At 35.4% G+C, this 46,799-nt stretch carries 45 protein-coding genes and 1 tRNA gene; 12 read left to right on the top strand and 34 right to left on the bottom strand.

Going from position 1 to position 46,799, the window contains the following annotated elements; all coding sequences use genetic code 11:
* Positions 1-126: 126 nt before the first annotated feature.
* The 5 genes from EKM68_RS11795 to EKM68_RS11775 form a co-directional block, all read right to left on the bottom strand.
* A complete protein-coding gene (locus tag EKM68_RS11795; protein WP_125591015.1) occupies positions 127-1,065 on the bottom strand; it encodes a 3'-5' exoribonuclease YhaM family protein in 939 nt (312 codons plus the stop codon).
* Positions 1,058-3,505, bottom strand: a complete 2,448-nt coding sequence (locus EKM68_RS11790) for an ATP-binding protein (protein ID WP_164509432.1) — start codon at positions 3,503-3,505, stop codon at positions 1,058-1,060. Before EKM68_RS11790 ends, EKM68_RS11795 begins: the two co-directional genes overlap by 8 nt.
* 2 nt (positions 3,506-3,507) lie before the next feature.
* A complete protein-coding gene (locus EKM68_RS11785) occupies positions 3,508-4,686 on the bottom strand; it encodes a metallophosphoesterase family protein (protein WP_125591011.1) in 1,179 nt (392 codons plus the stop codon).
* A 68-nt stretch (positions 4,687-4,754) separates the two neighbouring features.
* A complete protein-coding gene (locus EKM68_RS11780; RefSeq protein WP_125591009.1) occupies positions 4,755-5,099 on the bottom strand; it encodes a YlbF family regulator in 345 nt (114 codons plus the stop codon).
* 9 nt (positions 5,100-5,108) lie between these two features.
* Positions 5,109-7,190: a PBP1A family penicillin-binding protein gene (locus EKM68_RS11775; protein ID WP_125591007.1), complete on the bottom strand. Its 2,082-nt coding sequence runs from the start codon at positions 7,188-7,190 to the stop codon at positions 5,109-5,111.
* Positions 7,191-7,277: 87 nt separating this feature from the next.
* On the opposite strand from EKM68_RS11775, the gene EKM68_RS11770 reads away from it, so the two are divergent.
* A complete protein-coding gene (locus EKM68_RS11770; protein ID WP_125591005.1) occupies positions 7,278-8,168 on the top strand; it encodes an RluA family pseudouridine synthase in 891 nt (296 codons plus the stop codon).
* 152 nt (positions 8,169-8,320) lie between these two features.
* Here EKM68_RS11770 and EKM68_RS11765 read toward each other — a convergent pair whose 3' ends face one another.
* The 9 genes from EKM68_RS11765 to EKM68_RS11725 form a co-directional block, all read right to left on the bottom strand.
* Positions 8,321-9,241, bottom strand: a complete 921-nt coding sequence (locus tag EKM68_RS11765; RefSeq protein ID WP_125591003.1) for a prenyltransferase — start codon at positions 9,239-9,241, stop codon at positions 8,321-8,323.
* 11 nt (positions 9,242-9,252) lie between these two features.
* A complete protein-coding gene (gene argS, locus EKM68_RS11760; RefSeq protein WP_125591000.1) occupies positions 9,253-10,947 on the bottom strand; it encodes an arginine--tRNA ligase in 1,695 nt (564 codons plus the stop codon).
* Between the two features lie 253 nt (positions 10,948-11,200).
* Complete coding sequence (gene arcC, locus EKM68_RS11755; RefSeq protein WP_125590998.1) at positions 11,201-12,142, bottom strand: carbamate kinase; 942 nt, start codon at positions 12,140-12,142, stop codon at positions 11,201-11,203.
* Between the two features lie 53 nt (positions 12,143-12,195).
* Entirely contained in the window at positions 12,196-13,302 is a 1,107-nt protein-coding gene (locus EKM68_RS11750) for an aminotransferase (RefSeq protein ID WP_125590995.1), read from the bottom strand.
* A gap of 13 nt (positions 13,303-13,315) precedes the next feature.
* Positions 13,316-14,728, bottom strand: a complete 1,413-nt coding sequence (gene arcD / locus EKM68_RS11745; RefSeq protein ID WP_125590993.1) for an arginine-ornithine antiporter — start codon at positions 14,726-14,728, stop codon at positions 13,316-13,318.
* 297 nt (positions 14,729-15,025) lie between these two features.
* Positions 15,026-16,063 carry an ornithine carbamoyltransferase gene (argF, locus tag EKM68_RS11740; RefSeq protein WP_125590991.1) on the bottom strand — a complete coding sequence of 346 codons (1,038 nt, stop codon included), beginning with the start codon at positions 16,061-16,063 and terminating at the stop codon, positions 15,026-15,028.
* A 60-nt stretch (positions 16,064-16,123) separates the two neighbouring features.
* A complete protein-coding gene (arcA, locus tag EKM68_RS11735) occupies positions 16,124-17,356 on the bottom strand; it encodes an arginine deiminase (RefSeq protein WP_125590989.1) in 1,233 nt (410 codons plus the stop codon).
* A gap of 565 nt (positions 17,357-17,921) precedes the next feature.
* Positions 17,922-18,122: a cold-shock protein gene (locus EKM68_RS11730; protein WP_025024889.1), complete on the bottom strand. Its 201-nt coding sequence runs from the start codon at positions 18,120-18,122 to the stop codon at positions 17,922-17,924.
* A 232-nt stretch (positions 18,123-18,354) separates the two neighbouring features.
* Positions 18,355-18,828: a hypothetical protein gene (locus EKM68_RS11725; protein ID WP_125590987.1), complete on the bottom strand. Its 474-nt coding sequence runs from the start codon at positions 18,826-18,828 to the stop codon at positions 18,355-18,357.
* A 170-nt stretch (positions 18,829-18,998) separates the two neighbouring features.
* Here EKM68_RS11725 and EKM68_RS11720 point away from each other — a divergent pair.
* Positions 18,999-19,069, top strand: a tRNA-Gly gene (locus EKM68_RS11720).
* A 191-nt stretch (positions 19,070-19,260) separates the two neighbouring features.
* On the opposite strand, the gene EKM68_RS11715 is transcribed toward EKM68_RS11720, so the two are convergent.
* From EKM68_RS11715 to EKM68_RS11665, 11 genes are all read right to left on the bottom strand, one after another.
* Positions 19,261-19,455, bottom strand: a complete 195-nt coding sequence (locus EKM68_RS11715; RefSeq protein WP_125590985.1) for a hypothetical protein — start codon at positions 19,453-19,455, stop codon at positions 19,261-19,263.
* A gap of 265 nt (positions 19,456-19,720) precedes the next feature.
* On the bottom strand, positions 19,721-20,095 hold the full coding sequence (locus EKM68_RS11705; protein ID WP_125590981.1) for a hypothetical protein: 375 nt from the start codon (positions 20,093-20,095) through the stop codon (positions 19,721-19,723).
* An 85-nt stretch (positions 20,096-20,180) separates the two neighbouring features.
* Positions 20,181-20,852 carry a putative quinol monooxygenase gene (locus EKM68_RS11700; RefSeq protein ID WP_125590979.1) on the bottom strand — a complete coding sequence of 224 codons (672 nt, stop codon included), beginning with the start codon at positions 20,850-20,852 and terminating at the stop codon, positions 20,181-20,183.
* A 20-nt stretch (positions 20,853-20,872) separates the two neighbouring features.
* A complete protein-coding gene (locus tag EKM68_RS11695) occupies positions 20,873-21,457 on the bottom strand; it encodes a sugar O-acetyltransferase (RefSeq protein ID WP_125590977.1) in 585 nt (194 codons plus the stop codon).
* 143 nt (positions 21,458-21,600) lie between these two features.
* The gene (locus tag EKM68_RS11690) at positions 21,601-22,320 is read right to left on the bottom strand and encodes a B3/B4 domain-containing protein (RefSeq protein WP_125590975.1); all 720 of its coding nucleotides are present in this window, start codon (positions 22,318-22,320) and stop codon (positions 21,601-21,603) included.
* An 18-nt stretch (positions 22,321-22,338) separates the two neighbouring features.
* Positions 22,339-22,791, bottom strand: coding sequence for a MarR family winged helix-turn-helix transcriptional regulator (locus EKM68_RS11685; protein WP_125591021.1), 453 nt, complete (start codon positions 22,789-22,791; stop codon positions 22,339-22,341).
* 111 nt (positions 22,792-22,902) lie between these two features.
* Positions 22,903-23,427 (bottom strand): GNAT family N-acetyltransferase, encoded by a 525-nt coding sequence (locus EKM68_RS11680; protein WP_164509431.1) that lies wholly within the window; start codon positions 23,425-23,427, stop codon positions 22,903-22,905.
* A 130-nt stretch (positions 23,428-23,557) separates the two neighbouring features.
* The gene (locus tag EKM68_RS13770; RefSeq protein WP_263853651.1) at positions 23,558-23,683 is read right to left on the bottom strand and encodes a hypothetical protein; all 126 of its coding nucleotides are present in this window, start codon (positions 23,681-23,683) and stop codon (positions 23,558-23,560) included.
* Positions 23,684-23,862: 179 nt separating this feature from the next.
* Entirely contained in the window at positions 23,863-24,144 is a 282-nt protein-coding gene (locus EKM68_RS11675) for a hypothetical protein (RefSeq protein ID WP_225423007.1), read from the bottom strand.
* A 90-nt stretch (positions 24,145-24,234) separates the two neighbouring features.
* Complete coding sequence (locus EKM68_RS11670; protein WP_125590971.1) at positions 24,235-25,527, bottom strand: Y-family DNA polymerase; 1,293 nt, start codon at positions 25,525-25,527, stop codon at positions 24,235-24,237.
* The gene (locus EKM68_RS11665) at positions 25,524-25,904 is read right to left on the bottom strand and encodes a DNA-directed RNA polymerase subunit beta (protein ID WP_125590969.1); all 381 of its coding nucleotides are present in this window, start codon (positions 25,902-25,904) and stop codon (positions 25,524-25,526) included. Before EKM68_RS11665 ends, EKM68_RS11670 begins: the two co-directional genes overlap by 4 nt.
* Before the next feature lie 121 nt (positions 25,905-26,025).
* Between EKM68_RS11665 and EKM68_RS11660 the strand changes: the two genes are divergently transcribed.
* Positions 26,026-26,307: a hypothetical protein gene (locus EKM68_RS11660; RefSeq protein WP_125590967.1), complete on the top strand. Its 282-nt coding sequence runs from the start codon at positions 26,026-26,028 to the stop codon at positions 26,305-26,307.
* A 47-nt stretch (positions 26,308-26,354) separates the two neighbouring features.
* Here the strand turns inward: EKM68_RS11660 and EKM68_RS11655 are convergent, their stop codons facing one another.
* The 4 genes from EKM68_RS11655 to EKM68_RS11640 are packed head-to-tail and all read right to left on the bottom strand — an operon-like array spanning position 26,355 to position 29,007.
* Positions 26,355-27,206 carry an aldo/keto reductase gene (locus EKM68_RS11655; RefSeq protein ID WP_125590965.1) on the bottom strand — a complete coding sequence of 284 codons (852 nt, stop codon included), beginning with the start codon at positions 27,204-27,206 and terminating at the stop codon, positions 26,355-26,357.
* A 14-nt stretch (positions 27,207-27,220) separates the two neighbouring features.
* Positions 27,221-27,862: an NAD(P)H-binding protein gene (locus EKM68_RS11650; protein WP_125590963.1), complete on the bottom strand. Its 642-nt coding sequence runs from the start codon at positions 27,860-27,862 to the stop codon at positions 27,221-27,223.
* An 18-nt stretch (positions 27,863-27,880) separates the two neighbouring features.
* Positions 27,881-28,270 (bottom strand): DUF2255 family protein, encoded by a 390-nt coding sequence (locus tag EKM68_RS11645; RefSeq protein WP_125590961.1) that lies wholly within the window; start codon positions 28,268-28,270, stop codon positions 27,881-27,883.
* Positions 28,264-29,007, bottom strand: coding sequence for an SDR family oxidoreductase (locus EKM68_RS11640; protein WP_125590959.1), 744 nt, complete (start codon positions 29,005-29,007; stop codon positions 28,264-28,266). The genes EKM68_RS11645 and EKM68_RS11640 overlap by 7 nt, the downstream gene beginning before the upstream one ends.
* A gap of 117 nt (positions 29,008-29,124) precedes the next feature.
* Between EKM68_RS11640 and EKM68_RS11635 the strand changes: the two genes are divergently transcribed.
* The 3 genes from EKM68_RS11635 to EKM68_RS11630 all read left to right on the top strand — a co-directional run bounded on the left by EKM68_RS11635 (position 29,125) and on the right by EKM68_RS11630 (position 31,119).
* Positions 29,125-29,997: a LysR family transcriptional regulator gene (locus EKM68_RS11635; protein WP_125590956.1), complete on the top strand. Its 873-nt coding sequence runs from the start codon at positions 29,125-29,127 to the stop codon at positions 29,995-29,997.
* Between the two features lie 108 nt (positions 29,998-30,105).
* Positions 30,106-30,339, top strand: coding sequence for a hypothetical protein (locus EKM68_RS13715; RefSeq protein WP_225423006.1), 234 nt, complete (start codon positions 30,106-30,108; stop codon positions 30,337-30,339).
* Between the two features lie 51 nt (positions 30,340-30,390).
* Positions 30,391-31,119, top strand: coding sequence for an alpha/beta hydrolase (locus tag EKM68_RS11630; protein WP_225423005.1), 729 nt, complete (start codon positions 30,391-30,393; stop codon positions 31,117-31,119).
* A 43-nt stretch (positions 31,120-31,162) separates the two neighbouring features.
* Here EKM68_RS11630 and EKM68_RS11625 read toward each other — a convergent pair whose 3' ends face one another.
* Both EKM68_RS11625 and glnA read right to left on the bottom strand, forming a co-directional pair.
* Positions 31,163-34,153, bottom strand: a complete 2,991-nt coding sequence (locus EKM68_RS11625) for an LTA synthase family protein (protein ID WP_125590954.1) — start codon at positions 34,151-34,153, stop codon at positions 31,163-31,165.
* 244 nt (positions 34,154-34,397) lie between these two features.
* On the bottom strand, positions 34,398-35,726 hold the full coding sequence (glnA, locus tag EKM68_RS11620; protein ID WP_318530730.1) for a type I glutamate--ammonia ligase: 1,329 nt from the start codon (positions 35,724-35,726) through the stop codon (positions 34,398-34,400).
* A gap of 298 nt (positions 35,727-36,024) precedes the next feature.
* Between glnA and EKM68_RS11615 the strand changes: the two genes are divergently transcribed.
* Positions 36,025-36,996 carry a GMP reductase gene (locus EKM68_RS11615; protein WP_125590952.1) on the top strand — a complete coding sequence of 324 codons (972 nt, stop codon included), beginning with the start codon at positions 36,025-36,027 and terminating at the stop codon, positions 36,994-36,996.
* A 911-nt stretch (positions 36,997-37,907) separates the two neighbouring features.
* On the opposite strand, the gene EKM68_RS11610 is transcribed toward EKM68_RS11615, so the two are convergent.
* Both EKM68_RS11610 and EKM68_RS11605 read right to left on the bottom strand, forming a co-directional pair.
* Entirely contained in the window at positions 37,908-38,873 is a 966-nt protein-coding gene (locus EKM68_RS11610; protein ID WP_125590950.1) for a glycosyltransferase family 2 protein, read from the bottom strand.
* Positions 38,874-38,897: 24 nt separating this feature from the next.
* The gene (locus EKM68_RS11605) at positions 38,898-41,270 is read right to left on the bottom strand and encodes a glycosyltransferase family 39 protein (RefSeq protein ID WP_125591017.1); all 2,373 of its coding nucleotides are present in this window, start codon (positions 41,268-41,270) and stop codon (positions 38,898-38,900) included.
* Between the two features lie 238 nt (positions 41,271-41,508).
* Between EKM68_RS11605 and EKM68_RS11600 the strand changes: the two genes are divergently transcribed.
* The 4 genes from EKM68_RS11600 to EKM68_RS11585 all read left to right on the top strand — a co-directional run bounded on the left by EKM68_RS11600 (position 41,509) and on the right by EKM68_RS11585 (position 44,698).
* The gene (locus EKM68_RS11600) at positions 41,509-42,198 is read left to right on the top strand and encodes a response regulator transcription factor (RefSeq protein ID WP_125590948.1); all 690 of its coding nucleotides are present in this window, start codon (positions 41,509-41,511) and stop codon (positions 42,196-42,198) included.
* Positions 42,182-43,504: a sensor histidine kinase gene (locus EKM68_RS11595; RefSeq protein ID WP_164509430.1), complete on the top strand. Its 1,323-nt coding sequence runs from the start codon at positions 42,182-42,184 to the stop codon at positions 43,502-43,504. Before EKM68_RS11600 ends, EKM68_RS11595 begins: the two co-directional genes overlap by 17 nt.
* Positions 43,505-43,854: 350 nt before the next feature.
* Positions 43,855-44,322 carry an ASCH domain-containing protein gene (locus EKM68_RS11590; RefSeq protein ID WP_125590944.1) on the top strand — a complete coding sequence of 156 codons (468 nt, stop codon included), beginning with the start codon at positions 43,855-43,857 and terminating at the stop codon, positions 44,320-44,322.
* Positions 44,297-44,698: a hypothetical protein gene (locus EKM68_RS11585; RefSeq protein WP_125590942.1), complete on the top strand. Its 402-nt coding sequence runs from the start codon at positions 44,297-44,299 to the stop codon at positions 44,696-44,698. Before EKM68_RS11590 ends, EKM68_RS11585 begins: the two co-directional genes overlap by 26 nt.
* A 331-nt stretch (positions 44,699-45,029) precedes the next feature.
* Here EKM68_RS11585 and EKM68_RS11580 read toward each other — a convergent pair whose 3' ends face one another.
* A complete protein-coding gene (locus EKM68_RS11580; protein ID WP_125590940.1) occupies positions 45,030-45,941 on the bottom strand; it encodes an SLAP domain-containing protein in 912 nt (303 codons plus the stop codon).
* Between the two features lie 174 nt (positions 45,942-46,115).
* Here EKM68_RS11580 and EKM68_RS11575 point away from each other — a divergent pair, with 174 nt between their 5' ends.
* Positions 46,116-46,637: a hypothetical protein gene (locus tag EKM68_RS11575; RefSeq protein WP_125590938.1), complete on the top strand. Its 522-nt coding sequence runs from the start codon at positions 46,116-46,118 to the stop codon at positions 46,635-46,637.
* Positions 46,638-46,799: the final 162 nt, after the last annotated feature.

The following is a 46,799-nucleotide window of genomic DNA, read 5'->3' as shown; positions in this document are numbered from 1 at the left end:
AGTGATGTTCTTTTTGTTTTAAAAGAGTACAAAAAAACTGGTATTGATTATTCATCAATACCAGAAAGTATAGAACCATTAAAAAGAGTTCGATTTCAAAATCGAGCTCTTTTTTTGTGTCTAATTTTAACTGTGTTTATAAAATGAACGATTATCCAAGCCAAAAATCCGTTCAGAGAACTTACCATTCTCTGTCTTATCCAATGCCTTGGTAATCATATTAATGCTGGCATCCATTTCATCGATACCATGTAATACCTCAGCTTCCAACAACTTAGGCCGTTCAGGTGATCCGTATTCTAGCAATCCATGATGTGATAACACCATGTGTCTCAACAGAATCATATCTTCTGATTCAAGACTGATGTCCATATCCGTAGCTGCCTTAACGATTTCTTCATCAATGATTGTTATATGCCCGAGCATATTACCTTCAAAAGTATATTCGATATCCAATCCACCTGATAATTCAATTGTCTTACCCAAGTCATGCAAACATGCTCCGGCAATAAGCAGTGCACGATTAATCTGTGGATATTGATCCGAGATCTTCTGTGCCAAGTGAACCATGCTCAAAGTATGATAAGCTAGGCCACCCTGAAAATCATGATGATTGCTTTTAGCTGCGGCGCTGGTAAAGAACTTATCATGATATTTTTTAAACAAATATCTAACGATGCGATTCCAAGCGCCATTAGTTATCTCTAAGAAGATATCTTCAAACTCGTTTTCCATATCAGCACGCTTTATTGGTGCAGTTTGAACAAACTGTGACATATCAACGGTCTCTGAGTCTAACACTCCTAACCGATTAATAATAACTTGAGGTTTACCTTGATAGACATCCCTCTTACCATCAAGTTGGACAACCGTACCTACTTTGTAGGTTTCTGCATCGTCTTCTTTAGCATCCCAATATTTACCAGGAATTTGTCCTGACTTATCCTCAAAAACTAATGACAAAAAGTTTTTACCATTTTTGGCCAATCGGAAATCTGACTTCTTGATGACTGATTCCAAGCTCATTGCTTCACCGTTTTTATAATCAATAATTTTTTTAGTCATTACTTACCTCCTCTAAATTAATAATGTGATCCCCAGGTAATTCAGTATTCAAATTGGCTGTGACATAGATAACCTGATTGTCAGCTGAAACTTCCTTAATCAACTCAAAAATACTATTTGTTCTTATTCTATCAAAATCTACAAAAGCATCGTCAATTAATATCGGCAGATCTACTAGATCTGATATTTCAATTACAAATGCCAGACGTAGAGAAATATACAATTGGACCGTTGTTGCTTTAGATAACTCATGCACATCAAACTCGACCTTATCACGACGAGTTAGCTTCAAACTGTTAGAATCAAATAAAATATCTATATAATTACCGTTCGTCAACAATTCAAAATAATGCGCCGCACGCTTCAACATCTTCGGATACCTGTTCTCAGTAGCCAAATCCAGCATTGAGTGAATCCACTTGCTAGCAAGTTTATCAGCCAACCATTCATCATATAACTCTATCATATCAGTCTCATTCTGTGCGATATCATCAATTAATTTTTGATATTCGGTATTATTGAATATTTGTTCTCGCTTGGTTTTTATTGATCCAATTTGACGATTCAAATCATTATTTTGTTGTGAAAGTGATCTGAACTCTCTCTCAATTGAGTCTAATTTATTCTGCAATTCAGTCTCACTACTGAATCTACTTAACAGTTCAATATCGTCACCAAGTATCTCTCGATCCTGCTCTAATTTATTAATGATTCCTCGTTTTTGAAGCTGTTCACTATGCAACCTCATTAAGTCATCGGTAGTACGCATAGAATATCGTTTCAAAATATTATTCAATTTGATTTGTAAATCAGATATTTGATTTAATTTATTTTGTTGCAACTGTTTGTTCTCAAGATTATTCTTTTCCATTAACTCTAATTTGGTATTGATAGCACTCAACCGTGAAAAGTAATGTTCAATATTTTCAGACAGATTATCAGACGAGTCCAGCAATCCAAAATCGTTTAGTTGCGACTTCCATTGATCCAACTTTGCATCAGTCGCATGTAAAAGTTTTTCCAAATTGTCTTGTTCCGCATTCAAATCTTGTAATTGCCGTATAACGTTTTGAAGCGCCTGTATATCTGGGACTGATAATCCCTTATAACCTTTTTTATCTAAAAATTCTAGATCATTATTATGCATTGTTGTTGTTGTTGTTTGCTGATTTTCGTGCCATGCGTAAAGTATTCCGGCGACAAAGATTAATCCGGCACCTATTCTCAATGCACCCGACATAAAAGTTGCCAAAACTAAAGCAACAAGCGATAAACCAATAATCGGCCAATTTAAGTTACGACTGTTATCTGAAGTAGTTTTTGGTGTATTTAATCGTAACAATTCGTCTTCAGTAAGTAATTGCATATTGTCATCACAGTTTCTATTCGAAGCATATAGACTATCTATTTTGACATCATTATCATTTAGTTGCTGATTAAGATTTTTTTGTTGAAACTGCAAATCACGAATCGTACTTTTTTGTGCGTTCAAATAATCAAGATCATCCTTATTGGCTTGATAATAATCACGAAACTCTTTGTCCTCATCATCAAGTTTAAACGAATTAACCTGTCCCATGTTTTGCCGTAAAGTTTGCAATTCTTGATCAAGTTGTAAGCTTTGATCCCAATCATTCCTAGAAATAGGGTTACTTAAACTGACATCGACCTGTGAGAGCTCCCGGTAAGATACAAATTTCGACCATTTTTTATTAAGACTCGATAACTCATCTCGTTGCTCAGTAATTTTTTTTAAATTTTGAGTGTTGTCAGCATATTGTTTGTTAGCTAGCTCAAGATTTTTACTAGACTTTTCATAAGCTACTTGTTGGTTTTCAAACTCTGATTTGTGTTTAACCAGTTTATCATGCTCTTCAATCCGCTCTATCAGTGGTTGCTTACGTCCACGTGCTTTGTATATCTCTTCACTAGACTTTTCTAGACTATCAGCTGTCAGTAGCCATTCTTTACTTCCAACGGCTCCTACAGCCATTATTTCAGTTTCTAACTGTTCTTCATTCAACTTGTAAATCGACATAATGCTTGTATCATTCAAAACATGACTACCAACAAAGTCTTCTTTGGTAAATCCACCAGTTATTTGTGTTATTAATGTTTCAGGCACTTGTTGATCACCACGATAAATTGTTACATCCCCACCGTTTTTTCCGTCAACTCGTCTAACGATCCAAGTAATGTTATTTTTATCAACAAATTGCAGTTCACCGCCATAATTACTGCCATTCTTTGGTTTATACTGTTGAAACTTTTCGTCACCACGTGCAGATGCAAAACCAAACAAAATACTTTGAATAAATGTTAGTAATGTTGTTTTTCCGATTTCATTATTTCCATATATAACTTGATAATCTCTATTAAAATTCCACTCGACATCGGACCACTTACCGAATCCGTATATCTTAACTTTGGTTAATTTCACGATCAGTCTCCGATGTATTTTTTATTAATTGTATTCTTAGTTAGTTCCTTAATATGTTCAATAAATTTCGGATTATCAATATGCTGACGAATTACCTCTTCGCCGAACAAACGATTGTCCATATCCTTGACATCATTAAGATCAAAAATGTCTTTTGAACTTTCATCCCAATATTTTTGATCTATCCCAATTAATTGAGGATTTCGGTCAAATTTTGTATAGATTTTATACAAAATGGTATGCGAATCAGTAACAGAAAAATGATTCAAGAGTTCATTACGTTCAATAGATCGAATCACATTTTCACCCAAATGTTGTGCACCATTTATGGTTAGAGTTATCAAGTACTTAACTTCAGTTTCATCATATTTAGCTAGAACATCAGTGATCTTGTCAAACAAACTATCAATTGTATCTGACTCATCAGCAGTAATTCCCGTTGACTTCCATACAAAAATAGAACTAGGAACAAACTTAGTATTTGTCATACCATTCTCAACATTAACCAAATAAAATCCTTTAGTTCCTAATTCATTCTGATTGCGACCTTGAGTATCACCGGCATAGATAATCATTGGATTTTTATGCAAGATTTCACGTTTGTGAATATGACCCAATGCCCAATAGTCGTAGCCTTTGGTTAATAATTCATTGACCGTGAACGGTGCATAATTGCCATCCCCAATTCCAGCATGCAGAATACCAATTTGATAGTCATAATTCCCACGAGCGGAATAATTTGCGACCATATCATCGCTAATATGATTCTGATAATAACTGAATCCAGTAATTCCAACATGTTGTCCATCACTAGCGGTCATTTCAGACGTCGTTACTTCATCTCCAAATATAGTCACATTGTCTGGCATCTTTATAACTGAAAAATCATTTCGGTAATAATCATGATTACCATAAACCAGATAAACCTTGATACCATGCTCTCTAAGTCTTTCAAATTGTCCCTGCAAATAAATTTGAGCTGATAATGTCCTCTCGGTATTGTCATATGTATCTCCGGCGAGAATCACAAAGTCTACTTCTTCAGTAACAGCAGTTTCAAAAACCTTGTCAGCAGCTGTATAGGTTGATTTCTTTAACTCTTCTTGTAATGAGTTAGAAAAATTGCTAATACTAACGAACGGCGTATCCAAATGCAGGTCAGCGGCATGTATAAATTTCATCGAATCTCCTCTTTACAAAAAGGAGCCGGGACATTAACTGTCTCAGCTCCTTTTTTAATAATTATTAATTATTTATTATCTTGATAGATTTCTGCGATTGGCTTAGAAATGATTTTGTTCAATTCTTCCATCATAGAATTCATTTTTTGTTCTTTATCCATCAAGTTTTTGATTTCATCATAGTTTTGAAGTTGATCTGTCAATTGACGCATTGCTTCGATATCGTCATCAGTGATTTCTTGACCTTGCATTTGTTTTTGTTGAAGTTCAAATTGTTTATTTTGAACCTTATCAAAAAGTTTGAAAGCCAAATCATTAGCTTTAACGGCTTCAAAAGCAAGCTTGAGATCAGCTACTTCTGTTGTCTTTCTCAAATCTTGTTCTAGTGAATTGGCGCTATCATAAATATTCATACAGTCCTCCTATTGACCAAAAAAGTTCTTAACATCATTATACCATTCTGAAGCCTTGTCTTTAACGTTATTTACTCCATCTTGGAAAGATTTAACGATATCATTACTACCATTGTTACTATTGCTATTACTGTCTTCACTTGCGATCGTGGCAGCGTCCTTTACTCCAAAACTGGTTTGATTTGTATAAGGCAAAATATTCGTCATTTCACTCTTGAATAGTGACGCAACACCATTTTCACTCACTCCATATAAGAAATGATCTTTGTCCGTATTATCAAAACCAATCCAACTGGCAACAACAATATCCGGAGTATATCCGATCATCCATTGATCCTTAGTACCAGCATAGCCATAAGAACTAGGAACTTCGGTACTACCAGTCTTACCGGCAATCTTATAACCACTAGGTTTGGCAGTCTTACCGGTACCTTCGTTGTAGACACCAAGCATCATACTAGTCATTTCTTTAGCAGTATCTTTACTGATGATCTGCTTAGTAGAATTACTGGTATTATCGACGATTACCGTCCCCGTTGAATCAACGATTTTACGAATGAAATGAGTATCTGATAACTTACCTTCATTCGCGAAGGCCGTGTAGGCACGCGCCATTTGTAGTGGTGAAACTCCTGTTTCCAACCCACCCAATGCCAGTGCCAAATTTTGATCGTTCTTGTGTACCTTAATACCAAAGTTTTCGACTGAAGATACACCCTTTTTGACTCCAATTTTATCTAATAAGGCTACCGCTGGAACATTTTCACTTTGTGCCAGAGCCTTATACATTGGAATCTCGTCTTGATATAATCCATCAGCGTTTGTTGGCGTGTACTTATTCTTACCAAAGCTAGTAACTTGATCTGGTAATTCAGAATCATAACTATAACCATTTTCAATTGCTGGCGTATATACGGCCAATGGTTTAATGGTCGATCCTGGCTGACGTTTCATTTGTGTTGCACGATTGAAACCTCTAAATGTATGTTCACCACGACCACCAACTACCGCCAGTACACCACCATTAGACGGATTAATTGCGACTGAAGCACCTTGAACTTCAGTTCCGTCGCTCGCATTAGCTGGGAACAAATAACTATTATCAAAGGAATTCTCCATTGATTTTTGAATACTTTGATCAAGTGTTGTATAGATCTTATAACCCTTATTCAAAATATCATCTTCACTAATACCATATTTATCAACTGCTTCAGCAATAACTGCATCAAAGAAAGATGGGTACTTATATGAATTACCACCATTGTAATTATTGCTTAACGTAATAGGTTGATTCTTGTAGTAACTAGCCTGTGATGACGTTAGTTTGTTGTTCTTGACCATCAAATCCAAGACCAAGTTACGACGGGACTTAGCATTAGCCATATTATCAATTGGATTATACATCGTGGAACCCTTAAGAGTACCTGCCAACACAGCTGCTTCCCCAGCGTTCAATTCACTGGCACTCTTACCAAAATACCGTTCTGAAGCATCCTGAACACCCCAGACACCATTACCAAAGTATGTATTGTTCAAATACATTGTTAGAATTGTCTTCTTTGAATATACTCGATTGATCTCAATTGACAAGAAGAGTTCCTCACCTTTACGTGAAAGTGTTTGTTTCTGTGTCAATAAAGCATTCTTAGCTAATTGTTGTGTCAATGTACTACCACCACCAGTAATGTGGTGATAAATCAAATATCCCAAAGCTGATCTAGCATAACCTTTGATACTGAATCCTGGATTAGTCCAAAAAGTTCTATCTTCAGTAGAAATAACTGCATTCTGGATATTCTCCGAGATTTTGTCTAAACTTACATATGTACCCTTGCTGGCATATAATTCACCAGCATCATCGTTATCCTTGTCTAACACTGTCGTCTTTGTTTGCAGTGAAGACTTAAGATCCTCAACATTTGCTGTTTTAGCCTGATAAGTCCAAATAGTACTTAAAACTAAAACTAGCATTAGGAAAAGTAAGATCAACCAACGTGTAAGTTGAAATCTTCTCCAGTACTTCCTGATAAAAGCCCAAGCAATTTGTAATTTTGGTTTTAACCAATCCCAAAAACCATTATTATTATTCATTGTTAATACCTCTGCTATAAAAGTAAATTTTATCACATTATATAGGTATAATTAAAATACAAAAAAATATTAAGGAGAAATTAATCAATGTATCGCCGCCAAATCAAGTATTTGAAACAAAACGAACCTGATATTACTATTCGAGAATTGTTAAAAAAATGGTTGATTCCTAAAAAATGGCAGCATTTCTTTCGAGTTCAAGAAGATGTGTTGATCAATGGCACATATCATCCTTTCAATACTATTGTAAAAAATAAAGACATTATTACCTTAAACTTTAATTTTCCACCACGTTCTGAAAATCAAACCTACTTACCTGGACACCATCCAGTGGACGTTTGTTACGAAGATGACGATATAATCGTCGTGAACAAAAAAGCTGGTATAAAATCTCATCCCAATCTCAAAGCTGAAAACGACTCATTAATGAATGACGTCGAAAATTACCTAGCACCACAGGCTCATCCTTATATGGTCCATCGAATTGATATGGAAACAAGCGGTTTAATGTTGATTTCTAAAACACCTTATCTAGTTCCAATTTTTGATCAACAATTAAGTTCCAAAACGTTGCATCGAGAATACTTGGCAATCGTGAAATTAAACGAACCAATTTCTGAAAGATCTGGAATAATTGATGATCCAATAGGATTGGATCCAAATGACAAGCGAAAACGAATGGTACGTCAAGATGGTCAAAAGGCTATAACTATATACAATGTCATAAAACAAAATAAAAAATATGCTTTATTGCAACTGAACCTGTCAACTGGACGTACTCACCAGCTAAGGGTGCACTTAAGTAACAAAAAATGGCCAATAGTTAACGATTTACTCTACAATCCTGAGCCAAAAAATGGTAATCTATTGTTGTTCGCTCATGAGTTAAATTTTATTACGCCATTTTCAGACGACATTCAGACGGTTGAAGCCGATCTACCCGACTTTATGACCGACTTCATTACCAATGAGTTGTGAGCGATAAGAAGTTTTAGGAGTGATTTTTTACACTTTCTGACAAAATAAAAGAAGCCAACCGATCCCCGACAGATCAGTTGACTTCTTTTTTTGTTTATTTCAGAAAGAAGTTTTAGGAGTGATTATTTAGGACTCTTTCTGAGGAGTTGCAACTACAGTAATGACATTAATTTATTGATAATCGCCCCGACAGCAACTAGGAATATATATGTTAGAACTAATTGAGTTACAGCTTTGATAACTAAAGGATAAGTCTGCGTTTTGACTTGTTCCTTCAGATAAGGATGGAACTTATCCCAGATTGCAGGATATAGTAGTAACACTAACAACGTAATGTAAGGTACTACTTGTAATAAAGCTAATATAGGGATTAACAAGAAGGTCAAGGCCCAACTGGCTCTAAACAAACTCAATGCATTAGTTTTTCCAATGTGGTAAACCAACGTATGACGGCCATTTTTTATGTCTGATTCTATGTCACAAGTGTTGTTACACAATTGTGCGGCAAAGATTGCAAATGTATTTGGCAAGCAGATAATTACAACATCAATTACCGAGCTAGAATCAAAGTTTCCAGTTCCAACCAATCCCAAGTAGGAATAAGTCAAGGGAATTAGAATGGATATGGCAATAGCCACCACTGCTTCTCCAAACATTGTTGAATTGAGTGGCTTCGGACCTCCTGAGTATGATAAACCGATACCGATGCAGATGACCCCGATCACCATGATCGGCCATCCGGTTCTGTATACCAGGAAAGCTCCAATTATTAATGGAAAAATGGTCAAACCGTACATCCATTTTTTGACTATTGCCAGTGATTCACGATTAATACCGATGGTACTAATTTTTTGACGATACTCTAGATCCTTTGCATTTTTGTAATCCATATAGTTATTGTGAAGATTAATAATTATATGAATAAATATAACTGCAGCAAACCCAAGTATGCCATTAATAAAATTAAAGGTATTAAATTTTAAATATGAATAACTTATAGCAAGGACAAACCACGCAAGATCGAGAACTGTAGTTTTTATTTCAGATAATTCAACAAATAGTTTTCGATTCAAGTTGCGCTACCTTACATTTCTTCTGGTGCTTTAACACCTAATAAGTTTAGTGATTCTTGAAGGACGGTTGTTACTGACTTAACAAGAGCTAATCTTGCGTTCAAACCAGCATCTTCGTTAAGAATCTTGCTGTGTGCATAGTATTGATTAAAACTCTTAGCAAGCTTTAGTGAGTACTTGGCAATCACTGATGGTTCGTAGATACGACCGGCACGTTTGATAACTTCTGGGAATTGTTGTAACAACTTGATTGTATCCCATGCTTCAGGATCAGCTAGTGACAAATTGTCTGCATCAGCATAATCAAGATTTGCGGCCTTTCTCAAGATACTCAATGCACGGGCATTTGTATATTGAACATAAGGACCAGTTTCACCTTCGAAACGAACAACTTCTTCAAGATTAAAATCAAAGCTATCACGTCTCTCATTCTTAAGATCATGGAAGACAACCGCACCAACACCGACTGCTTCGGCAACGTCATCTTTATTCTTAAGATCTGGATTCTTTTCGTTGATTTGTTTTTTAGCTAAGTCAACAGCATCTTGTAAAACATCTTCTAGTAAGATAACTCTACCCTGACGTGTTGAAAGTTTCTTACCGCCAGTTGTGATAAGACCAAATTCGATATGTGTAATATCGTCTGACCAGTCATAACCCATTTTTTTCAACACAAGTTTAAGCTTCTTGAAATGTTCACTTTGTTCGCTACCAACGACATATAATGACTTAACAAAGTCAAATGTGTCTTTACGATACTTAGCGGCAGCCAAGTCACGAGTGATATATAATGTTGCACCGTCAGTTTTTCTGATCAAGGCAGGTGATAGATCATGGTCTGATAGATCAACGATTTCAGCACCGCGACTCTCTTCCAATAATCCCTTTTCTCTCAAAGTATCAACAATGGCATCCATCTTGTCATTATAGAATGATTCACCAGTATAGTGGTCAAATGTAACACCTAAACGATCATATATACGATTGAATTCTTTAAGTGACAATTCCTTGAACCATGCCCATAACTTAAGAGCTTCTTCATCGCCATCTTCCATCTTCTTGAACCAAGCACGCGCTTCGTCATCCAGTTCAGGTTTGTCTTCTGCTTCCTTATGGAAACGAACGTAATATTTCAATAGATTGTTGATAGGATCAGCTTCAACATCGGCTTCTGAACCCCACATTTTGTAACCAACAATCAACTTACCAAATTGTGTACCCCAGTCACCCAAGTGATTGATTTTAACTGGTTGATAGTTTAATTTCTTTTCGATTTTTGCAACTGAGTTACCAATAACTGTTGAACGCAAGTGACCCATTGACATAGGTTTAGCGATATTAGGCGATGACATGTCGATAGGAACGTTTCTGCCCTTACCTTCATCTTGGTTACCATAGTCTGCTTTATCGTTGATAACAGCGTGTAATACGTCGTTTGAGAACGCACTCTTATCCAAGAAGAAGTTAATGTATGCACCTGTATTAACTACTTTTTCAAATCCAGCTTGATCTATCTTGCCAACTAAATCTTCAGCAATCATGTTTGGAGCCTTATGTAATGACTTAGCTAAGATAAATGTTGGAAAAGCATAATCACCTAAATCTGATGTCTTAGGTTTCTCAATTAATTTTTGTACTTGTTCTTCTGTTATTTCATCAGGTAAAACCTTAAGTAATGCATCAACTACCAATTTCTTTGAATCCATATTTTCCTCCTCTGGATAAAAAAAACGCCTCTTTCAATAAACTACTTCATTGAAAGAGACGAGATTTCCCGCGGTACCACTCTAATTGATTAATATCCACTCATTAATTAACTTATTTAATTGTAAAGAAAGTGCGACTTAATCTTCGAATCGATCAGCTCTCACCAATACCTGATCTCGCTTAGAATCTACCGACTAATTAATCCTTCTTTTGCAAAAACATGATAGCATATTATTTTTACAATAACAATACTTATTTGTGAATAACAGTTCCTTTATCACCTTCGATAATTTCTTTAACATCCTCAAGAGCACCGATAACAGCTGGTTTGCCAGTTGCTTGTACAAAACTAACAGCAGCTTTAACTTTTGGCATCATGCTACCCTTAGCAAACTCATTACGATCGATATGTTCTTGTACTTCGTCAGCTGTAACGTCAAAGATTTCTTCTTGGTTAGGCTTGCCAAAGTTGTAGAATACTCCACCAACTGATGTAAGGATGATCAACTTATCAGCATTAACAAGTTGAGCAATCTTTGATGCTCCGAAGTCTTTATCAATAACGGCTTCTTTACCAATTAATTGGTCTCCGTCTTTAACAACAGGGATACCACCACCACCAGCAACGATAGGAATCACGCCGGCTTCAGCAATAGCTTTGATAGCTGGATATTCGTTGATCTCAACAGGCTTTGGTGATGGAACAACACGTCTGTATCCACGACCAGCATCTTCAATGATACTCCAGTCTGGATGGTCTTCTTTAAGTTGTGCTACTTCTTCTTCTTTGTAGAAAGGACCGATTGGCTTTGAAGGATCGCCAAAGGCTGGATCGTCTTTGTCAACGATTGTTTGTGTGATCAAAGTAACAACTTGTTTGTCGATACCATTCTTCAACATAACTTCCTTCATAGCATTTTGGAACCAGTAACCAATGCTACCTTCTGTCATGGCACCACATGTGTCAAGTGGAAGTGCAGGGTTCTTTTTGCTGTCAGCGGCAGCTTGTTGTAATAATAGGTTACCAACTTGTGGGCCATTTCCGTGAGTTATGATCAATTCTTGACCATTCTTAACGAATTCTACTAATGATTCACAAGTCTTCTTTACAGCGGCTTGTTGAGCTTCTGCACTAGCGTCTGAACTTAAAATGGCATTTCCACCCAATGCAACTACTATACGTTCTTTTGTCATTATAAAATCTCTCCTCAGAAATTAATTGATTTTTTATGATAGAGTTTTCACTCTTAATTCTTTTCTAGATAATCTCCTAAAACTTCTAAACCTTTTTTAAGTGTTTCTGTTGGAGCACAGTAACCTAATCGAGCATGACCTGGAACGTCGAAAGCTTCGCCAGGTACTAATAGCACACCTGTATCCTTCAATAAGTCTCGACAGAAATCAATACTAGATTTCTTTGTGTCCATCTTAATGAATGATGTTGAAACTCCATTAGGAAATACGCAACTAACCTTAGGAGTACGTTCAACCCAATCCTTGAATATCTTTAAATTATCGAGCACAATTTTCTTATTACGAGCAAGAACCTTGTCTCTATTTTGCAATACTAGACAAGCGGCTTGGTCACTAAAGACACCAGAACAAATCATCGTGTAATCACGATATTTTCTGAATAAATCAGCCAATTCACTGTTAGTTGCAGTCCAACCAACACGAATTCCAGGCATTGAATATGTCTTAGATAATGAATTAGTTGAAATACCCTTGTCATACAAATCGATGATTGGAGCAAAATCAACTGAATCATCAAATGGTAGATAAACTTCATCCACAAGGACATATGCACCAACGGTCTTAGCAACTTCAACAACTTGTTCCATAAACTTACGGTCCAAAATTGTACCAGTTGGATTATTGGCATTATTGATGCAGATCATCTTAGTATTTGGACGAATCATCTTCTTCAAATCTTCGATGTCCGGATACCAGTTGTCTTCTTCATGTAGCTTCCAAAAACTAACGTCAGCACCCAATGACTTAGGTATGTCATATAGTTGTTGATAACTTGGATAAACGCTGATAACGTGATCTCCTGGCTCTATTAAGGAATAGATAGCCAACATATTGGCGCCAGTAGCACCATTTGTTTGTAAAACATTGTCGGGGTCAACATTCTTATATAACTTACTTACTTCTTTTTTAAAGGTTGGTGATCCTTCGATCCAACCATAATTCATCTTTTGTTGGTCTAATTCACCATAAACATCAGAATCAGCTAACTTAACTAATTCATTCATTGAGAATGATGTGATTGTACTCTGAGCCAAATCGTACTTAGCTTCACGTTCATGCACATTGAGCCAACCTTCGACACCAAATTCAGGTATTTTCATTCTTTACACTCTCCTAAATTGAAACTTTCCCAGTTGCGACCATAACAATACTTGCGACTGCAAAGATCACAAGAAGAATTGAGTAAATAACTTCAGCTTTAGTTAATTTTCCGCCATCAATATTAAATTCTTGTTTAGCTTTGTAATAGAAATAAATTCCGGGAATGTATCCAATACATACAAGCATCAAGAAGTGAACACCAGCCAAGATAATAGCAAAGATCTGGAAGCCAGCTGCGAAAATACCGATCCACATTTGTTTCATATCTTTGTTTTGATATGAGAACTTGATTTGGAACAAACCAACGAAGATGTAACAAACAACGATAGCAGCTGTACATAGTGATAAGGCAAAGTTATAAGCCTCTTGTGAGAACAAGAGAATAAATAGGAAAATTTGAATAAGTGCAGCAGTCAAAATAAGTGAAAATGTAGGTGCACCATTCTTATTCTTCTTACCAAAGTATGATGGCAAGAGTTTTTCCTCAGCCATAAGCATTGTTGTATCAGCTGGTAACATTGTCCATGATAACCATGAACCTAAAATAGCAATAATCAAACCGATAGCGATAAAGATACCGCCCCATTTTCCGACCATGTCTTGGAAAATATAAAGCATAGCAGGTTGGTTGATTTTAGCCAATTGAGTTTGTGTCATGTAACCATAAGGTAAAACTGATGCTAATACATAAATTACTAACAAACTGATAATACCAATAATAGTAGCTTTACCAGCGTCTTTTTTACTCTCGGCACGTGATGAAAGCATACTTGCACCTTCAACACCAACGAACACCCACATCATGATCATTAAACATGATTTGAATTGTGTCCAGGTATTGTCACCGCCAGCCACACTAGAAGCAACATTGCTCCAGAAGTGAGCTGTGAACATTCCGCCTTTGAAGACGAAAATAGCTACGATAATAAATGCAAATAGAGGAATCAACTTACAAATAGTAACAATTGTATTCATAGCCGCAGCTGATTCAACACCACGGTTAACGATATAAGTCAAAATCCATGAAACGATACTTGCGACAATAATTGATGGAACATTTTGTCCGCCAGCGAATACTTTGAAGAAGTATCCGAGTGAACTCATCAAAACTGTTGCGAAGGCAACGTTTCCTAGCCAGGCACTTAGCCAATATCCCCAACCACTTACGAATCCAGCAAAGTTACCGAATCCTGCTTGAGCATATGCGTGAATACCTTCAGCTTCAGGTTTCTTCAATAATAAATTATTTAATGACATAGCTAGCATTAAAATACCGAATCCAACTACGACCCATGCTAGCAATACAGGACCAGGTGCGGCCCCCCCTGCTAATGAACTAGTTAGTGTAAATACACCAGAACCGATTGAACTAGTAACTACGGCAGCTGTAAGAGCGCCTAGTGATAATCCCTTTTTTTCTTCCATATTATTCATTCTCTCTAATTTTTAGAATTGGAATAGGAGTTCACAAAGCATGCCAACTGCATTTACTGCGATAATAATAATCCACTACGTGAAACGGTTATTAATCGCAATAATGATCCGTGACTAATTACTTTGTTTCACTCTGTTAAATAATGAGAGTTTTTACACTCAACATCTTAAATAGGTTACGGAGAGACAACTTCCTCAGTTTATTTAGAAGTCCCCATCTCTCTTTTACCCTCTGTTTTAAAGCAAAAAAGAGCCAACCCATTAGATTAGCTCTTCTTCAATAACTAATTAAGCCTTAGGAATGAACAAGTTACCTAGAGTTGCTGCCATAATGGCCTTGATGGAGTGCATTCTGTTTTCTGCTTCTTCGAATTGACGAGCATACTTGCTTCTGAATACTTCATCTGTTACTTCCATTTCTGTTAAACCATACTTAGCATTGATATCTTTACCGTATTGAGTAGTGATATCGTGGAAAGCTGGTAAGCAGTGCATAAAGATTACTTGATCATCTGGTAATCCAGTCTTCTTCATCATATCCATATTTACTTGATATGGTTTTAGAAGTTTGATTCTTTCGTCCCATTGATCTTCTTCACCCATTGATACCCATACATCAGTATAGATAACGTTTGAGCCTTTAACACCCTTGTCGATGTCATCTGTGATCAAGAACTTGCTACCTGATTTGTCGGCATATCCTTGAGCAGTCTTAACAACGTCGTCGTCTGGGAATAATTCCTTAGGGGCAACAATGTGGATATTAACACCAAGCATTGAACCTGTAACTAACAAACTGTTAGCCATGTTGTTACGTCCATCACCAACGAATGTCAATGTCTTACCTTGAAGTGTACCGAATGTTTCCTTCATAGTCATGAAATCAGCAATCATTTGTGTTGGGTGCCATTCATCAGTTAAACCATTCCAAACAGGAACGCCTGAGTATTTAGCAAGATCTTCAACAACTTGTTGGCTGAATCCTCTAAATTCGATTCCGTCAAACATGCTACCAAGAACAATAGCTGTATCTTCAACACTTTCCTTTTTACCAAGTTGAATATCGTTAGAACCCAAGAATTCTGGGTGTGCACCTAAGTCAATTGAAGCTGTAGTAAATGCTGAACGTGTACGAGTTGAATTCTTTTCAAATAGAAGAGCAATGTTCTTGCCTTCAAGATATTTGTGAGGAATACCTTGTTTCTTAAGTGCCTTCAAGTGGATACCGAAGTCAATAAGATATTCTAGTTCAGCTGGTGTAAAGTATTTTTCTGCTAAAAGGCTTCTGCCTTGAAATACTGATGTTTCTTTTCCTTGATAATCCAAATTAGTGTCCTCCTAAACTGCATGAGGTTTGCAGTCTAATATTAAATTTTTAATTTATTATTATTTAAGATCTTCACGAACTAATGGCATACTCATGCAACGAGGGCCCCCACGACCACGTGATAATTCACTTGATATTGTCTCCAATACCTTCAAGCCGTGTTGTCTTAGCATTTCGTTTGAAACATAGTTTCTATCATATGTAACAACAACACCAGGTGCAATTGCTAATGTGTTAGAACCATCATTCCATTGTTCTCTAGGAGCAACGATTGGATCACCGTTACCTGTTGGGATCAAATCTAAGTCATCAAGACCAAGAGCGCTCTTAAGAGTAGCCTTTAGATCTTGGTTGTGTTCCATAGTTAGGTCGCCATCTTTACCTGGATGAATTGTCCATGTATCAATCTTGCCACCTTCGCCAAGGATTCCTGGGTGAACTGTAAATTGATCTGTATTGATCATTGTAAATACAGTATCCAAATGCATCATAGCGTGGTTATGAGGAATTGAGATAGCAATAACTGTGTCAAAGCCACTGTCTTCCTTGAACAAGTTTCTAGCAATATCTTGAATAGCAGTTGCTGATGTTCTTTGAGAAACACCAATTGCTAATACGTGATTGCTCAATACAAGTTCATCTCCACCTTCGATACGGTGTGTGTGATCTCTATTGCGCCATACTGTTAAGCCTTTGTTAGCAAAACGTGGGTGGTGAGCAATAATTGTTTCCATAAACATTGATTCACGTTGTCTAGCAGCGAATGTCATATGGTTGATACTTAATCCATCACCGATTGAGGCTGCAGGGTCACGTGTAAAGTATGCATTAGGCATAGGATCCATAAAGAATGGATAATCAGGGTCTTCAGCAGCACTGACTAGATCTGTCGGGGTAAAGTCAATTTCGTTTCTGCGAACTCCTGCGAATAATTTGTTAACCATTGCTTGTGTATCAAGACTCATCAAGTATTCCTTTAATGCGTCATGATCAGCACCTACTGCGTAACCAGATTCTGCAAGCATTTTGTCAAGAAATGAACTCTTAACATTTCCGGCATCGATAGCTTCTGCTGCCAAGTTTTCTAGATAGAGAACTTCTGTTCCGTTATCACGTAAAATTTGGGCAAAATTGTCATGCTCTTTTTGAGCAATTGGCAAATATGGGATGTCATCGAACAATAGTCGGGGCATTGTGTCGGGTGTAATGTTTTCAACTTCCTCAGCGGGACGTTTCAACATTACTACATCTAGTTTGCCAATTTCAGATGTAACATGAATTGGTTTAGTCATAAAAAATCACTCCTTATTTGTATTCCGTTACCAGTACTCACAATATAATACTAAGATTGACTTTGCAAGCGATTTCACAACTTTTTCATATATTTATTTATTTTCTAATATTTTAACCTCCCCTTAATCGGCGTCAACAGTGACAACGGTTGCATAAAATTAGAAAGGGTTTAAGACAGATTTAATTTTATCCATTTACAAAACCAACAGCAAAATTTTATAAACGTTTTCAGAAATGATGATTTTTTGTAAAAAATTGCTATAATACGGCTGTTTTACAAAAAAAGGAACCTTCCGAAAATTCGAAAGATTCCTTTATTTTTTATTATTAATTAATTTATCACGCAGAACGAATACCTCACCTAAAATGTCGCCGCCAATTGAACCAATCAATGATCCTAGTTTAGTTTGAAATTTAAACATGATTAATCGCCCTCTCAGAAATGTTTTATGAAACCCATATGTCTGTTACATCTTATCGATGATTTACAATGAAAGCAAATTTAACGCACAAAATTAGGCAAAAAAAAGACAGCCTCTGAGGAGACTGTCTTTAAAACGTTAATTAGTTCTTTGTAACGTTTGTAGCTTGTGGTCCACGATCGCTGTCTTCTACATCGAAAGTAACGTGTTGGCCTTCGTCCAATGTCTTGAAGCCGTCACCTTGGATAGCTGAGAAATGTACGAATACATCACTACCATCTTCGCGAGTAATAAAACCAAAGCCTTTATCTGCATTAAACCATTTAACTGTTCCGTTTTCCATTATGAATGAAACCTCCGCGCTGTGCGCATTTTATTTTTGCATTTAAAGTAAAGCTCAGAAATTCATTCATGAATGTGAAATGAAACCTACACTTAACTACTAACACAATGCAATAACTATACTTCATAAATTAGATAATAGCAATGGTTAACGCTTAAAAAATTAAAAAAATAAAAAATGATCGTAAAACACTGATAAATTTCGGCGTTTTCGACCATTTTCCAATGAATTACTATTTAGCGTTCTTTTGAACCTCTGCTATAGCCTTCTTGTGACTACCTTGATAGAGTTTCCACTTCTTACCATCAGGAGATTTGATTGTTGTTTTACCAACTTTAACGAAATTCCATTCAAAGTCAGGTTCAGCAATAATTCTGAATCCATCAATTTTGAATTTCTTAGCATTCTTCTTGTTCATAACAAGCTTAGCTTTTTGGAAGTTAGTAATTGTCTTCTTTGAGCCATCTTTATTTACACGAACATATTGAACCTTCTTGTTATCTTTACCAGTAAAGAATGTAACATATTCGTTTTTATTGTTCTTACTTACACCAACATAGTCGTGACCTTTGATCTCCGCTTTAGTGATCTTGTCAGCAGAATATTGTTGAGTTTGGCTTGTGCTAGAATTTGAACAACCAGTTGCTACGGTTGCAACACCCATTAGCGAAACAGTTGCTAATAATGTAACTAGTGCTTTTTTCATATTTCAATCTCCTTGAAAAACTTTTCTTAATAAATACTAACATCCTTGATTCTATGGTAATACCGCTTAAAAATCAATTTATATTACAAGTTTAAAGTACAAATTTAAGTAATCTTTATCATTCTGTAATATTTTGTTGTATAATTATAAGTTGTTGACAAGCAACAAATGCGAACTTAGTTTAATGGTAAAATGCCAGCTTCCCAAGCTAGTGTCGCGAGTTCGATTCTCGTAGTTCGCTTCTAAATTATCCACCTTCCCTTAAATCATTGCGATTTGAGGGATTTTTTTGTAAACAAATAGCGCACGATCAATTACTATTTTTGATCATACGCTATTTATTTGTAATCAAGATTAACTTGCAGGATTAAATATACCTGATTAATGTAAGCGTGAATACTACCAATTTGATATATTTTTGTATTTAATTATTTATCGCTTTAATTCAACATTCTTAAGTTTGGGTTCTAATTCCTTAAACAATAATTTTACATTGTCAGGCGTACTTTTTTTGAAAGTAATTCTCTGATAAAAATCATCACGTGGATACTCAACTTCATCTACCCAAGGCAATATCTTACTTGTGAATATTTGAATTTCTTTTGGTGATTTTGCCATTATATCCATAATCCAACATCTCCTTAACAATATTTAAAAGATCCTTATCAATAACTGTGTCTTCGTTAACTTCTACCTCTGCGACTAACTCGTTAATCGAGTTACCGTATAACATTCCATTATAAGCATCTACGCTAATATTAAGTAAGAATGACGGGTCAACAAAGCTTTGATTTTTTACATATCTAATCAAAGGCACATCAATTACATTCTTGGCTCTATCAAAGTCATTATACTTGCTCAAATTATTATTGTATAGATTTTTAGCCGCATCTCAATGCTTCTTATGCACCAATTCATGAATCAATATGCCTCTGAAATTACGGGCTGCGAAATATCCATCACTAAGCATTTCCTCAACTATGTCATCTGCATATAACTTGTTATTGATAAAAATAGTATCTGATGTTTTATCATAAGCTGAAAAACTGTCTTTGGGCATTTGAGAACCCCTGACAATTACAATTCTAGGTATTTCGTATCCAGATATGTCTTTCAAAGCCGTACTTAATATTTTAAACACTTCTCGCGACTTCTGGTTATTTTTTTGAATCCAAATATCATAGTTATTAGTCCTAGCTCTATGAGCTCGAATCAGCTGTTTATCCAATTTGAACATTCTAGACTTGGACATCATATCAAATTTCACGTAAACACTTTCTCCTTAAATAACTCTTCCAATACAAAATTACGTAAAAAAATAACGATCCATCTCAAAAGATGAATCGTTGTTTTTATTTTTCAAATGAAATATGACCTTGATTTACTAACACATCGGGACGTAGCTTGATTGAATCTTGAGTTTTAACCATTCCTTGAATATCCTGATTAAACTTTTGAAAATGAATACTTTGACAATGTTCTGCATAACTCGTTGTATTTTTATATACTTCAAACAATACTATCTTATTGGATTCATCATTAACTTGACCAACATAAGTCACAAATAGTCCTGTATCGGATAATTTAGAATGCTTAACTTCATTCTTCAATAGAGTCAAATATTCTGTGATTTTTGACATATCAACATCTACTTCTGTCAGGTTGATATGTATAGCATTTGGAATCACTTCATGCAAAGAAGGTCCTTGTTCAACAAGTAATATCGGCATTAAAGGTATGACCGATTGTTCAATTACAGCTTGTCCAGCAACTGATCTAAATGCCCTAAACTGCTCAGAATTAGCATGGGTTTGATAACTATCTTGATCTCTATAAAGTTCAAGTACTCGGTTATCTACCCCATCATTATCCAAATGACTAGTATACATTGCTAGTGTTCCTGGTTCTTTTTTGATTGAAGTCAGTAAATTTTGTTGGCCAACTTTTACGAATACACTTCTTTTGTCAGCCTTAATGCGTAATTTAAATAATCTAAATAATGGTATCGAAGTTAATTTTGCCATTTATCTGACTCCTTTGATATTTAATTTAAAGGTTTAAGAGATCTGATTGTTTTGGCAGGAACACCACCAATAACAATATTATCAGGAACATCATTGGTAACTACTGCACCAGCGCCAACAATAACATTGTTTCCGATTCTTACACCACCAATAATAGTAACATTACCACCGATCCAAACATCATTACCAATGGTAATCGGTTTGGTATATGTTATTAGATACTTACTTCCATCAGATCGTGTGCCAAATCGCTGTGTAGCATCCAACGAATGCGCACCACAATATAATTTTGTGTCTGGAGCAATAATTACGCGATTGCCTAATGTGATCAAATTTGAATCTTGGAACGTGCAGTTGCCATTTATGAAAACATCATCACCGACGTTAATATGATTGCCATAGACTGCGCTAAATAGTCCATTTATAGTCAACCTCTTACCAGATTTACCAAATAACTTTTGAATAGCATCTGAGCGCTGTTCTATATCAGTTGATGTATTAATCACTCGCAGTAATTCCTTACCACGTTTGATCATCCCCTGAAGTTCTGAATCTCGATAATCGTAATTTTGACCTGCTAATAGTTTTTCATGTTCAGTCATCATTTAAATAATTCTCCTTCAAATTCAATCGTTGAAAACATCATACGAGCCGGTGTAAACAATGTAAAATGCTTAATTACTATTCAATATCATGCTTCTTACGTATGATCAAAAAAACGATTCATCTCAAAGGATGAATCGTAATTTTAATATTCAACTGTAGCACTCTGATTTTCAACATTTAACTTTTGAATTTTACCATCTATTTTAAAATATCCATCAGTTAATTCCTTCAACTTATTGATGGCTTCATCAGCACGTTTTGCTTGAACAGCATTGATTGATTCAATAACCATTACGGCATTCTTGGTATCTTCAGTCAGCATAGTTCTTTGTGCTTCACGCCAGTTCAAGCAACGACAGATGGCACCAGTATTATCATAATAAATTATTTCGCCTTCGAGCGCTGGAGAATCTTCATCGGCACCAAGTGGTTTAAATGACTCTCCACCTTTTGCCATACCTAGATGAAGATCTCCATTCATCTTCTCTAAGTCTTCACCACCACAAGGTGCAGCGAATTCCAAAGAAATACTATTATAGATGTCAACTAACGGATTAATAGGTGAAAACTCTTTGCCTTGATCAACACGCTTCAATAATGCCTCAATCGATGAACGCGCACCTTTTTTAGTCTTAAATTTATGCAGTGCCTCACGCCATTCATCGACGACTGGATTCAATCTGAATGTATCGTCTTGCAAAAATTTATGTGCTTCTTTAGAAGCATCCTTTAATAGCCCTGCAAAATATGGATCATCTTTTTCATCTACTGTATTGTCAATCTTATTCAAAGTTAAAATATTGATTTGTCCTTCTGGAAATAAATTCCAAAACTCTTTGTCTATAATTACCTGTTTCTCCAAAATAAATCCTCCAAAAATTTAATAGTTTCTTTTATGTCCAGCTTTAACGTATTCCCAATCGTCAGAAATGTTTAATTCAACTTTAAGCAATAAGTCGCCTAATTGCTTCTGTTCTTCCTCTGATAAACCTTTGAGCGCGACTAAATTTGAATATTCATTCTCTCGAATAATAAAAGGATACACTTCTCTTCCTTTATCAGTTGGAAAAATCAGTCTTATTTTTTTATTAGTCACATCACTTCGGCGTTCAATCATGCCATTTTTTTCTAACTTTTGAACTGCACGAGCTGCCGTCGTCTTGTCTACTTTAATTAGACTTGCCAGTTGTTCCAAGATAATTCCCGGATTCTCACATATCCGCACCAGATATAAGTATTGTCCTCGAGTCAGATCAACCTCTTTGAACTCAATATTACTAATGGAATCTAATGCCCTAGCAATTATACCGATTGGCCTCAAGATATCACCCAACGATTCACCTTCCATCTATTATTTATTAAAATGAATATACTTATTCTAAAATATTTTAGTTGCAAATACAACATAATAATGAAAATAAAAGTGTGAATCATTTTTCACACCCTAATTCAATTCCATATTCAAAACATAGTCGGTTTGATCGGCATCTCCCATATGAAAAACATGTGAACTAACTTTTTTGAATCCCATTCTAGTATAGAAGCTTAGTGCACGATCATTATGTTCCCAAACTCCTAAGCAGATACTGGTTCTATTTTTATCCCTCGCCTCTTGAACAGCTTTATCGAACAATATCTTGCCGAATCCATGCCGATAATACTCTCTCAATACATAGATTCTCTGAAGCTCCATATTTCCATCTTCAGAATTATATCCCAAAGTATTCATACCAAAGTTAAGTTTTAAGTATGCTACTGGTTCATTATTGAACATTAAAAAGTAAAACTCGGAGTTCGATTCTCGGAGTTCGCTTCCTAATACTTCATCATTGTATGATCTTTCAAGATATTCATTGACGTGTTCATCTGTATTATAGGAACCAAAAGTTTCAGCAAACGTTTTGCGACTGATTTTTTGTAATGCCTGTAAATCCTCTATTGTACATCGATGTATCTTTATATCCTCCATAATTCTGCCTGCCATTTAATTAATAATTAAATCTTAGCAGAAAAGTTATGTTACCGTCCATAAGATAAAAAAGAAGCTATCGGTATTTAACCGATGGCTTCAAATGAACTTGTGTTTAACAGACTTTCAATTAAGCTTCTTGAAGTTTGCCAACAGCTTCTTCAATTGTCTTACCGTTAGCAAAAACATTTGTATTGTTTTTTTCATAAACGGTAAACAATTGAGTATCAGTGTTTAAAGTTACTTGATATTTCATCTTGCTTACCTCCTTAATAGTTATTAGTACCTAATATTAACCGTTTTCATAAATTTGTCAAATAATTTGTGCTATTTTCGGTAAAACGGTTACAAAAATATTAACATATTCTTTTTTAAGTTAGTCTAAGCAAGCGATTGAGTGTTTTGTAAATAAATGTAAATTCGTTATTTAGAAATTCAATATAAATGATTGTTTTCAGTGTTTTTATATTTCGTGTATTTACTGTGTCCATGCATCAGATCACGGACAATGTCCTTACCAGGATGGACTAGATGATGAGTGTCTCTGAATTCAATACTTAACTCAGTGTGTACCTTAAGATCTGCTAGAACTTGTTGATAAAGATCATCGTCATGTGGTATCTCTAACAAATCATAACTGTGAATTAATCTCTCACCGGATTTTTGAGCTTGTAAAAAGAATCCATAGCAATGAAACAGATGATTATCCACAATCATTAAGTGATAACGTCAATGATTTTTCCGTAAAAAATGCTTATCAAAATTTTCAATCAATTTTCCAGATTCATTTAACAAAATATCACTACCTTATGCGCGATGTCCTCCAACCAATGTACTACGACTAATTGCTGTTCCAGCTTTTGTCTTGCTATATCCTCGTACAATTGATTTGTAGCCATACTTACTTCTGATCTGATCAATTGTATGCTCAAGCCTTAAATTGGCTTCATGTCGTTTCTCATCCTCAAATAATGACATTTGAAAGTCATTCATCTTACTGATGCGATTGATCCTAACACTCAAATTACGTAAGGGTTCTCCTTGCCACTTTTTCTCAAACAAAAATTTAACTGCCCTAATAAAGTCATCAGTCGAGTTAGTTGCATCAATTTTGGTTTGAGCACTCCATCCCCGCTGTCCTTTTTCGTTAGATTCAGAAAAACCAACTTGAATCCCAACAACTTCACCCAAAACTTTATTTTTTCTGAGTCTTGTTGCAACTTGATCAGATATTTCGAATAGAACCGTCTCTATATCATCCTTAACAGCATAATCATGCATCAAAACCTGACCATTGCCATAACCTTTGTTCTCAGCTCTAGGAACATACCTTTTTGCTAAGTCAGAATAATCTATCCCCCAACTGTGGAAGTATAGAGCATCACCTAGCACTCCAAACTTTTGTTTAAGTTTTTTTCTATCAGCATGCGCCAAATCATAGATTGAATGAATTCCGATCCGTTCTAACTTATCGGCGGTTTTAGTCCCAATTGACCAAAAATCAGTTAAATTATTTATTTTCCAAACTGTGTCTGGAACATCTTCATAACTCCAATAAGCTCGCCATGGAGTTTCTTTTTTTGCGTCATTATCTAAAGCTAATTTTGCCATTAATGGATTAGGACCCATGCCGATTGTCGTTACAATTCCTGTTTCATTGAACACTTTTTTTTGAATTTTGGTAGCAATTTCTTCAGTACTACCAAATAGACTATGGCTCTTGGTTACATCACAAAATGCCTCATCAATACTATAAATAAAGCAATGTGCATCATCAGTGAATTGACGTACTATCTTATTGATTCGATAATTCAGCTCTATGTAGTCGTGCATATTTGGTGAAACTAATTCAATATCCATCTCTGGACTTATCTCATACTTTCTCGTTCCCAACTTGACACCATAATCTTTCTTGGTATCAGGCGAGGCGGCCAAGATCAAACCGCCATCTGACTCTTCACGAGAGAGTACTGCAATTTTAGATGCTAATGGATATTCACCACGTCTAATTGCTTCAGTACTAGCAAAAAAAGATTTACAGTCGATACACATAATATCTCTAACTGGCAATCTACTTGGATCATCAAACGGCGTATTCATTCATCCCACCACTTAACATTTTTTTCCAATTCCGCATAGCGAATATCTTCAGTAAAAATTGATTGGATACTACCATCTTTTAAATATAAATAAACTTGGTTATTTTCGAATCCGGCAACAATTCCATGAATCTCAGGTACATAATCATTGTTCTTCAAAATATCCAATTGAATAGCAATCGATTCAGCGTAATCCAATGATGATCTAAGGCATTCATTAATGGCCATATTATCCATTTCAGTCTCAATTTGACGTGGTCGCTCTGATGTATGAATATGATCCAAAAAAGCACTATGGTCGGACAATAACCATCCCATCCACTTCACCATGCCACGATCGTCATACAACCACTTATCACGAGGAACTATTCGCTCCATATGAATCACCGTCCTTTATTTTTCATTATACGAACATACGTTCTAATTTTCAAGATATTTTTCTGTAACTCACGATATTTGTTATACTTGCCTTAAAGACAGTGGAAAAGGGGCAAACACTATGAAACTAGATATTAACTTAATTAATGGCGACTCTATCACAATTACAGATGACACTTATATCTCAGCTTGGAAATCTTCCTCATCACGTTTTAGTGACGATGGTGATAATTATTATTTAGAAAGCATTTTTGAAGGCAATTTTGAAGATGGCAAAGTTACTGATGAAGATGAAGTAATAAAAATTGAAGGTCTAATCGGTGCAGCTGATTGGTTCACGATTGGAAAAGATAGTAATAAGACATATAAATCCACTGCTGTTCTTAGTATTAGCCGAGACTAAAGACATTAAAAAAAGAGACTTCGATAAAATATTGTCGAAGTCTCTTTTTATTGTTCAAATGTAATTCCATGCAATCTATAAACCTCGTTAATATCATGAATATTTAAAATCAATGGTTTATTTTGATCCATGTTCTCGATCTGAATCATATCAGTATCCGATAATTCAAAATTATCAATATCAAAGTTTTGCTGCATTCTCTCTAAATGGACTGACTTAGGAATGGCAACAACATTGCTCTGATACAACCAACGTAAAATAACTTGTGCCGGTGTTTTAGTATATCGTTCACCAATAGCTGACAATATACTATTACTAAAAATTCCCTGTTGTCCTTCAGCAAATGGTGCCCACGCCATAGTTGTAATGCCATAATGTTTCATTACAGACCGTAATTTTTTTTCTTGCCAAAAAGGATGCATCTCTACTTGATTGATCGCCGGTATAATATTATGTGTCAGTATTAAATCAACCAATCTATTAGCCTCAAAATTACATACCCCGATGGATTTTATCTTACCCGATTTGTACAGCTCTTCCATTGCCCTCCAACTACCGTGATAATCTCCATATGGCATATGAATTAGGTATAAATCTAAATAATCTGTCTGTAAATTATCTAATGTTTTTTGGAAGGACTTCATAGTCTTATCATAACTAGCATCTTGAATCCAAACTTTGGAAGAAATGAAAATATCTTCTCTGGGAATACCACTTCTTTCAATGGCATTCCCTACTGCTTGCTCATTACCATACGCCGCAGCAGTATCCAATAATCGATATCCTACTTTTAATGCATTTAACACACTACTTTCACATTCATTCAAATCAGAAATTTGAAAAACACCAAAGCCACGACTTGGAATCTCAACATCATTATTCAAAATAATATTATTCATAGGTATTCTCCCAACTACATCCATGATGGCTTATCACCATCAGTATTAGGTTCATTTAAACCAATGCTTTCATTCTGAAATAAACTGGGGTCTCCAATTAATTTTAATACAAAGTCAGCAACACTAGCGCGTGAAACTTCAGTACCAGTGAACGGTTCATTTAAAGTTGTAGTTTCATAATCAATCTCGTTGTTGTTTGTTAACCACGAAGGTCTTATCTCTGTATAAATCAAGTTTGAATCTTCTAACATCTTAGCGGACTCACGAAATCCTGGTAAAAATGCAGCTATTGCCTGCTCGTTCCATTCTCCGAATTTTTCAGGTACTTCCCTGTGAGAACCTAAAGCACTAATAAAGATCAAACGTCGCTTATTTGCTTTATACATAGCATTCAATATGCTTTTCGTTTGGTTAGCTAGATCTGTTCCACCAACATTTGAATAAATAATATCTGCATTATTCATTGAATCGGATAATTGATCAGTGTTCAAAACATCCCCTTCAATCAAACTAACTCGTTCATTGTTAGCGTATTCTGATAATCTATCAGAATTCCTCAAGAATAGAATTAAATCGTAATCCGTTTCCTTTAAAATTCTATCGGTTGCTATCCTTGCGGTACCACCATGGGCACCAAGAATCATTACTGTTTTCATATTTATAAACTCTTTTAATTATCTAGGAATTATTCTTAAAGTTGAATTTCTTGGATTTTCTTGAAGCATTGGTAATAAATAAGAACTATCCGAATATTTTATTTTATACTCATCATCCACAAGTTCATTTAAATCATTATCACTAACCACTTCAAAATTAACTTTAAAATTACTACCGGCTAAATGTATTCGACCGGCTTTTTGTTCAACGGCTGAACGATACCACCTAGAATTAGTACCATTCCAGGCCCTAATATAAAGTTGATCATCAACAACCACCGACCAAATCCAAGTTGGAGTTCCATAAGTCTTCCCATCACTATAAAACGGTGAAACTCTCATGTCATCAGCTGAAGCAAATCTTAAAAGTTGATCTTGATCCCAACTTTTTTTGTACTCTACTACCATGGTTGATCTGTGGGACCAACTGTAAATTCATTAACATTGGTGTCATCGGGTTGATCAATCGCGAACGCAACTACATTAGCAATACGATCTGGTCCAATTTGATATTGATCATAAACTTGTTCTATTCCCTTAGCAAATTCAGGATCAGTGATTGTATTCAATAATTCAGTACGGATAGCCGCTGGATAAATCGTCGCAGTTCTAATGTGAGAATTCTCTTGAGCTGATTCCATTCTCAAAACTTCCATTAGATCACGAACTGCCCATTTTGTGGCACCATACACGGCACCACCAGGGTAAGCTTTTAAGCCGGCAACTGATGAAGTTGTAATTACATGACCTGATTTTTGTACTTTGAATGTTGGTAATACTGCCGCAATTCCATTCAAGACACCCTTAATATTTACATCTACCATTTGATTCCATTCGTTTGTCTTTAATTCAGATAGTGGTGAATTAGGCATTAATCCAGCATTTAAAAAAATAACATCTACTTTTCCAAAAGTTTTCTTTGCCAACTCGACTAACTCTTCATTATCTTCTGAATTAACAACGTCAGTAACCCTATATACTGCTTCACCACCGGTCTCTTTTATTTTATTTACCAATTGTTGAAGCTTTTCTTCACGACGAGCACCCAAAACCAATTTAGCACCTTTATTTGCTAAGAGCATTGCTGTTGCAGCCCCAATCCCACTTGATGCACCTGTAATAATAACTACTTTATTTTTAATCATTAATAAAACTTCCTTTCGACGTATCAATTTACAAGTTATAGATTAACCCTTGACACTATTCATGTCTAATGCTTAGATTTAATCAATAACTATACCTTTAGGTTATAGGAGGATAATATGGAATTAAGAGTTCTAAGATATTTTCAAGCTGTTGTACGTGAAAAGAACATTAGCAAAGCTGCAGAACAACTACATGTTTCCCAACCTGCTGTTTCAAGACAACTCAAAAATCTAGAAGATGAATTGGGGATAACTTTGTTTGAACGTGGCAGCAGAAATATTGAACTGACCAATAGTGGTGAATACTTTGCCAGTCAAGTTAATCAAATACTTTACTTAACTGATAAAACATTAAAAAACATACAAGAAGATCAAGACATTCATGGATCTATTACCATTGGTAGTGCCGAAGCAAGGAGCTTTATTAATATTGCTCAATCTTTAAATGCTTTGAAAAATAACTATCCAAATATTCAAGCAAACATTATAAGCACTAATGCTGACGACATCAGATTTAACTTAAAATCAGGAGTGTTCGATTTTGGAGTTGTTATGGAACCAGCTGATAAAAGAGAATATGATTTTTTGAGTTTGCCAGGAGAAAGCAGATGGGGATTACTAGTCCCTAACAGTTCTCCGCTATCAAAAAAAGATCATCTTCTATTAGATGACCTTAAAGGAAATGATATTATTATTTCTGGACAAACAGGTATGATGGATCTATTAAATAGTTGGTATGGTGAAAGCACTAAAAAATTCAATATTGTAGCCACATACAATTTATTATATAACGCCTCATTACTTGTCTCTGCGGGATTAGGATATGCTCTTTGCCTAGACGGAATAGTAAATACTAACCAATCAGACTTAACCTTCATACCCTTTGAGCCGCGTCATACATCTGGTACCAGTTTAGTTTGGCGAAAAAGTGAACGTTTGTCAGTAGCCGCTGATGCATTCTTGAAACAAATTACTTCAGACTTGGAATAAGTATACCTTAATGTTATAGATTAACATTAGTCATAAGTATTGGTAATTATCATTATGCCAAATTATAATAAGTTTGTTAATTAAATTAATAAATAAAGAGGAAAAAATATGAATGAACAAAAACTACCTGTCTACCCTGCAGGAGTGAAAAACGTCGAATCCAGAAATAAAGATTTAATTAGTGGAGATCAATCAAATGGCGCTGATAATTGGTACGTCAGTGACTCAGTAACTAGGCAAACAATCCAATTCAAAAATCTTTATAGTATGTCACTTGCAGGTAATTTATTCATCCCTAAATCATTAAATAAGGATATTAATAATCCTGCCATAATTGTTTGAGCTCCAAACGGAGCCGTAAAGGAACAATCCGCAAATCTTTACGCTACTAAAATGGCAGAATTTGGATTTGTTACATTATCATTTGATCAAGTATTTTGGGGTGAAAGCGCTGGTGCACCTCGTAATGCCATGGCTCCTGATTTCTACTCAGAAAGCTTCTCAGCCGCAACTGATTACTTAACTACACTAGATTATGTAGACAATGATAATATTGCCGTATTAGGAATCTGTGCTTCGGGTAGTTTTGCCTTGAATGAAGCCAAAGTTGATTCAAGATTTCAGGCCATCGCCACCGTCAGTCTAACCGATATGGGTGCTGTAGCTCGTGGACAAAGAGACATGATGGGTACACATGTTATGATGGAACAATCTTCAATTGAAAGAACTTTAGAAAATTCTGGTAAAGAAGTCGAATATACTAGTGGTACTCCAGAGAAAATCGATGAAAATTCAGATGCCTTCTCCAAGGAATTCTATGATTTCTACAGAACACAACGAGGCGCAGCTGCTACAACAACTCAACCAACCTTGACTAGTTTTGTCAAACTACTTAATTTTTATTCATTGAATGATTTGGACACAATCTCACCACGTCCGCTTTTATTCATTGCTGGTGAAAATGCAATTTCTTTAGGCTTCAGTGAAGATGCATATAAGGCTGCTAATGAACCAAAAGAATTATATAAAGTTCCAAACGCTGGTCATGTTGACCTTTATGACAAAACTGATTTGATTCCATTTGACAAACTAAATGATTTCTTCAGTAAATATTTGAAATAATAAAAAATGAGCAACCTGATAATTTCAGGTTGCTCACTTTTTATTATTTAACTTTTTGTGTGGCCCACTTAGCTGAATACTGATTACCAGCAGTAATATCATATTGAATAATCTTGTAATCATGCAATATTTCTTTCTGCTTAGCTGTTAATTTATCAGCTTTGATTTTCTTACTATCATCAGTAATGAAGACTTGTGAACCATTGAAAGCGTTAGAGCCATTATCAGCTGTATTAGTTGTCGCAGCTGGTAATTCTTCAGTAACCTTGGTCATCATAGCGTAATACGGGCTGACCTTGATTCCTGCTTGTTTCATTGCTAACGCTGAGAATTCATATGGTGAAATAACTTGGACAGCACTCTGCTTAGTACGATCACGAATATACTTGTTATTATAAATAAAGTAATCCGTCTGGTGTAATTGAATACCATATTCATCCATTGAATCATTATCAAACAATGATGCCAAATGATCCCCATACCAGACCAAAGTTATTGGTTTATTAATTTTATCCAATTTGGCAAGGAAGGTTTTCGTTGCTTTATCAGTATAATTCAAGCCTTGTGAATAATACTCAACCCGCTCCTTATATACATCAGGTGCGGCAGTACCTCCAATTGTATAATCATGTTTTTCGTAATAATCATTGAATGGCATATGATTCTGCATCGTTGATAGTTGAATAAATTGCGTCTTATTTGTCGACTTATCAATAACATCTAATGTGTCTTTGTAAGCTGATTCATCGTCAATATATGGGCTTTCATCAATCTTATGAGTATATTTCAGCTTATACTTACTTCCAACATAGTAGAATTTCTGGAATCCAAATTTTTTGAAGACATTCTTACGATTATAAAGTGATGCCACATAAGGATGAACTGCAACTTTTTCATCGAACAAATTAGTAATATTCGGTGCAATATTTTGATTATCGACTAATTGCGTATATGGGGTTGGTAACGTTGGTGACAAACTGCTCAAGTCTAGTCCAGTCAACGACTCCCATTCAATATTGGCGGTCCCTCCACCATATCCAGTCGACATCATTAATCCTGACGTCGTATTATTTTTAATATTTCGAATATTTGGCATCGGATCTGAAGAAATCGTTTGGTTAGGTACACGAGCGGGATCACTGAAGCTTTCACTCAAATTAAAGATAAAGGTTTGATCTTTCGCCCATGAATTACGAGTTTGGTTAATATTTTTTGCTTCGTTATCATACTTCTTCATAACACGTTCAACTTCGGCCTTACTATATCCTTCTGGCTCATCCATGACCTTTGTATCAACATTATTAATGAACTGCACAATTGGACCATTGATCTGTGCACCTAATTCTTGATTATAGAAGAAACGATTAATACCAGACATATTAAAAATCGTGAATGGTACTGAACCATCGTGATTAACAAAAAAAGCACCAGACAAGAATATAGCTAATAATAAAGTCGAAACAATGCGTCCTTGCCATCTCATCCTCAAAATTGATTGTTGTTTATATTTATGTTGCAAGAAAATAGCGACAATTATGAAGACAAATATCAAAGCAAAGCCAATTATCAAGACAATGGGATCAACCATCCCTAAAATATCTTTCATCCCACCCAGCATCTGTAAGTCAGATGGTAAGACAGGTTCATTACGCAATGGCATCTTCAAATAATTTGCAATTCCTAACGCTAATTCGATAATCAAAGTTATTGCGAATGAATACCAAAAACGTTTGGTTATAACGTAAATAAGTAGTAAGAACGCCATCACGATAACAGTATTCAAAACAACTGCCGCTTGACGATTGAATGGAATAAACAGTATTGCCGGTTGCCAAGTTGCGACACCAACTTTGATTTTGAATGGTGAAACAGAGAACATCTGAATCATCGTAACAAGATAAAAGAACAGCGCTGAATAAAAAATCTCTTTACGTGCAACTATCCACTTACCAACTCCTCGTAACTTAGCCATAAATTCATCAAAGCTACTAAATGACAATGCACTAGCAAGTTTCTTAAACCATGGAATCATCGATATAAGAGTTAGAACAATCGCCATTGCGACCGATGCCACAAAAATAATTATTCCACCCTTGGCTAATTCAACCAACCACTGTTTAGTTGATGTGATCGTGAAACTTGTTAAATATTTTTCTATCAAAGTAACATTTGGTTCCCAATTAATGACAACTTGTGTTGATATCAGAAACGCTGCCACAACATTAGCTGAAATTTTTATTTTTTTAGAAATAGCTATACCGAATATAAAAATACTCAAAGTCAAATACATAGCAAAAATAGAATTAGGAACATTGAAACGTGTCATAGTTTCAACATTCTCACGAATCATATAAGATATTTGCTCCATTAAGTATGTCAGACCAAAATAAATAGCAGCACTGACGATTAGATGAATAAATTTGAAATGAATCTTAGACATCCAGTCAAAGCGTCTGATGACATAACCTAGAAGCATCAAATACAACATCCACATTGGGTTACTGCCAGATTCAAAAAACCACAGATCTTTGCTAAAAATTGTTGGCATAACCACAAATAGAATCGTGGTGACCACTAGAATTCTTCTGACAACGGTATTTTTTTGTTTATTCAAATACTCAAACAGATATGGTGCTAACAACATCGTTAGAACGATCGAAGCGCCATAAGCAAAAATATTAGAACTAATGGGGAATAATATTCCCCAAAAGTTGCGCCAAATCAAATTGACAGATTTTGTTACCAAAAAAGCATCAAACGTCAGAATAGCAATCACATAATATAGGACATACCTACCTATTCCACTGGTAAATCTCCCTTTTCTAAACGAAGATTCATAATATCCAAAATAAAGCGGTATTAAATTAAATCCCAAAACAGAAAATGAAACCAATAGCTGATACGCCAAGTAACGCAAATCATTACTACCATATTCTGGCATTGTACTTGATGTCATTACCCTGTTCAACATCATTAAGACCGCTGCAACTAAAACAATTAAAAGATTAAACTTTTTAGATTTTTTCCCAATCAAAACTAAACCTTCTCAACAAAATATAAGTTTCTAAAAATGAAAATTCACATGAAATTATATCATATTACAAATATTAAATATCATGATACAAAAAAAGAGACACAACTTTAACATTGCATCTCCTGTGTATCTTGCTCTCTGGGGGAAAGCAGTAATCAGAATTTTGATTACGCCAAATATTAACATCAAAATCCCCATCAAGTCCAGAGACAAGCACTCATATTGACAACTTGTCTCATAGCTATTAATACAATGGCATGTAAGTATCACGTTCCCATTGTGAAACCGTTTGTTGATAACGAGCCCATTCTTCATTCTTAGCTGCAAAGAAACTATTTGTTAGTCCCTTACCAAGTGAAGCTTGGACAAATTCGTCTTTACGCAATGCTTTTAGTGAGTTGTGCAATGTTGAAGGTAGATCGATAATTCCTTCTTCACGACGTTTGTCTTCTGACATTTCATAAATATTCTCTTTTACTTCTGGCATTAAGTCATAATTATTCTTAATTCCGTCAAGTCCAGCATCAAGAATACATGCAATAGCTAAGTATGGATTGGTTGTAGGATCAACACTACGCATCTCAACACGCTTTGACTTACCTTTGGCCGCAGGTACACGGATAAGAGGTGATCTATTCTTGCTTGACCAAGCAATATATGTTGGTGCTTCAAATCCTGGAACTAGACGCTTATATGAATTAACGGTTGGATTATTGATAGCAGTTAGTGCACGAGCATGTGTCAAGATACCACTCATGAATTGTTTAGCAACATCTGACAACATATCATTAGCATCACCAAAGATATTTTCATCACCATTGAATAGTGACATATTGATGTGCATTCCTGATCCGTTGATACCTTGCAATGGTTTTGGCATGAATGTTGCATACATACCGTTTTCCTTGGCAATAGTCTTAACTACTAATTTGAAAGTTTGAATGCTGTCGGCTGCTGAAAGTGCATTTTCATATTTGAAATCAATTTCTTGTTGTCCAGGTGCTACTTCATGATGACTGGCTTCAACTTCAAAGCCCATCTTTTCAAGTTTCAAAACAATATCCTTACGAACATTCTCACCTAAATCAACTGGTGAAAAGTCGAAATAACTACCATCATCATTTAATTGAAGAGTTGGTTGACCCTTATCATCAGTGTTAAACAAGAAGAATTCAGGTTCTGGCCCAATATTGAAGTTAGTATAACCCATGCCGTGCATCTTCTTAACAATACGTTGTAAGTTAACACGAGGATCACCTGCAAATGGTTCACCATTTGTTGAATAAATATCACAGATCAAACGTGCAACTTTTCCATGTTCTGATCCCCATGGGAAGATCAACCATGTTGAAAGGTCTGGGTGCAATAGCATGTCACTTTCTTCAATACGTGTGAATCCATCGATAGATGAACCATCGAATGTAATCTTGTTAGCAAGTACCTTATCGATTTGAGATACTGGTACTTCAACGTTCTTGATGATTCCGTTGATATCTGTAAACATCAAACAAATAAATTCGACGTTTTCATCAACTGTCATCTTTTTAATATCTTCAGCAGAATACTTATGCACAATAACCACTCCTATTTTGTATATACCAATTTTTGGCGAGTTATTAACTAGCGCCACTCTCATGGTGTTTTTTAATAATAGAACGATAATACCAATTTCATTTGTTGCTGTCAATCATTTATAAAACAATATAAGTAAATTTAATTTACCTATAAATTGTACTAGAAAACACCCCCTGAAATAAAGGGGTATCACAGATTTTTTAATTGACATTTAGCAATATACCAGTTAAATTATATATGCGAACGAAATACAATATAAAAATAATTATTGTTCGTATTTTGGAGTGAATAAATATATGCAAGTTTTTGACTATGAAGATATCCAACTAATTCCGAATAAATGTATCGTGGATAGTCGTTCAGAATGCGACACAAGCATCAAATTTGGTCCACGGACTTTCAAAATCCCTGTGGTTCCTGCTAATATGCAAACCATTATCGATGAAAATCTGGCTGAAAAATTGGCTGCAAATGACTATTTTTATGTCATGCATCGTTTCCAACCTGAAAAACGAATTGATTTTATTAAAAATATGCAGGCTAAAGGATTATACACTTCTATAAGTGTAGGTATTAAGGATGAAGAGTTCGACTTCATTAATACCTTGAAGCATGAAGGATTGACACCAGACTACATCACGATCGACGTTGCCCATGGTCACAGTGATCGTGTAATCCAAATGATCAAGTGCGTTAAATCATACTTACCTGGATCATTTTTAATTGCTGGTAATGTTGGTACGCCTGAAGGTGTCCGTGAATTAGAAAATGCCGGAGCCGATGCTACAAAAGTTGGTATTGGACCTGGTAAAGCATGTATTACAAAACTTAAAACCGGCTTCGGTACTGGTGGTTGGCAACTTGCCGCTATCAGACTCTGTGCCAAAGCCGCAAGTAAACCTATTATTGCTGACGGTGGTATTAGAAATGATGGCGATATCGCCAAATCTATTCGTTTCGGTGCAAGTATGGTTATGATTGGCCTATTATTCGCCGGACATACTGAATCACCAGGTGAATTAGTTGAAAAAGACGGTAAAGAATACAAAGAATACTTCGGTTCTGCATCTCAATTCCAAAAAGGTGTCTATAAAAATGTCGAAGGTAAAAAGATGCTGGCACCATACAAAGGTCCTATCAGTGGTACTTTAAATGAAATGCAAGAAGATCTACAATCGGCAATTTCATATGCTGGTGGTAGAACTCTCGATTCGCTTAGAAAAGTTGACTATGTGATTGTTAAAAATTCTATTTATAATGGTGATTAATACAGAGGTTCTGGATGAGGTTCATTCATCTGGAGCCTTTTTTGTCTTGTTCTTCTTTCTATTTCCGCTTCCGGAGTGAAGTGATTGAGCCTGCTATGAGGACCGATTTCAGCCAAGGTCTGAAATCTCGTTTTTGAACTTCGCATGAACCGCAAATTTCAAAAATCGCCCTGTGCTGTAAGAACGGGAAACCACCGTTCAACAGCACTACCATAGCTGGCTCATCCCTTCCCTCCTCCAGCTAAAAATACTTAGATATTTAATTTCAGTAATAGTAAGAATACACAAACAGCAGCACATCAAGAATTACTACTATAAAATATGGAGATTAAAAAATATTTTACCAGCCGTGAAAGTGGCATTAGGTCGGCGGTTTATCTGGCCTTACACCACGGGACGAGCTTGGAGATTTGCGGTCCATGCAAAGCTTCAAGTCGAGGTTCCAGACCGTCTTTTGGCTGGAACCGGTCCCCACGGCAGGTGGAATATTTTTTTATCGGAAACACAAACAAAAACTTTTTCTCCACTAAAAACACAAAAAAAGCCGACGACTGGGTTATCGTCAGCTTCTTCAATGAATGGGATAGTTCATGTTCAATTTGGTATTCAGTTGTCCTGTGACAATTGCATTACCTACCAAATTTAACATTACTTTAACACATTGAAGTAAGTTTAAAAAGTATCTAAACTCAAATAATTCAAATTTGTTTCAACATGTTTTTTTCTAAGCTAATTATGGTTTGAAAAATCTTATGGGAGAACTAATCCTCACTTCCTTTCTTAAACTTTTTCTTTTTTATATTATTACTTGCCTGATTATTACTGATATCAGTCGGTAAGAATAAGACTCCTACTACAACTACTAAACTTGTTATTAGAATTATCAAACGTATCATTATGTCATCTTTCAACTAGTTATGCATTTGTCTTGCATCTAAGTGGTGTATGCCTTTGTTCCGTTCTTGAAATCCTTCTGTCTCACTTACGATAAATCTAGGGCGATTGTTTACCTGATCAAGAACTCTACCTAAGTAACTGCCTAAAATCCCAACGGATAATAGTAACAATCCTAAGGTGAATAAGAGGATCGTTATGCCAACTGATGAAGCGGTATATCTGCCTGTTGCAAATAAATATCCTAAATAGAACACTCCACTGACAATTGGTACAACTGAGAAAATATTAGCAAACTGCAATGGCTTCATTGAAAAAGAGGTAATTCCATCAATCGCCAATTTTATCATCTTAGATAATGGATACTTAGTTTCACCTGCAATACGTTCTTGGCGATGATACTTGACACTAGTCTGCTTGAAACCAATCCACGTAACTTGTCCACGAACAAAGGGATCTTGCTCATGCAACTTTTGCAGTTGCTTAACGGCCTTGCGGTTCATCAATCTGAAGTCACCAGTATCTAGTGGCATATCAATCGTTGCTAGTCGCTTAAATGTTCGATAGAACATCGCTGCAGTGAACTTCTTGAAGACAGTTTCACCGTCACGTTGCATTCGCTTGCCATAGACAATGTCATAACCTTCGTGCCACTTCTCGATCATCTGAGGGATGACCTCAGGCGGATCTTGCAAGTCAGCATCCATAACAACAACGGCATCCCCACTGGTATATTGCAATCCAGCTGTTATAGCCAGTTGATGCCCGAAGTTACGTGAAAACTCGACTAATTTAATATTTGAATGTAATTCGATTGCTTGTTTGATAATTTTAACTGATTTATCTTTAGATCCATCATCAACAAAAATCAATTCATAATCTTCTTTTTGTTGTTCCGTAAAATTTAATAGTGTATCGATAGTTGCCTGAATCCCAGGCTCTTCGTTGAATACTGGTAGGACAATTGAAATTAATTGAGACATGAGCACTCATCCTTTCATTTAATGCTAATCATAAATACTTGATAAATCATAAAGTGTTCCAGAAGAACCTCCAGGTCCACCAGTCATACCGCCCATTCCTTCAGGTGCAGTACTGCCGGTGCCAGATGGCTTCTTAGAAGGTTTCTTCTTAGTTGATGAACTAGATGAACCACTTGGTGGTGTACCACCCATTTCACCTTGGGCTCCACTTGGAGCAGTTCCTGAACCAGATGGTGGAGTCCCACCTGCGTTACTTGGAGCGGCACCTTGAGTACCAGTTGGTGCTGCTTCGCTAGAGCCACTTGTCTTGGTACTTGTCGTAATTGATGATGTTGCCGAAGTTGAACTGCTTAACTTGATCTTTTTGGCATTCTTCTTGATCCAGCTAACAATTTCACTGTTACTTCCGCCAGTTTTACCACCAGAGTAGTAATACTTAATTTTTCCTTCTTTAACTAACTTCTTAAATTGCTTGAGTGTGATAGCTTTGTCAGTTCCATTAAATCCACCAATGGCCATAACTGCCTTACCAGTAGAAATAATATATGGGGCTGCTGTACTCGAATCATCTGTGGCAAACAGATACTCAGCATTTCCTTGATGCTTCTCAAGGTATTTGAGTAAGGTCGAATCGGTAGAACTGCCCATACCTCCAGCACTCGCACCCATACCTCCGCCACCTTGTTCTAGTAGTGAAGGTCCAGCCGTTGGAATCTGTGCTGATTCACCTGCTAGTGTTGGTGTTAGTGACCAGAATGATGGTGCTAACATAACCAAGATAACACCAGCGATTGGCCAAACATGTTTAGATTTCAAATTGGCAGCAATCCAAGGTAATACGAATAATGGTATTGAAACTAGGACTCCCAATCCCAGTAAGACCCATGCCAAAACTGAATAATACTGTGCCACATACCATGCTTGTAACGCGGCCGTCGACAGTATCGCTACTGGCAAGAGCATCGACCAAGCTGATTTTTCTTTCCATTGCTTGATCATTGTGTATATACCAACCCCGCCAAGAACAGCGATGGCTGGTGCCAACATAATTGTGTAATAGGGATGGAAGAAACTAGCAACTGAGAAGAATCCATAAACTGGAACTAACCAGCCGGCCCAGAGCCATAATTCCTTACGTTGCGGTGTCAATGACCACCACTTCTTCATCTTGGACCCACGATAGTAGAAGTAACTAGAGATCAAACCTAAAATAGCTATGATCAACAGCCAACTGATTTGAGGACCTAAATCAAGTCCAAATAATCTAAATGGTCCAACGGTACCAATGCTGAATGCTCCACCACCAGCGCCGCCAGTACCACCCTTGTTACTTCCACCAGGTCCACCACCTTGCATACCTTCAGCTCCGTTAGGTGGTGTTGGTGCATTTGTGGATGATTTCTTAGTACTTGATGAACCACTTGGTTTAGCAGGTGGTGTAGTTGACGAAGAACTTGATGACTTTTTCGAAGTTCCACTTGGTGGTGTCATACTCTTCGAGCTAGAGCTCTTCTTCGAACTAGACCCCATACCGGGGAATGCTCCACCTGTACCAGTTGTTTGTCCTAACAAACGTTGTGTACCGTTGTATCCAAAGGCAAGTTCCAAAGCTGAATTAGTTTCAGATCCACCTTCATACGGACGACTCGACGCACTTGTCATATCAACTGACAACGGCCAAATCAATGTAAATACCGCTAAAAATATCGTTGCAATTCCTAAATGTGCCAACTTCTTCTTCCAACCAATATTGGTTGCTATCCAATAATAAAAATACAAAGCTGGCAAAATCATGAATGCCTGTAACATTTTGACATTAAAGGCTACGCCCATTAATGCGAAACCTATCCATAAATATCTTTGTTGACTCTTAAAGACTGCCTTTTGAACAAAATATATCGACAGTAATAAGAAGAAAATCAGGGTCGCATCCATATTGTTAGTTCTAGAATCTGCGACTGCAATAGGTGTTAAGGTCATAATCAAGGCAGCAATACGAGCTGGAACCCTGCCAAATCTCTTATGAACTAAGTTATAGATTAAGTATACCGAAGCAATTCCAAAGAGAATTGATGGTAATACAACACTCCAACCATGAACACCAAATATCTTGGCACTAATTGCCATAAACCAAAGTGCAACTGGTGGTTTATCCACCGTAATAAATCCCGCAGGATCAAAACTCGCATACCAAAAGTTCTTAAAACTCTTGGTCATACTTACAATGGCAGCAGTATAAAAACTATTAGCTTCGCCTGCTTCCCATATATTCCATGCGTATAAGAAGGCCGCTAAAATCAAAATGGCAATCAGCCAATAATCATATTTGATTAATTTCAGTCGGACCCAAATGCTCACCTTTTTATTTTTTGTAGTACGAGTTGGTTCGTTTTCCATCATTTATCAAACTCCAATCCCTTAAAAGGTAATATTAACGAGAAAACAAATGATCGAGTAAACGATGACCGACAATAAAATAGGTCTAAGCTTTATTATTTTGTCTCTCATCTGTTAAACATCCTTTCCTTACGATGTGAACAGATTATCCAAGCTAACTTAAATTAAGCTTAAAGTTAAAAAAATGCTTTATAATAAATGTATTGATTTAAGACGAGTATTAATGAGGAGAAATTATATGCAAAACATAAAAATATTAGTTGTCGAGGATGATGAAAATCTAGCTGACAACATTGCATCATTCCTGGCAGACTTTGCTGAAGTTGATATTGAGAATGACGGTTTAAGCGGTAAATTTGCTGCAACAGAAGATGTTCACGATTTAATTATTCTTGATCTAATGCTTCCTGGAATGAATGGCTACGATATTCTCAAAGACATTCGTGCCGATAAAATTACGACTCCAGTTTTAATTTTGACTGCTAAAGCCGAACTAGATGATAAGGTTCATGGATTTGACTTAGGTGCTGATGACTACTTAACCAAACCATTTCACCGTGAAGAATTACAAGTTAGAGTCAAAGCACTTCTAAAACGAAGCGGAGCATTGGCTGATGATTCGATTCTAAGAATGAACAGTATTGAAATCAATTTGAATAATCATGAGGTTTCTGCTGGAGATCAATCAATTCTTTTGAATGGTAAGGAATATGATTTATTAGTATATTTATTGCAAAATAAAAATACTATTCTAACCAAAGATCAAATTTTCGAACGTATCTGGGGGTTTGATTCCGATACATCTATTACCGTTGTCGAAGTTTATATGAGCAATCTCCGTAAAAAACTGCGTCCATCAAAGAACGATTATTTGATCAAAACTATTAGAAATGTTGGGTATATTTTCCAAGATGAAAATCAAAACTAGACAGAACAAAATAACTCGTCGGCAACAAGTTCACCTTTTTCTATCTGTAATGGCAACTTTTGCGATTTTATTCTTTACATTAGGTATAATCATCTTCAATTTATTTCAATCTTCGACCTATCGAAGTATTGACACAGATATTAAAGAACAAGTGACAGCTATCAAAAAGCAACCAAATATGGATACTAAGACTCAAACTGGACCCCAGGGTCCTGGTACAAGAACTGATGATAAACAGCCTGAGCCGCGAGCACCATTTCAGGCATCCATCTTAGTTTTTGATGACAAAGGAAAACTTTTAAACAAAACAAGTCTTGGTAACCGATACTCAGTTCTTAAAAACATTAATTTGAATAAAAAGAACCTGAATAAAAAAAGAACGATCACTGTTAAAAAAATGAGTTTTCGTGCCCTACTGATCAAAGTATCAAAAAGTAATAATAATCCAATGTATGCCGGACATTATGTATTGATAATGCAAAACATCGATACACAGATTCAAGCCACTGAAAACTTCCAAAAAATATTAATTATTACTTTCCTTATATTCTGGGTCATCGCTTTAATTCTTGCTTACGTTTTAACTCGTATTAGCATGTTCCCAATCATTAAGTCATGGAAACAACAGAGTGAATTCGTCAATGATGCTGCACACGAATTACGAACTCCACTAACAATCATTCAAGGCAAATTAGAGTATATGCTGACAAAACCTAATAACACTATTATTGATGAAGCAGAATCAATTTCTGTTTCGCTGGATGAAGTAAATCGCTTGAATTCATTGACTAATAATCTATTGGTCTTAGCACGATCAGATCAAGCAACTACCAGAATGGACTTTGAAATCACTAGTCCAGAATTTTTCTTAAAAGATCCTATTATGCCTTTTAAGGAAATAATCAATTCACAATCTAAGGTTTTTCAAATAAATATAAATCACAAAACCGACGTCAGTTTTAATGTTGACCGTGACAAGATCAAGCAAGTCTTGATTATTTTGTTAGATAACGCTACAAAATACACACCTGAAAATGGCACAATCAGAATCTATGACCATATCGAAGGTTCAAAGTATCAGATAATTGTTTCTGATACCGGAATCGGTATTAGCGATACTGATAAAAAGAAGATTTTTGGACGCTTCTATCGCGTTGACAAATCACGTAATCGCAATAGCGGTGGACATGGTCTAGGATTAGCAATTGCCCAACAAATAATTAATACCCATCATGGAAAAATATTTGTACGTGACAATTTACCCACCGGTAGTGAATTCGTGATTGAATTGCCTATTAAACATTAAAGTAATATAGTAAAAAGCAGTCTGACACTTACCGTTCAGGCTGTTTTTTATATCTATAAAGAATTTAATATATTATTATATAAATAATTAGAATCAAAAAAATACAATTATAAATTTCACTTTTTAGATTGTGAAAGTCCTTTCTTCATGATAATCTGATTTAGTAATGAAAAATTACTTAGGAGGTTATGACCATAGATATTCAGATACTAGGAACAAATACATCGATCACTACTAGTATTAAAAATACCAATGATGACAACTAGATGAATTCCTAAAATTTACCATTTAAAGTTAGGGATTACATGATATTATTTATATATAGTATTCATCAATCGGAGGTTGGATTCATGGACAAAAAGATCATCAAAGCATACTGGGATAAATTTCTAGAGGACAAAAGTCCACGTGAAGATTATCCAATCGGAGACATAACTATTTTTGGCGGCGATCCCCAAACTCTGGCTGAATTAGTTGATAAAAATATCAAAACTGCAACAACTTCAGCTTATGATCTGTACACTGAGACAGAATATATGCCAACAGTTGGTGACTACAATATCATTCTCAACGCTAATGAATTACCGGTTTGTATCACAAAAACAGTTGTCACAGAAGTTGTTCCATTTAATTTGGTCAGCGCTGAACATGCCTATCATGAAGGTGAAGGAGACCGAAGTTTGAAGTATTGGCGTGAAGTTCATGAAGATTTCTTCACCAAAGAATACGCTGAATCCAACAAAAAGTTTACCGATGATATTTCTTGTTTGTGTGAGGTGTTCGTAAAAGTCTATGACGAGACTAACGGAAATATATGATCCACACCTGCCAATAGTTCTCTTATCGTTAAAAACGAAGTATGCCAAAAAAATTATTGGCGGTGAACAAACGGTCGAACATCGTAAGAGATTCTTACATACTAGATCACAAGCAATTATTTATTCATCCGGAATTGATAAGTCAGTAGGATTGTTCTTAGAATTAGGAACCCCTGTTGAGGTTGAAGATGGGTACAACATACCTATTATCTACCTTACCGAATTTACCAGTACTTCATTAGAGACCCTCCAACAGAAGTTCCCTGACTTTAAGGCTCCCAGATCCTATATTTACTTGGATAAACCAGATAAAAAGCTCTTGCTAGACTATTTCTTACGACAAGCAATAAAAACAGGCTGTTATGAAACAGTCTAAAAATAAAATGGATTCAACACAATTTTGGAAAATTTGTGTTGAATCCATTTTTTAATAAAAAATGTCTATTAAGATAAACTTTAAAGTTCAAAAGCAATTCCATGCAAAATTTTCTCAATTGATAAGCAGTACCACGATAGCACTGTATCAATATATATACTCGTGATAGTATCTTCTTTCATAATTTACTTAGATATTGTTAAGCATTTATTATGTTTGTTCCAACATTCAAATAATTTAAAGAATCCATCAATGAAATCAAGAATTTCATTGATGGATTCTTATTTCCAGAAAATTACATTACGGTTCTTTTGTATATAAATTAACGTTTTCAATAAGGATTTATAACATAATTGGTAACGTCCACCCATTCGTTTGTTGACACTTGACAATACGTGACTTCATTTATTTTCATAATTCTACCAACTATCCAAGTACTATTATTTGCCAATGACCGGTTATTTATTAGTTGAAACTTTTTACCATTCCCTTGAAGACTCACTAATGGTACTGAACTGCCTTTAGTGTTATTTACCAAAATTGTATCAGGTTCTTTTCCCGTTAATAATTTCTTTTCTGGATAATTGCCAAAATTTTGGATTTTTTCATTACTCTTTTTAGCGAGCTCAATATCAACTTCAACTATTCTAGTAGGTTTAAAATATAAGTTTTTCCCGACTTGCCAGTATGTTTTACCGTTTACAGTAACCTTATCTGCCTTCCAAAATTGTGTAGTTCTTCCCTTTACTGCATTAACTCTATTGCCTGTGTAAATCAACTTATCATTTTTTTTAGAATATAATCCGATAGTTTTACTATCAGATTTTGGATCTGCACCAATAAGAATTATGCTCTTACCATCGTACTCTGGTAAATCAGGAGTGTAATTCTTATATTTTGTTTTATATATATTAATCGTTTTTTCGTCTATGATAGATATATTTTTTGGTCTTAAATATTTGTTATCAGCAATCTGCCACCAAACCTTCCCGTTTATTTCTACTTTGTTAGCTTTCCAATAGTTTTGTTCGCCATTTTCTTTAGATATATTTCTATTAGATTTAAGCCTCCGCATTTTACCATTCTTCTTTTCATACGTATAATAAATGTTATTATTGGATACTATTGTAACAGTATTATCAGCCTCAAAAGTATAAGTTTTACTTGCCGCTTTTATAATATTTGTATCAAGAAATAAAAACATTAATATGGACAATCCAATTATTTTAATAATATATTTCATATAAGAACCCCTCCAATATAATTACTAGTTAAGAATAGCATATGTTAATAAATTGCTAAAGAAAAAAAAAATATAAATTTCATTATATATAAATAATATAAATTAGATAATGAAATTTATTGAAGATGTATCTCATAAACGATATTGTTATTTACATAAAAGGAGGGCTACAACATGAAATTACAAGGTGTTATTCTTAGCACCATCTTATTAAGTATAGGGACAAGTTTTATAGGTACAAACACGATTATAAACGCTAGTACAGTTAATGATAATTCCATTCAACAAGAAAAGATTCTAGGGAACAAAACGATTGATACTACGGATCATAAATTATCATCCGATATTCTTTCTAATGTCACTGAAACAACTATTTCTGATTTGAATAGTAAAAACGTATCAAGTCAAAATGTTAATGGTATGGTTATTGTCGATCATCACGTAACTGCAGCGGAAATTAATGCTTTAGAAAGTATTCCTCAAGCAAGAAATGCAAAAGTAGTAATTAGAGTCATTGCTAAACCTTTTGCTCAAGTTTATTCATACAATAGGTATCATAATTTGTTACCTATTCAAAAAGGATTAGCTAATGAGTCTTCATGGGTTGCGTATAGAGGAGATTCGGGAAATTATTATGTTGTGGCAACCAATGAGTATGTTAAAGCAATTGACGTTCATGTTGACAGATATTTATAATTCCTAGTTCAAAAAACAAACCAGATTTAATAGAAATAAAAATTTTACTTCCATTCTTAAATGAATCATAATAACTAATTATAAAGGTCCTATACTTTCTGGTATTGATGAATAATCAATACCAGTTTTTTTATACTCTTTTAATGCAAAAAAAACATCACT

This window comes from Companilactobacillus jidongensis (genome assembly GCF_003946575.1).
In the GTDB taxonomy this organism is placed as follows: Bacteria; Bacillota; Bacilli; order Lactobacillales; family Lactobacillaceae; genus Companilactobacillus; species Companilactobacillus jidongensis.
This window is presented reverse-complemented; position numbering and strand designations above follow the sequence as displayed.

What these genes read in the sequence shown, in the direction of transcription:
- EKM68_RS11635 (WP_125590956.1), top strand. Translation starts at nt 29,125, where the DNA reads ATGGAATTAAGAGTTCTAAGATATTTTCAAGCTGTTGTACGTGAAAAG.
- EKM68_RS11700 (WP_125590979.1), bottom strand. Translation starts at nt 20,852, where the DNA reads ATGGCAAAATTAACTTCGATACCATTATTTAGATTATTTAAATTACGC.
- EKM68_RS11590 (WP_125590944.1), top strand. Translation starts at nt 43,855, where the DNA reads ATGGACAAAAAGATCATCAAAGCATACTGGGATAAATTTCTAGAGGAC.
- EKM68_RS11640 (WP_125590959.1), bottom strand. Translation starts at nt 29,007, where the DNA reads ATGATTAAAAATAAAGTAGTTATTATTACAGGTGCATCAAGTGGGATT.
- EKM68_RS11645 (WP_125590961.1), bottom strand. Translation starts at nt 28,270, where the DNA reads ATGGTAGTAGAGTACAAAAAAAGTTGGGATCAAGATCAACTTTTAAGA.
- EKM68_RS11595 (WP_164509430.1), top strand. Translation starts at nt 42,182, where the DNA reads ATGAAAATCAAAACTAGACAGAACAAAATAACTCGTCGGCAACAAGTT.
- EKM68_RS11795 (WP_125591015.1), bottom strand. Translation starts at nt 1,065, where the DNA reads ATGACTAAAAAAATTATTGATTATAAAAACGGTGAAGCAATGAGCTTG.
- EKM68_RS11665 (WP_125590969.1), bottom strand. Translation starts at nt 25,904, where the DNA reads ATGGAGCGAATAGTTCCTCGTGATAAGTGGTTGTATGACGATCGTGGC.
- EKM68_RS11600 (WP_125590948.1), top strand. Translation starts at nt 41,509, where the DNA reads ATGCAAAACATAAAAATATTAGTTGTCGAGGATGATGAAAATCTAGCT.
- EKM68_RS11675 (WP_225423007.1), bottom strand. Translation starts at nt 24,144, where the DNA reads ATGATTGTGGATAATCATCTGTTTCATTGCTATGGATTCTTTTTACAA.
- EKM68_RS11725 (WP_125590987.1), bottom strand. Translation starts at nt 18,828, where the DNA reads ATGAAAAAAGCACTAGTTACATTATTAGCAACTGTTTCGCTAATGGGT.
- EKM68_RS11730 (WP_025024889.1), bottom strand. Translation starts at nt 18,122, where the DNA reads ATGGAAAACGGAACAGTTAAATGGTTTAATGCAGATAAAGGCTTTGGT.
- EKM68_RS11610 (WP_125590950.1), bottom strand. Translation starts at nt 38,873, where the DNA reads ATGTCTCAATTAATTTCAATTGTCCTACCAGTATTCAACGAAGAGCCT.
- EKM68_RS11670 (WP_125590971.1), bottom strand. Translation starts at nt 25,527, where the DNA reads ATGAATACGCCGTTTGATGATCCAAGTAGATTGCCAGTTAGAGATATT.
- EKM68_RS11695 (WP_125590977.1), bottom strand. Translation starts at nt 21,457, where the DNA reads ATGATGACTGAACATGAAAAACTATTAGCAGGTCAAAATTACGATTAT.
- EKM68_RS11660 (WP_125590967.1), top strand. Translation starts at nt 26,026, where the DNA reads ATGAAACTAGATATTAACTTAATTAATGGCGACTCTATCACAATTACA.
- arcC (WP_125590998.1), bottom strand. Translation starts at nt 12,142, where the DNA reads ATGACAAAAGAACGTATAGTAGTTGCATTGGGTGGAAATGCCATTTTA.
- EKM68_RS11615 (WP_125590952.1), top strand. Translation starts at nt 36,025, where the DNA reads ATGCAAGTTTTTGACTATGAAGATATCCAACTAATTCCGAATAAATGT.
- EKM68_RS11655 (WP_125590965.1), bottom strand. Translation starts at nt 27,206, where the DNA reads ATGAATAATATTATTTTGAATAATGATGTTGAGATTCCAAGTCGTGGC.
- EKM68_RS11680 (WP_164509431.1), bottom strand. Translation starts at nt 23,427, where the DNA reads ATGGAGGATATAAAGATACATCGATGTACAATAGAGGATTTACAGGCA.
- EKM68_RS13770 (WP_263853651.1), bottom strand. Translation starts at nt 23,683, where the DNA reads ATGAAATATCAAGTAACTTTAAACACTGATACTCAATTGTTTACCGTT.
- EKM68_RS11775 (WP_125591007.1), bottom strand. Translation starts at nt 7,190, where the DNA reads ATGAATAATAATAATGGTTTTTGGGATTGGTTAAAACCAAAATTACAA.
- EKM68_RS11785 (WP_125591011.1), bottom strand. Translation starts at nt 4,686, where the DNA reads ATGAAATTTATACATGCCGCTGACCTGCATTTGGATACGCCGTTCGTT.
- EKM68_RS11575 (WP_125590938.1), top strand. Translation starts at nt 46,116, where the DNA reads ATGAAATTACAAGGTGTTATTCTTAGCACCATCTTATTAAGTATAGGG.
- EKM68_RS11780 (WP_125591009.1), bottom strand. Translation starts at nt 5,099, where the DNA reads ATGAATATTTATGATAGCGCCAATTCACTAGAACAAGATTTGAGAAAG.
- EKM68_RS11580 (WP_125590940.1), bottom strand. Translation starts at nt 45,941, where the DNA reads ATGAAATATATTATTAAAATAATTGGATTGTCCATATTAATGTTTTTA.
- EKM68_RS11630 (WP_225423005.1), top strand. Translation starts at nt 30,391, where the DNA reads ATGGCAGAATTTGGATTTGTTACATTATCATTTGATCAAGTATTTTGG.
- arcD (WP_125590993.1), bottom strand. Translation starts at nt 14,728, where the DNA reads ATGGAAGAAAAAAAGGGATTATCACTAGGCGCTCTTACAGCTGCCGTA.
- argS (WP_125591000.1), bottom strand. Translation starts at nt 10,947, where the DNA reads ATGGATTCAAAGAAATTGGTAGTTGATGCATTACTTAAGGTTTTACCT.
- EKM68_RS11750 (WP_125590995.1), bottom strand. Translation starts at nt 13,302, where the DNA reads ATGAAAATACCTGAATTTGGTGTCGAAGGTTGGCTCAATGTGCATGAA.
- EKM68_RS11650 (WP_125590963.1), bottom strand. Translation starts at nt 27,862, where the DNA reads ATGAAAACAGTAATGATTCTTGGTGCCCATGGTGGTACCGCAAGGATA.
- EKM68_RS11605 (WP_125591017.1), bottom strand. Translation starts at nt 41,270, where the DNA reads ATGGAAAACGAACCAACTCGTACTACAAAAAATAAAAAGGTGAGCATT.
- EKM68_RS11770 (WP_125591005.1), top strand. Translation starts at nt 7,278, where the DNA reads ATGTATCGCCGCCAAATCAAGTATTTGAAACAAAACGAACCTGATATT.
- arcA (WP_125590989.1), bottom strand. Translation starts at nt 17,356, where the DNA reads ATGACTAAACCAATTCATGTTACATCTGAAATTGGCAAACTAGATGTA.
- EKM68_RS11715 (WP_125590985.1), bottom strand. Translation starts at nt 19,455, where the DNA reads ATGGATATAATGGCAAAATCACCAAAAGAAATTCAAATATTCACAAGT.
- EKM68_RS13715 (WP_225423006.1), top strand. Translation starts at nt 30,106, where the DNA reads ATGAATGAACAAAAACTACCTGTCTACCCTGCAGGAGTGAAAAACGTC.
- EKM68_RS11585 (WP_125590942.1), top strand. Translation starts at nt 44,297, where the DNA reads ATGACGAGACTAACGGAAATATATGATCCACACCTGCCAATAGTTCTC.